This window comes from Paraburkholderia sp. HD33-4 (assembly GCF_021390635.1).
Classification (GTDB): Bacteria; Pseudomonadota; Gammaproteobacteria; order Burkholderiales; family Burkholderiaceae; genus Paraburkholderia.
The window spans coordinates 921,869-978,898 of sequence record NZ_JAJEJS010000003.1 but is presented as its reverse complement, the minus strand read 5'-3'; the positions used below and the strand labels follow the sequence as shown (position 1 = coordinate 978,898).

Annotated in this window: 54 protein-coding genes and 2 pseudogenes (2 of these 56 only partly in view); 33 read left to right on the top strand and 23 right to left on the bottom strand. The window is 62.9% G+C overall.

Annotated features, from left to right (window positions below):
• From L0U84_RS39020 to L0U84_RS38965, 12 genes are all read left to right on the top strand, one after another.
• A protein-coding gene (locus L0U84_RS39020; RefSeq protein ID WP_233858859.1) for a DeoR/GlpR family DNA-binding transcription regulator crosses the window boundary here: on the top strand, positions 1–353 show its end. 469 nt of this gene lie to the left of the window's left edge; the window shows 353 of its 822 coding nt (coding positions 470–822); its start codon lies off the left edge, out of view; it ends in the stop codon at positions 351–353.
• A 1-nt stretch (position 354) separates the two neighbouring features.
• Positions 355–1,206 (top strand): EamA family transporter, encoded by an 852-nt coding sequence (locus L0U84_RS39015; RefSeq protein ID WP_233858857.1) that lies wholly within the window; start codon positions 355–357, stop codon positions 1,204–1,206.
• 304 nt (positions 1,207–1,510) lie between these two features.
• Positions 1,511–2,668 carry a 2-aminoethylphosphonate--pyruvate transaminase gene (locus tag L0U84_RS39010; RefSeq protein WP_233858855.1) on the top strand — a complete coding sequence of 386 codons (1,158 nt, stop codon included), beginning with the start codon at positions 1,511–1,513 and terminating at the stop codon, positions 2,666–2,668.
• Between the two features lie 11 nt (positions 2,669–2,679).
• On the top strand, positions 2,680–3,951 hold the full coding sequence (gene phnA / locus L0U84_RS39005) for a phosphonoacetate hydrolase (RefSeq protein WP_233858853.1): 1,272 nt from the start codon (positions 2,680–2,682) through the stop codon (positions 3,949–3,951).
• 78 nt (positions 3,952–4,029) lie between these two features.
• A complete protein-coding gene (phnY, locus tag L0U84_RS39000; RefSeq protein WP_233858845.1) occupies positions 4,030–5,478 on the top strand; it encodes a phosphonoacetaldehyde dehydrogenase in 1,449 nt (482 codons plus the stop codon).
• A 61-nt stretch (positions 5,479–5,539) separates the two neighbouring features.
• The gene (locus L0U84_RS38995) at positions 5,540–6,571 is read left to right on the top strand and encodes a 2-aminoethylphosphonate ABC transporter substrate-binding protein (RefSeq protein WP_233858836.1); all 1,032 of its coding nucleotides are present in this window, start codon (positions 5,540–5,542) and stop codon (positions 6,569–6,571) included.
• 22 nt (positions 6,572–6,593) lie between these two features.
• Positions 6,594–7,769, top strand: coding sequence for an ABC transporter ATP-binding protein (locus tag L0U84_RS38990; protein WP_233858835.1), 1,176 nt, complete (start codon positions 6,594–6,596; stop codon positions 7,767–7,769).
• Positions 7,762–8,646, top strand: a complete 885-nt coding sequence (locus L0U84_RS38985; RefSeq protein WP_233858833.1) for a 2-aminoethylphosphonate ABC transporter permease subunit — start codon at positions 7,762–7,764, stop codon at positions 8,644–8,646. Before L0U84_RS38990 ends, L0U84_RS38985 begins: the two co-directional genes overlap by 8 nt.
• Positions 8,630–9,430 carry an ABC transporter permease subunit gene (locus L0U84_RS38980; protein WP_233858831.1) on the top strand — a complete coding sequence of 267 codons (801 nt, stop codon included), beginning with the start codon at positions 8,630–8,632 and terminating at the stop codon, positions 9,428–9,430. The genes L0U84_RS38985 and L0U84_RS38980 overlap by 17 nt, the downstream gene beginning before the upstream one ends.
• Positions 9,427–9,621: a hypothetical protein gene (locus L0U84_RS38975; RefSeq protein ID WP_233858829.1), complete on the top strand. Its 195-nt coding sequence runs from the start codon at positions 9,427–9,429 to the stop codon at positions 9,619–9,621. Before L0U84_RS38980 ends, L0U84_RS38975 begins: the two co-directional genes overlap by 4 nt.
• Before the next feature lie 37 nt (positions 9,622–9,658).
• Positions 9,659–11,302, top strand: coding sequence for a Na/Pi cotransporter family protein (locus L0U84_RS38970; protein ID WP_233858827.1), 1,644 nt, complete (start codon positions 9,659–9,661; stop codon positions 11,300–11,302).
• 241 nt (positions 11,303–11,543) lie between these two features.
• Complete coding sequence (locus L0U84_RS38965; protein ID WP_233858825.1) at positions 11,544–12,644, top strand: NADH:flavin oxidoreductase/NADH oxidase; 1,101 nt, start codon at positions 11,544–11,546, stop codon at positions 12,642–12,644.
• Between the two features lie 104 nt (positions 12,645–12,748).
• Here L0U84_RS38965 and L0U84_RS38960 read toward each other — a convergent pair whose 3' ends face one another.
• Positions 12,749–13,339, bottom strand: coding sequence for a LysE family translocator (locus L0U84_RS38960; protein ID WP_233858823.1), 591 nt, complete (start codon positions 13,337–13,339; stop codon positions 12,749–12,751).
• 100 nt (positions 13,340–13,439) lie between these two features.
• On the opposite strand from L0U84_RS38960, the gene L0U84_RS38955 reads away from it, so the two are divergent.
• Positions 13,440–14,330: a LysR substrate-binding domain-containing protein gene (locus tag L0U84_RS38955; RefSeq protein WP_233858821.1), complete on the top strand. Its 891-nt coding sequence runs from the start codon at positions 13,440–13,442 to the stop codon at positions 14,328–14,330.
• A gap of 38 nt (positions 14,331–14,368) precedes the next feature.
• Here the strand turns inward: L0U84_RS38955 and L0U84_RS38950 are convergent, their stop codons facing one another.
• Positions 14,369–15,259 (bottom strand): LysR family transcriptional regulator, encoded by an 891-nt coding sequence (locus tag L0U84_RS38950; protein WP_233858819.1) that lies wholly within the window; start codon positions 15,257–15,259, stop codon positions 14,369–14,371.
• 122 nt (positions 15,260–15,381) lie between these two features.
• On the opposite strand from L0U84_RS38950, the gene L0U84_RS38945 reads away from it, so the two are divergent.
• From L0U84_RS38945 to L0U84_RS38935, 3 genes are all read left to right on the top strand, one after another.
• Positions 15,382–16,122, top strand: a complete 741-nt coding sequence (locus L0U84_RS38945) for an SDR family NAD(P)-dependent oxidoreductase (protein ID WP_233858817.1) — start codon at positions 15,382–15,384, stop codon at positions 16,120–16,122.
• Between the two features lie 67 nt (positions 16,123–16,189).
• Complete coding sequence (locus L0U84_RS38940) at positions 16,190–16,432, top strand: NAD(P)-binding domain-containing protein (protein ID WP_233858815.1); 243 nt, start codon at positions 16,190–16,192, stop codon at positions 16,430–16,432.
• A 311-nt stretch (positions 16,433–16,743) separates the two neighbouring features.
• Complete coding sequence (locus tag L0U84_RS38935) at positions 16,744–17,406, top strand: dihydrofolate reductase family protein (RefSeq protein ID WP_233858813.1); 663 nt, start codon at positions 16,744–16,746, stop codon at positions 17,404–17,406.
• Positions 17,407–17,608: 202 nt separating this feature from the next.
• Here L0U84_RS38935 and L0U84_RS38930 read toward each other — a convergent pair.
• Positions 17,609–17,767, bottom strand: a pseudogene (locus tag L0U84_RS38930) (lytic transglycosylase F); the annotation flags it as partial.
• A gap of 25 nt (positions 17,768–17,792) precedes the next feature.
• On the bottom strand, positions 17,793–18,077 hold the full coding sequence (locus L0U84_RS38925) for a hypothetical protein (RefSeq protein WP_233858811.1): 285 nt from the start codon (positions 18,075–18,077) through the stop codon (positions 17,793–17,795).
• A gap of 449 nt (positions 18,078–18,526) precedes the next feature.
• Between L0U84_RS38925 and L0U84_RS38920 the strand changes: the two genes are divergently transcribed.
• Positions 18,527–19,150, top strand: coding sequence for a hypothetical protein (locus L0U84_RS38920; RefSeq protein WP_233858809.1), 624 nt, complete (start codon positions 18,527–18,529; stop codon positions 19,148–19,150).
• Positions 19,151–19,236: 86 nt separating this feature from the next.
• On the opposite strand, the gene flgM is transcribed toward L0U84_RS38920, so the two are convergent.
• From flgM to L0U84_RS38895, 5 genes are all read right to left on the bottom strand, one after another.
• On the bottom strand, positions 19,237–19,548 hold the full coding sequence (flgM, locus tag L0U84_RS38915) for a flagellar biosynthesis anti-sigma factor FlgM (protein WP_233858807.1): 312 nt from the start codon (positions 19,546–19,548) through the stop codon (positions 19,237–19,239).
• Between the two features lie 1,131 nt (positions 19,549–20,679).
• Positions 20,680–21,138, bottom strand: a complete 459-nt coding sequence (locus L0U84_RS38910; RefSeq protein ID WP_233858790.1) for a MarR family winged helix-turn-helix transcriptional regulator — start codon at positions 21,136–21,138, stop codon at positions 20,680–20,682.
• Between the two features lie 306 nt (positions 21,139–21,444).
• Entirely contained in the window at positions 21,445–21,717 is a 273-nt protein-coding gene (locus L0U84_RS38905) for a hypothetical protein (RefSeq protein ID WP_233858788.1), read from the bottom strand.
• A gap of 68 nt (positions 21,718–21,785) precedes the next feature.
• The gene (locus tag L0U84_RS38900) at positions 21,786–22,232 is read right to left on the bottom strand and encodes an Ohr family peroxiredoxin (protein ID WP_233858786.1); all 447 of its coding nucleotides are present in this window, start codon (positions 22,230–22,232) and stop codon (positions 21,786–21,788) included.
• 72 nt (positions 22,233–22,304) lie between these two features.
• Positions 22,305–22,751 carry an Ohr family peroxiredoxin gene (locus L0U84_RS38895; RefSeq protein ID WP_233858784.1) on the bottom strand — a complete coding sequence of 149 codons (447 nt, stop codon included), beginning with the start codon at positions 22,749–22,751 and terminating at the stop codon, positions 22,305–22,307.
• Between the two features lie 493 nt (positions 22,752–23,244).
• On the opposite strand from L0U84_RS38895, the gene L0U84_RS38890 reads away from it, so the two are divergent.
• The 4 genes from L0U84_RS38890 (at position 23,245) to L0U84_RS38875 (ending at position 28,895) form a co-directional block, all read left to right on the top strand.
• Complete coding sequence (locus L0U84_RS38890) at positions 23,245–24,372, top strand: aminotransferase class V-fold PLP-dependent enzyme (protein WP_233858782.1); 1,128 nt, start codon at positions 23,245–23,247, stop codon at positions 24,370–24,372.
• Between the two features lie 455 nt (positions 24,373–24,827).
• Positions 24,828–25,295, top strand: a complete 468-nt coding sequence (locus tag L0U84_RS38885; protein WP_233858780.1) for a CBS domain-containing protein — start codon at positions 24,828–24,830, stop codon at positions 25,293–25,295.
• Positions 25,296–25,326: 31 nt separating this feature from the next.
• Positions 25,327–27,348, top strand: coding sequence for an acyl CoA:acetate/3-ketoacid CoA transferase (locus L0U84_RS38880; RefSeq protein WP_233858778.1), 2,022 nt, complete (start codon positions 25,327–25,329; stop codon positions 27,346–27,348).
• Positions 27,349–27,671: 323 nt separating this feature from the next.
• Positions 27,672–28,895, top strand: a complete 1,224-nt coding sequence (locus L0U84_RS38875; protein ID WP_233858776.1) for a YeeE/YedE family protein — start codon at positions 27,672–27,674, stop codon at positions 28,893–28,895.
• 84 nt (positions 28,896–28,979) lie between these two features.
• Here L0U84_RS38875 and L0U84_RS38870 read toward each other — a convergent pair whose 3' ends face one another.
• The gene (locus L0U84_RS38870; protein ID WP_233858774.1) at positions 28,980–29,660 is read right to left on the bottom strand and encodes a DUF4410 domain-containing protein; all 681 of its coding nucleotides are present in this window, start codon (positions 29,658–29,660) and stop codon (positions 28,980–28,982) included.
• A 364-nt stretch (positions 29,661–30,024) separates the two neighbouring features.
• Between L0U84_RS38870 and L0U84_RS38865 the strand changes: the two genes are divergently transcribed.
• On the top strand, positions 30,025–31,677 hold the full coding sequence (locus tag L0U84_RS38865) for an FAD-dependent oxidoreductase (protein WP_233858772.1): 1,653 nt from the start codon (positions 30,025–30,027) through the stop codon (positions 31,675–31,677).
• 16 nt (positions 31,678–31,693) lie between these two features.
• Here L0U84_RS38865 and L0U84_RS38860 read toward each other — a convergent pair whose 3' ends face one another.
• Both L0U84_RS38860 and L0U84_RS38855 read right to left on the bottom strand, forming a co-directional pair.
• A complete protein-coding gene (locus L0U84_RS38860) occupies positions 31,694–32,596 on the bottom strand; it encodes an ATP adenylyltransferase family protein (protein WP_233858770.1) in 903 nt (300 codons plus the stop codon).
• 51 nt (positions 32,597–32,647) lie between these two features.
• Positions 32,648–33,133: an adenosine-specific kinase gene (locus tag L0U84_RS38855; protein ID WP_233858768.1), complete on the bottom strand. Its 486-nt coding sequence runs from the start codon at positions 33,131–33,133 to the stop codon at positions 32,648–32,650.
• Between the two features lie 642 nt (positions 33,134–33,775).
• Between L0U84_RS38855 and L0U84_RS38850 the strand changes: the two genes are divergently transcribed.
• The 3 genes from L0U84_RS38850 to L0U84_RS38840 all read left to right on the top strand — a co-directional run bounded on the left by L0U84_RS38850 (position 33,776) and on the right by L0U84_RS38840 (position 36,466).
• Complete coding sequence (locus L0U84_RS38850; protein WP_233858766.1) at positions 33,776–35,083, top strand: tryptophan leader peptide; 1,308 nt, start codon at positions 33,776–33,778, stop codon at positions 35,081–35,083.
• A gap of 42 nt (positions 35,084–35,125) precedes the next feature.
• Entirely contained in the window at positions 35,126–35,455 is a 330-nt protein-coding gene (locus L0U84_RS38845) for a hypothetical protein (RefSeq protein WP_233858764.1), read from the top strand.
• Between the two features lie 165 nt (positions 35,456–35,620).
• The gene (locus tag L0U84_RS38840) at positions 35,621–36,466 is read left to right on the top strand and encodes a GNAT family N-acetyltransferase (RefSeq protein WP_233858762.1); all 846 of its coding nucleotides are present in this window, start codon (positions 35,621–35,623) and stop codon (positions 36,464–36,466) included.
• Between the two features lie 7 nt (positions 36,467–36,473).
• On the opposite strand, the gene L0U84_RS38835 is transcribed toward L0U84_RS38840, so the two are convergent.
• From L0U84_RS38835 to L0U84_RS38810, 6 genes and pseudogenes are all read right to left on the bottom strand, one after another.
• Positions 36,474–38,063: a methyl-accepting chemotaxis protein gene (locus tag L0U84_RS38835; RefSeq protein ID WP_233858760.1), complete on the bottom strand. Its 1,590-nt coding sequence runs from the start codon at positions 38,061–38,063 to the stop codon at positions 36,474–36,476.
• Between the two features lie 449 nt (positions 38,064–38,512).
• Positions 38,513–38,782, bottom strand: coding sequence for a hypothetical protein (locus L0U84_RS38830; RefSeq protein WP_233858752.1), 270 nt, complete (start codon positions 38,780–38,782; stop codon positions 38,513–38,515).
• Between the two features lie 12 nt (positions 38,783–38,794).
• A complete protein-coding gene (locus L0U84_RS38825) occupies positions 38,795–39,070 on the bottom strand; it encodes a hypothetical protein (RefSeq protein ID WP_233858750.1) in 276 nt (91 codons plus the stop codon).
• 12 nt (positions 39,071–39,082) lie between these two features.
• Positions 39,083–39,370 carry a hypothetical protein gene (locus tag L0U84_RS38820; RefSeq protein ID WP_326491239.1) on the bottom strand — a complete coding sequence of 96 codons (288 nt, stop codon included), beginning with the start codon at positions 39,368–39,370 and terminating at the stop codon, positions 39,083–39,085.
• 108 nt (positions 39,371–39,478) lie between these two features.
• Positions 39,479–39,763 (bottom strand): annotated as a pseudogene (locus L0U84_RS38815) (Hcp family type VI secretion system effector); the annotation flags it as partial.
• A 324-nt stretch (positions 39,764–40,087) separates the two neighbouring features.
• Positions 40,088–40,984 carry a LysR substrate-binding domain-containing protein gene (locus L0U84_RS38810; protein ID WP_233859861.1) on the bottom strand — a complete coding sequence of 299 codons (897 nt, stop codon included), beginning with the start codon at positions 40,982–40,984 and terminating at the stop codon, positions 40,088–40,090.
• A 179-nt stretch (positions 40,985–41,163) separates the two neighbouring features.
• Between L0U84_RS38810 and L0U84_RS38805 the strand changes: the two genes are divergently transcribed.
• The 3 genes from L0U84_RS38805 to L0U84_RS38795 all read left to right on the top strand — a co-directional run bounded on the left by L0U84_RS38805 (position 41,164) and on the right by L0U84_RS38795 (position 45,566).
• Positions 41,164–42,330 carry a mandelate racemase/muconate lactonizing enzyme family protein gene (locus L0U84_RS38805; protein ID WP_233858748.1) on the top strand — a complete coding sequence of 389 codons (1,167 nt, stop codon included), beginning with the start codon at positions 41,164–41,166 and terminating at the stop codon, positions 42,328–42,330.
• Between the two features lie 146 nt (positions 42,331–42,476).
• Positions 42,477–43,835, top strand: coding sequence for a C4-dicarboxylate transporter DctA (gene dctA / locus L0U84_RS38800; protein ID WP_233858746.1), 1,359 nt, complete (start codon positions 42,477–42,479; stop codon positions 43,833–43,835).
• 183 nt (positions 43,836–44,018) lie between these two features.
• Positions 44,019–45,566 (top strand): methyl-accepting chemotaxis protein, encoded by a 1,548-nt coding sequence (locus L0U84_RS38795; RefSeq protein WP_233858735.1) that lies wholly within the window; start codon positions 44,019–44,021, stop codon positions 45,564–45,566.
• Between the two features lie 34 nt (positions 45,567–45,600).
• On the opposite strand, the gene L0U84_RS38790 is transcribed toward L0U84_RS38795, so the two are convergent.
• The 5 genes from L0U84_RS38790 to L0U84_RS38770 all read right to left on the bottom strand — a co-directional run bounded on the left by L0U84_RS38790 (position 45,601) and on the right by L0U84_RS38770 (position 51,567).
• Entirely contained in the window at positions 45,601–47,124 is a 1,524-nt protein-coding gene (locus tag L0U84_RS38790; protein ID WP_233858726.1) for an ATP-binding cassette domain-containing protein, read from the bottom strand.
• Positions 47,121–48,047: a branched-chain amino acid ABC transporter permease gene (locus L0U84_RS38785; RefSeq protein WP_129959082.1), complete on the bottom strand. Its 927-nt coding sequence runs from the start codon at positions 48,045–48,047 to the stop codon at positions 47,121–47,123. Before L0U84_RS38785 ends, L0U84_RS38790 begins: the two co-directional genes overlap by 4 nt.
• A gap of 23 nt (positions 48,048–48,070) precedes the next feature.
• Positions 48,071–48,946: a branched-chain amino acid ABC transporter permease gene (locus tag L0U84_RS38780; protein ID WP_233858710.1), complete on the bottom strand. Its 876-nt coding sequence runs from the start codon at positions 48,944–48,946 to the stop codon at positions 48,071–48,073.
• A 112-nt stretch (positions 48,947–49,058) separates the two neighbouring features.
• The gene (locus L0U84_RS38775; RefSeq protein ID WP_233858708.1) at positions 49,059–50,324 is read right to left on the bottom strand and encodes an ABC transporter substrate-binding protein; all 1,266 of its coding nucleotides are present in this window, start codon (positions 50,322–50,324) and stop codon (positions 49,059–49,061) included.
• 325 nt (positions 50,325–50,649) lie between these two features.
• Complete coding sequence (locus tag L0U84_RS38770) at positions 50,650–51,567, bottom strand: class I SAM-dependent methyltransferase (protein ID WP_267940134.1); 918 nt, start codon at positions 51,565–51,567, stop codon at positions 50,650–50,652.
• 495 nt (positions 51,568–52,062) lie between these two features.
• Between L0U84_RS38770 and L0U84_RS38765 the strand changes: the two genes are divergently transcribed.
• From L0U84_RS38765 to L0U84_RS38745, 5 genes are all read left to right on the top strand, one after another.
• Positions 52,063–53,319: an ABC transporter substrate-binding protein gene (locus L0U84_RS38765; RefSeq protein WP_233858704.1), complete on the top strand. Its 1,257-nt coding sequence runs from the start codon at positions 52,063–52,065 to the stop codon at positions 53,317–53,319.
• A 40-nt stretch (positions 53,320–53,359) separates the two neighbouring features.
• Positions 53,360–54,229 carry a carbohydrate ABC transporter permease gene (locus L0U84_RS38760; RefSeq protein WP_233858702.1) on the top strand — a complete coding sequence of 290 codons (870 nt, stop codon included), beginning with the start codon at positions 53,360–53,362 and terminating at the stop codon, positions 54,227–54,229.
• Positions 54,229–55,080: a carbohydrate ABC transporter permease gene (locus L0U84_RS38755; protein ID WP_233859860.1), complete on the top strand. Its 852-nt coding sequence runs from the start codon at positions 54,229–54,231 to the stop codon at positions 55,078–55,080. The genes L0U84_RS38760 and L0U84_RS38755 overlap by 1 nt, the downstream gene beginning before the upstream one ends.
• Positions 55,081–55,137: 57 nt before the next feature.
• Entirely contained in the window at positions 55,138–56,022 is an 885-nt protein-coding gene (locus L0U84_RS38750) for a phosphatidylinositol-specific phospholipase C (protein ID WP_233858700.1), read from the top strand.
• 1,006 nt (positions 56,023–57,028) lie between these two features.
• Positions 57,029–57,030: a 2-nt sliver of a hypothetical protein gene (locus L0U84_RS38745; protein WP_233858698.1), read on the top strand. 154 nt of this gene lie beyond the right edge of the window; just 2 of its 156 coding nucleotides fall inside the window; only part of the start codon is in view: it crosses the right edge, with 2 bases visible at positions 57,029–57,030; its stop codon lies beyond the right edge, outside the window.

Genomic DNA, 57,030 nt, shown 5'->3' with positions numbered 1-57,030 from the left:
TCGGCGGCGACATCGATCCGAACGACGAAGCCGCTTTCGGCGTCGAGACGATGGCCGCGCTCAGCCATTTCCGCGTCGACCTCGTGTTCGTCGGCGTGGGCGGCATCTCGCCCGAAGGCGAACTCACCGACTATTCGCGGCTCGCGGCCGAGCAACGCCATCTGATGATGAAGGCGGGCAAGAAGGTCTACGTGCTCGCGGACCATGGCAAGTTCGACCAGCAAACGCCCGTGCTCATCGCGCCTGTGCCGCATATCGCCGGAGTGATCGTCGACGCCGAGCCGCCTACAGGCATCGTCCGAGCCTGCGCCGAACAGCGCTGGGAAATCATCATCGCGAATAGCCACAGCTAGCATGACGATGACGCTTCCCGTGTTTTTCGCCGTGCTGTCCGCCGCGCTGCTGCATGCGGGCTGGAACGCGGTGATCAAGGTGCGCCTCGATCCGTTTCTGGCGATGACCCTGCTGTGCATCGCCTGCGGTCTGATCGCGCTGCCGTCGCTGGCGTTCACCGGCTTCGCCCGCCCTGCCGCATGGCCTTGGGTGGCGGGATCGGTGGTGCTTCATTTCGGCTACTACGTGTGTTTGAGCGAGGCGTACCGTCGTGCGGACATGAGCCAGATCTACCCGATCGCGCGCGGCTCCGCTCCGCTGCTGACCGCGCTCGTCTCGGTCACGATCCTGCACGAGACGATGAGCGCCGGTGGCATCGCGGGGGTCATGCTGCTCGGCAGCGGCGTGTTGCTGCTGTCGCTGCGCGGCCGCCATCACTCCGCGTCGGAAAACCGTGTCGCGCTCGCCTTCGCGCTGCTCACGGCGGTGACGATCGCGGGCTACACGGTCGTCGACGGCGTGGGCGCGCGCGTCGCCGGCAACCCCAACGCCTATGCGGCGACGCTGTTCGTGTTCGATGCGTTGCCGATGTTGACGCTGTGCCTGTATCGCTACGGACCGGCCGGCATGGCGCCGATGCGGCGTTTCCTGCTGCCGGGCTTCGCGGGCGGCGCGATGTCGCTGGCGGCGTACTGGATCGTGATCTGGGCGATGACGCTCGCCCCCATCCCCCTCGTTGCAGCAGTGCGCGAGACGAGCGTGGTATTCGCCGGCTTCATCGCCGTGTATGTGCTCAAGGAGCCGTTCAGTCGCGTACGTGCCGCGGCCGCTACCTTGACGGTGGCCGGCCTTGCGCTGATGCGGATCTTCTGAGCGCGGGCTTGCCGGGCTGAGCGCGCGGCACCGACCTGCCGAGCGGCGGCGCGAACTGCCGCGCCGCTCTCCCGACCGACGCAGGTCACCTCTCCCCCTCCCCTTCACGCCTCCCCATGCGGGTTTGTCCCGAGCGGAGGCCGCTTTCCCATATCCATCGCGGACTTCGCCATCCTCCTGAGGTGATTTCGCGCGCCCACGACGAATGTGGCATTTTTTGGCATCTTGACTGTTTTTGTTGCATCTCCTAGAGTGGGTCTCACGCACCTGGGCAGTACCCAAATCGACCCACAAGGAGACATCGATGACCGGTTCCACGTATGTATCGCCGGCTTGTTCCGAAACTGGCGATCCGCTGTTGCTGACACCCGGACCGCTGACCACGTCACGCACCGTCAAGGCCGCGATGGTTCACGACTGGGGCTCGCGCGACGCCAATTTCATCGAGATCAATCGCTCGGTGCTGGCACGCCTTGCCGCGATCGCCAATGGCGCGCACGACTGGGTGACGGTGCCGATGCAAGGCTCGGGCACCTTCGCCGTCGAAGCGATGCTCACCACCTTCGTGCCGCCCGGCGGCGAGGTGCTGGTGCTGATCAACGGCGCGTATGGCAAGCGCGCGAAGCGCATCCTCGAGATCGCCGGCCGCAAGACCGTCGTGCACGAAACGGCCGAGGACACGCCGCCCGATCTCGCCGAGATTGACAAGCTGCTGGCCGCTTCGCCGTCGATCACGCACGTGTTCGCGGTTCACTGCGAGACCACCGCGGGCATCCTCAACCCGATCGCGCAGATCGGCGCGCTCGCGGCCCGCTACGGCAAGGGCTATCTGGTCGATTCGATGAGCGCGTTCGGCGCGTTGCCGATCGACGTGCGGACCATGCATATCGATGCGGTTGCCGCGTCGTCGAACAAGTGCATCGAAGGCGTGCCCGGCCTCGGCTTCGTGATCTGCCGCCGTGAGGCGCTCGCCCGCACGCAGGGCAACGCGACCACCCTCGTGCTCGATCTGCACGAGCAGTCGGCCAACCTCGAAAAAACCAGCCAGTACCGCTTCACGCCGCCCACGCACGTGATCGTCGCGTTCCATCAGGCGCTGCAGGAATTCGATGCCGAAGGCGGCGTCGCGGGGCGCGGCGCGCGCTATCGCAACAACTGCCGGATTCTCGTCGAAGGCATGCGCGCGCTCGGCTTCAAGCCGCTGCTGGCTGAAGCGCTGCAGGCTCCGATCATCGTGACCTTCCACATGCCCGAGGACCCGCGCTTCGAATTCCAGCGCTTCTACGACAGCCTGAAGGCGCGCGGCTATGTGATCTATCCGGGCAAGCTGACCGTCGCGGACTCGTTTCGCATCGGCTGCATCGGCCGGCTCGGCGAGCGCGAGATGCGCGCCGCGCTCGACGCGATCGGCGAGGTGCTCGACGAAATGGGCATGAACGCGCCGGTCGCGAAAACGGCATGAAGGGGGACGCCATGAGTACGCTGCAAGACACCGTGTTGAGCATCAACGGCCGCGACTATCGCTTTCCATCGGAGCCGGTCGTCGTGATCTGCCTCGACGGTTCGGAGCCCGCCTATATAGAAGAAGCCGCGAAGGCCGGGCACGCGCCGCATCTCGCGAAGCTGCTGCGCACCGGCACGAGCCGGATCGCCCAATGCGTGATTCCGAGCTTCACGAACCCGAACAATCTGTCGATCGTGACGGGCCGCCCGCCCAAGGTCCACGGCATTGCGGGCAACTACTTCTACGACCGCACGAGCGGCGAAGAAGTGATGATGAACGACGCCCGCTTCCTGCGTGCGCCGACGATCTTCGCCGCGTTCCACGACGCCGGCGCGAAGGTCGCCATCGTCACCGCGAAGGACAAACTGCGCACGCTGCTCGGCAAGGGGCTCGACTTCACGAGCGGCCGCGCGATCGCCTTTTCGGCTGAAAAAGCCAACGAGGCTACGCGCGCACAGAACGGCCTCGGCGACGTGCTCGCCTACGTCGGCAAGCCGTTGCCGGATGTGTATTCGGCTGACCTGTCCGAGTTCGTGTTCGCGGCAGGCGTAAAACTGCTCGACACGTTCCGCCCGGACCTGATGTACCTGTCGACGACCGACTACGTGCAGCACAAGGCGGCGCCGGGCTCGCCGAAAGCCAACGAGTTCTACGCGATGTTCGACCGCTACGTCGGCGCGCTCGATGCAGCCGGCTGCGTGCTGGCGATCACCGCCGATCACGGCATGAACGGCAAACATCGTGCCGATGGTGCCCCCGACGTGCTGTATCTGCAGGATCTGTTCGACCAATGGACCGGCACAGGCCGCTCACGCGTGATTCTGCCCATCACCGATCCGTACGTTGCACATCACGGGGCGCTCGGCTCTTTCGCAACCATCTATCTGCCCGAGGGCATCGGAGCGTCCGACGCAGCGGCGCTGCTCGAACGGCTGCGCGCGACCGCAGGCATCGAGCTCGCACTGACGAGCGCCGAGGCCTGCGAGCGCTTCGAGCTGCCGCCTGACCGTATCGGCGACGTTGTCGTGGTCGGCACGCGCGCCAAGGTATTCGGCACGAGTGCCGCGCGTCACGACCTGTCGGGCCTGACCGAGCCGCTGCGTTCGCATGGCGGGCTATCGGAACAGAACGTGCCGCTGATCGTCAACCGCAGAACCGACTGGCCGGCGAACCGTGCGCTGCGCAACTTCGACATCTTCGATGTCGCGATGAACCACGTATTGCAGTCCGCCGCGGCTTAAACGCGTCGATCACGGCCCGCGCGCCCCGTTTCTCGCAGCGGCACGCGGACTCCACCGGATCATTGAACGAGGTATTCGATGAACGTCATGACCAAACCCGCCATCAGGCAGGAATCGATGCGCATCGCCGGCCAGCACACGAGCACCGACGAGCTGATCGAAGTCTTCAACCCCTACACGAACGAGGTTGTCGGCACCGTGCCCGCGGGGCGTCCCGAACACGTGCAACAGGCGTTCGCGAAAGCGCACGCATTCAAGCCGCGGCTCACGCGCTTCGAGCGTCAGCGCATCCTGCAGCGCACGGCCGAGATTCTGAGCGACCGCAAGGAAGACTTCGCACGCCTGATCACCGCGGAGTCGGGGCTGTGCTGGAAGGACGGGCTTTACGAAGCAAGCCGCGCCTACGATGTGTGGTCGTTCGCGGCGCAGCTCACGATCAGGGACGACGGCGAGATCTATTCCTGCGATATCAGTCCGAACGGCAAGAACCGCAAGATTTTCACCACGCGGCTGCCGCTGCTCGGCGTGATCTCGGCGATCACGCCGTTCAATCATCCGTTGAACATGGTGAGCCATAAGCTGGCGCCCGCGATCGCGACCAACAACCGTGTGGTGCTCAAGCCCACCGAGCTCACGCCGCTCACGGCGCTCGCGCTGGCCGACGTGCTCTACGAAGCGGGCCTGCCGCCGGAGATGCTGAGCGTCGTCACCGGCAATCCGCGCACGATGGGCGACGCGATGATCACCGATCCGCACTGCGATCTCGTCACGTTCACAGGCTCCGTGCGGGTCGGCAAATACATCGCGCAGCACGCGGGCTATCGCCGCACGGTGCTGGAGCTCGGCGGCAACGATCCGCTGATCGTGATGGAGGACGCCGATCTCGACAAGGCCGCGCTGCTCGCGGTAACCGGCGCGACGAAAAATTCGGGGCAGCGCTGCACGGCGGTCAAGCGGATTCTCGTGGTCCAAAGCGTGGCCGACGCGTTCGTCGAGCGCGTGCTCGAGCATGCGAAAAAGCTCAAGTGCGGCGACCCGATGGATCCCTCCGTCGACGTGGGCACCGTCATCAACGAGGCATCCGCGCAACTGTTCGAGCGACGCGTGCAAGACGCACAGGCCCACGGTGCCCGTGTGCTTTACGGCGCGCCGCGTGAGGGCGCGCTGTTCCATCCGACCGTCGTCGACCACGTGCCGTACGACTGCGAGCTGGTGCGCGAAGAGACCTTCGGCCCGGTGATCCCGATCATCCGCGTGCCCGATGCGATCGAGGAAGTGATCCGGGTTTCGAACTCGACCGCGTATGGCCTGTCGTCGGGCGTCTGCACGAACCGGCTCGACTACATCACGCGCTTCGTCAGGGAGCTGGAGGTCGGCACCGTGAACGTCTGGGAAGTGCCCGGCTATCGCACGGAGATGTCGCCGTTCGGTGGCATCAAGGATTCAGGCAACGGTTACAAGGAGGGCATGGTCGAGGCAATGAAGAGTTACTCCAACGTGCGGACCTGGTCGATGCCCTGGGAGTGACCCGCCGCACGACCAGGTGAAATGCTGACCTCATCCGAACTCAACGCAAGAAAGGATGGATATGAAAACTCGTCTGATCGCCCTGGCTGCCTGCGCGCTCGTCATGGCAACGCCCCCCCTCTACGCACAGTCCGACGTCGTGACCATCTATGCCGCGGATGGTTTGCACGACGGTTCGCCGAGCTGGCTCGGCAACCAGTTCGAAGCCTTCACGAAGGCGACCGGCATCAAGGTGCAGTACATCGAGGCCGGTTCGAGCGGCGTGGTGGACCGGCTGAGCAAAGAGAAGTCCAACACCCAGGCGGACGTGCTCGTGACGCTGCCGCCCTTCATGCAGAAAGCCGCGGCTGACGGCCTGTTGCAGTCCTACTCGCCGGCGGGCGCCGACAAGATCGACACGCACGACAAGGATCCGAAAGGCCTCTACTACGCGATGGTCGGCAACTATCCGAGCTTCATCTACAACTCGGCGGTGCTGAAGAGTCCCCCCAAGACCTATGCGGACCTGCTCGCGCCGCAGTTCAAGCAGAAGATCCAGTACTCGACGCCGGGGCAAGCCGGCGACGGCACGGCGCTGATGCTGGGAACCTTCCACGCGTTCGGCGGCAAGCCGGCCGGCTTCGAGTACCTGCGCAAGCTGCAGACCAACAACCTCGGGCCTTCGGCGTCGACCGGCAAGCTCACGGCGCTCGTCAACAAGGGCGAGCTCTTCGTGGCCAACGGCGACATGCAGATGAACCTCGCGCAGATGCGCGACAACCCGAACGTCGCCATGTTCTTCCCGGCCGGTCCCGACGGCCGCCGCACGACCTTTGCGTTGCCCTACTACGTCGGTCTCGTGGCGAGCGCACCGCATGCCGACAATGGCAAGAAGCTGATCGACTTCCTGTTGAGCGCGCCGGCGCAGCAGGAGGTCAGCAAGGTGGCATACGGCTTCCCGGTGCGCACGGACGTGCATCCGACGGATAGCAACTTCCAGGCGTTGAACACGTTGCTGAAGGGCGTCGACATCTGGCAACCCGATTGGAACCAGGTGCTCCAGGAGCTGCGTCCCGACGTGGCCGCTTACAACCAGGCGATTTCCATCGACTAACCAGGCTACCGACGAGCGACTAATGGCAAACACCATGACCATGGAAAGGGGGCCGCAGCGGCGCGCCTCCGCTTCCCCGGCCGTCATCGCGCACGCAGCGAGCGGCATCGGTTTCGAAGGCGTGTCGGTGGCTTACGGCAGCCAGACCATTCTCGAATCTCTGACGCTTACCGTGAAGCCCGGCGAGATCGTCGCGCTGATCGGTCCGTCCGGCTCCGGCAAGACGACCGCGTTGCGCGCCGTCGCCGGCTTCGTGCAGCCGAGCGCCGGGCGCATCACCATTGGCGACCGCGACGTGACCCGGCTGCCGCCGTACGCACGCAACATCGGCATGGTGGTGCAGAACTACGCGCTGTTTCCGCATATGCGCGTCGAGGACAACGTCGCCTTCGGGCTGCGTGCCCGCGGCGCGGACGCCGAGGTGATTCGCGAACGGGTGCCCGAGTGTCTCGGCCTCGTCGGCATGGCGAAGTATGCGAAGCGCTATCCGCGCGAGCTGTCGGGCGGCCAGCAGCAGCGCGTGGCGATCGCCCGCGCGCTCGCGATCCGCCCGCAGGTGCTGCTGCTCGACGAGCCGCTGTCCGCACTCGACGCGCAGATCCGCCGCTCGATGCTCGACGAACTCGCGAAGCTGCACCGCACCCTGCCGTCGCTGACGGTGCTGTACGTGACGCACGACCAGACCGAGGCGCTGACCCTCGCGAACCACATCGGCATCATGCGCGACGGCCACCTGGTCGCTTACGGCGACGCCCAGGGGCTTTATCGTCATCCGCCGAACCGCTTCGCCGCCGAGTTCCTCGGCCGCGCGAACGTGCTGCCGGCGCAGCAGCTCGAACCGATGGCCGACGGGCGCGCCCGAGTGCGCTTTCACGGCCACCTGCTCGAAGGCTGCAACCATCATGGAATCGCAGCCGGCGCCGCCTGCTTCGTGTGCGTGCGGCCGCACCATCTGCACTCCGTCGCGGGCGGCGGCGCGCCAGCCGGCGATGGGCAACGCCTGAACGAATTGACGGGGGTCGTCGTCAGCGTGCAGTGGCTCGGCGAAATGCACAGCATCGCGCTCGATGTCGAAGGCGAGATGCTGCGGCTCACCTGCGCGCCGCTCGCGGAACCGCCGGAGCCGGGCGCGGCGCTCAGCGTACGTTTCGATCCCGCGGATGTCACTCTCGTACCGGAGGCTGAGCGTCATGGCTGATATCGTCATTGCGCCGCCGGCTCGCGCGAGGGCGCCGGCCGCGGGACTGGGCGGCCTGTGGATCGCGCCGCCGCTTGCGGTGCTCGCCGCGCTGTTCTTCTACCCGTTCGGGCTGATCGTCATGCAGGCGTTGGGCGGCGACCAGCATGTGCTGTCGTTCGCGAACTTCGAGCATGTGCTGCGCTCACGCCAGTTCCTGAGCGGGCTTTATCACACGATCGCGATCGCGGTATCGGCCTCGACGGGATGCCTCGTGCTCGGCTTCGTGTTCTCGCTCGTGATCGCGTTCGTGCCGTTTCCGGGTGCGCGTTTCGTGGGCCGGCTCATCGATACGTTCATCGCGCTGCCCACCTTCCTCGTCGCGCTCGCGTTCACCTTCGTGTACGGTTCGGCCGGACTGCTGAACCAGTCGCTGATGGAAGCGTTCCATCTGCCGCTGCCGCCGCTGAACTTCCTGTACACGCAGTGGGGTGTCGTGCTGTCGGAGATCACGGTCTATACGCCGTTCATCATGCGGCCGCTGCTCGCGTGCTTCTCGCAGATCGACGGTGCGCAGATCGAGATGGCGGGCAGCCTCGGCGCGCGGCCGCTGCGCATCATCAGGCAGATCATCCTGCCCGCCGCGTTGCCGGCGCTGTTGGCGGGCGGCAGCCTGTGTCTGCTGCTGACCGTCAACGAGTTCGGCATCGTGCTCTTCATCGGCGCAAAAGACGTGATCACGCTGCCTCTGCTGATCTACGACAAGGCGATCCAGGAATTCGACTACACCACCGCGTGTGTGATCGCCGTCGTCAATATCGCGCTGTCGCTCGGGCTCTATGCCTGCTACCGGGCCGTCGTGTCACTTTGCGGAGGTCGCCGTGCTGCTCTGGGCTAAATGGGGTAAATGGCTGACGTGGGGCGCAACCGCGTTGCTGTTCTGCGCGGTCTACGGGCTGCCGGTCGCGATGATCGCGCTCGCCAGCATCAGCGGACAGTGGAACGGCATACTGCCGAGCCACCTGACACTCGAGCACTACGCCCGGGTGTTCCATACCGATTCGGCAAGCCAGCTGCGCGTGAGCGTGCTGACGGGGGTGGTCGCGAGCGTCGCCGCGCTCGTGAGCGGCACGTGGGCCGCGCTCGCGCTGCGCCGGATGAAAGGCCTGCCGCGCCGTGTGCTCGACGTGATCTTCTTCGTGCCGAGCGCGGTGCCGTCGGTCTCGATCGGGCTCGGCTTGCTGGTCGCGTTCAGCCGGCCGCCGGTGTTGCTCAACGGCACGGCGACGATCGTCTTCATCGCGCACTTCCTGCTGATCTCGGCGTTCACCTATGGCAACGTGGCGGCCGGTCTTGCGCGGGTCGCGCCGGAATACGGCGAGGTGGCCCAAAGCCTCGGCGCCCGGCCGTTCTACCAGCTCTCGCGCGTGACGCTGCCGCTCGTCGCGCCGTACCTGCTCGCATCGTTCAGCCTGAGCTTCGCGCTGTCGATGGGCGAGCTCGGCGCGACGCTGATGATCTATCCGCCGGGCTGGGTCACGCTGCCGGTCGGCATCTTCGCGCTGTCGGACCGCGGTGCGATCTTCGACGCCGCGACGCTCACGATGATCCTCGGTATCGGCACGCTCGCGGTGTTGATGGGGCTCTCGCGCATCTCCAACCGTGCAATGGTGCGCGGATGACGGCGACGCCCGATGCCGATCTCGCCGAAGCCGTGTCGTATCGCGTGCTCGACCCGGGGGGGCTGTCGTTCAAGACGACGATGGGCAACGTGCTGACGCTCACGCCGCCGCTCACCGTCGCACCTGCGCAGAGGCTCGAAGCACTGCAGATACTCGAGGAGGCAATCGCGGCGGGCACTGCCCGGGTCTGAAAGAAGTGCCGAAGAACAACAAGAAGGGAGGTGCAAGATGATCATGATCGTGCTTCATCTCGCGGGCGGCGTCGCGCTGCTGACGTGGGGCCTGCATATGGTCGAGTCCGGCCTGATGCGCGCGTTCGGCGCCTCGCTGAAGCGCTTCATGGCGAAGAGTCTCGGCAACCGGCTGAACGCGTTCTGCGCCGGGCTCGCGATCACCGGCGCGCTGCAGAGCAGCACCGCGACCGGCATGATCGCGTCGTCGTTCGCGGCACGCGGTTTGATGCGGCCTGTTACCGGACTCGCCCTCATGCTGGGCGCCAACGTCGGCTCGACGCTGATCGTGCAGGCGTTCTCGCTCGATCTGAGCTGGATCTCGCCGGTTTGTCTGCTGGTCGGCATGACGCTCTTCGAGAAGGGCAAAGGCTCGCGCAATCGCGACATCGGCCGCGCGTCGATCGGGCTCGGCTTGATGCTGCTTGCGCTCACGCTGCTCGTTTCGACCGTGCAGCCCGCCGAGACCGCCCCTGCCCTGCGCACGGTGCTCGGCGCGCTGGCAGGCGAGCCCGTGCTGAACGCGGCGCTCGCTTGCGTGCTCACGTGGGCTGCGCATTCGAGCATTCCGGTCGTACTGTTCGTGATGTCGCTCGCCAATCTGCATACCGTGCCGATGGACACGGCGATCGCGATGGTGCTCGGCGCGAACGTGGGCAGCGCGCTCAATCCGTATTTCGAGGCCGCGAAGGGCGCCGACCGCAGCCGCAGGCGCCTGCCGGGCGGCAACCTCGTACTGCGCGGCGGCGTGTGCGTGCTGATGCTCGCCGTGTGCTCGCCGCTCGCAACGCTGCTACAGCAGGTCTACGACAGCCCCGGCCGTGCCATCGCCGACTTCCACACGGGCGTGAACGTGATGATCGCCGTGGTCTTCATGGGGCTGCTCGATCCCGTCGCGCGACTTCTCGAACGGCTGCTGCCGGCACCGAGCGCCGCCGAAAACGGCGACGCGCCGCGCTACCTCGACGAAGCCGCGTTGCGGGTGCCCTCGCAGGCACTTGCATGCGCGACCCGCGAATTGATCCGGATGGGCGATATCGTCGAAGCGATGCTGTGCGCTAGCGTGCCGGTGCTGATCGCCAACGACCGGCGCGCGGTGAGCGAGATCGCGGCCCGCGACGATGCCGTGGATATGCTGCACGATGCGATCAAAAGCTACGTCACCGAGGTGACGCGCGAAACGCTCGACGACGAAGACCGGCGCTGGGCCTCGGCGATCATGACTTCCGTGATCAACCTCGAGCATATCGGCGATATCGTCGACAAGAATCTGATGGAGCTGGCGCAGAAAAAGATCAAGGCACAGCTAAGCTTTTCTGCCGAAGGCGCCGAGGACTTGCGCGCGCTGCACCAGCTGGTGATCGATAGTTTTCATCGGGCTCAGGCGCTGCTCGTGTCGGGAAGGACGCAGACCGCGAAGCAGTTGCTCGAGGACAAACAGGCGCTGCGGCGTCTCGAGCGCGCCGCGCGCGATTCTCATCTCGGCCGCCTGCGCGAGGGCAAGCCCGACAGTATCGCGTCGAGCTCACTCCATCTCGACGTGCTGCGCGACCTCGTGCGGATCCAGTCGCATATCTGCGCTCTCGCTTATCCGCTGCTCGAGCACAAGGCGGCTAACGAGGGCGGTGCGCAGGTGGCATGAGGCGAAGCACGAGACTTTTGGCGAGCTTCTTCCAGATGATCGACCTGGAGGCCCGGGTTCAGCCAGAAAGACCAGCTCACGCCTATTCTCGTGCGGAATTGGCCTTATGAAAAATCTGCGGATTATCACTCCCGTATCTGGCAACTACGATCTACCTGTCATTCATCACCAGACAGAAGATTTCCATGTCCACTCTCGCAGGCAAAGTCGCCGTCGTTAGCGGCGCCGCCAAAGGCGCTCTATGAGCGACCCGACGCTGTTCACGCCGATACAGGTCGGCAACCTCAAACTAGCCAACCGGATCGTGATCGCCCCGATGGCCCAGTACTCGGCCGAAGACGGCCAGATGAGCGATTGGCACCTGATGCACCTCGGCCAGCTGGCGATATCAGGCGCGGCGGCACTAACCATCGAGGGGACCGCGGTCACCCCCGACGGACGCACCAGCTATGGTGACGTGGGGCTCTATTCGGACGAGTGCGAAGCCTCCATGACGCGAGTGCTGCAGGCGGTTCGGCAGTGGTCTGACACGCCGATTGGAATCCAGCTCAACCATGCTGGCCGAAAAGGGTCCCGGCAGAAATTGTGGGACGGAGGCGCGCAGATTCCATCCAATCACGCAAATGGTTGGCACACCCATGGCCCATCGCCGGTCGCTTTTGCAACCGGCGAGACACCGCCCATCGCGTTGGATCGCGATGGCCTGGCCGCGATTCGCAACGCCTTCGCGGCCGCGGCACAACGCGCCTCGCGGCTTGGGTTGGACTTCATTCAAATCCTGGGTGGGCACGGCTACCTGCTCCATCAATTCCTCTCGCCTCTGTCAAACCACCGGGACGACGAATACGGCGGCTCATTGGAAAATCGGATGCGCTTTCCACTCGAGGTCTTCGAGGCCGTGCGAGACGCGTTCTCGCATGAGCGCCCCGTTACGATGCGGGTATCCGCTACCGACTGGGTGGAAGGCGGGTGGTCCGTGCAGGACGCGATCGCTTTTGTGCACGCACTGGAGGCGAGAGGTTGTGCCGCGATCAATGTCTCGAGCGGCGGTTCGAACCCAGCCGCGCAAATTCCGGTCGGGCCCGGTTATCAGGTTCCCTTCGCGCGGGCAGTGAAGCAGGCGACGGCACTCCCCGTCATCGCCGTCGGCATGATCACCGGGTTCGAACAAGCCGAAGCCATTCTCAGCACCGCAGACGCCGATCTGGTCGCGCTCGCTCGGGCCGTGCTCTTCGACCCTCGCTGGCCCTGGCACGCCGCCGCTCACTTTGGGGCTCACGTCAGGGCGCCCAAACAGTATCTTCGCTCTCAACCCAGTCGGCTGGGAAAGTTGTTCGTTTGAGTCTGTCTCGTCGAGAAGGGGGCGGTGGGTTTGAAGTTCGACGACGTCCCCTGCTCTCGCAGGCTGAAAGTCGTACTATCCGGCGAACGGATGCGAAGACATGCTCATCTCCAGGTCGGAATGACGGATGCGGCGAGCAGCACGCCCACCGCCAGATTGAGCAAGCGCCAGTGGCGCGGCGTCCGGAACAGCCGCCCGAGTAGCACGCCGAGCGCGCACCACAACGCGAGGGATGCGCACGCTGCCACACCGAACGCTGCACCGAGCAGCATCGCGAGCCGGTTCGGATTGTTTGCGAGCAGCGCGAACGACGCCGCCGCGCCAATCGTCATCGCCCACCCTTTCGGGTTGAGCCACAGCAGCAGGAAGCCGTTGACGAGCGTAGCCGGGCGCGCGGGGCCGTTGCCCGCGTTCGGCGGACCGCTGCGCGCGACGCGCCACGCAAGCCACAGCAGATACGCGGAGCCGAGCGCCCTCACCGCCGTTTGCAGCGACGGCAGCGCGACCAGCAGACCGCCGAGCCCGAGCGAGGCGACCGCGGCGAGCAACGCGAGGCCCATAGCGATGCCGAGCATCAGCGGTATCGAGCGGACGAAACCGAAGCGTGCGCCTGAAGCGGTGGCGAGCGTGGTCGCGCCGCCGGGCGTCACGGTCGCGACGGCGACGAACAGTAGAAGCGGCAGTATCGAGGTCATGGGTGTACATCCGGATTAGTGACTTTGCACTGTACGGATCGTCAAAGCATCGCGAAAGCTAATAATATTGATGGGGCACATTACGCGACATAATGCATAGATGAACCGAAACCTCGATCTCGATCTGGTCCGCACCTTCGTTGCCGTCGCCGATTGCGGCAGCATGACGGTCGCTGCGAATCTGCTGCACATGACCCAAGGCGCGGTGAGCCAGCAGGTGAAGCGCCTCGAAGATGTGCTGGATTGCCTTCTGTTCGTTCGCAAGACGCGCCGGCTGGAACTGTCGCGACAGGGCGAGCAGTTTCTGGTGAAGGCGCGCACGCTGCTGCGGCTGAACGACGAAATCTGGGCCGACATGACCGGCCAGCCGTTGCGCGGCGCGCTGCGTGTGGGGGTGCCTTACGATCTCGTGACGCGGCTCGCGCCCGCGATGAAGGCCTTCGCCAACGCGCATCCGCGCGTCGAAATTTCGTTGGTGTGCGCGGCGTCGCCGGAGTTGAGCGAAGCGGTGAATAGCGGTCGCCTGGACGTGTCGCTGGTCGAATCCGTCGCGAGCGAAGCCGAAGGTGAAGTGGTCTGCATCGAGCCGTTGGTGTGGGTCGCGGGGCGCGGCAGTGATGCGTGGCGGAAGCGGCCATTGCCGCTGTCGATGGTGGACGAGCGTTGTGCTTTCCGTCCGGTGGTGCTGGGCGCGCTCGCGGACGAGGGCATCGCGTGGCGTACGGTGTTCGAGAGCGGCAACATCGAGGCGACCGCCGCAACGGTGCGCGCGGGCCTCGCGATCACGGCCTGGCTCGTCTCCACGGTGCCGGGCGATCTGGAGACGCTCATACCTCGAGTCACCGGCTTGCCTGCGTTGCCCGCGTTCGCGATCTGTCTGCGATTGCCCGCGACGGTTCAGCCAGCGGCGCAGGAATTCGCGCGCCACGTACGCGAATCGATGTCGAGCAACGCAGGCACGCGACGCGCGCAGCTAGCGAACATTGCTTGACGTATTGCGTTTGCATTGCGTTCACGGACGTCGCGCTTCTATAAACGCTGCGGCAACGCCGCCGCAAAAAATTCTGTGACCCGGCGCACGCGCGCAGGCACGAAACGACGCCTCGGCCAGACGATGCTGACATCACGGGCGTCCCGGATGAAGTCGTCCAGCACGGTCACGATGTCGGGATGCTTGAGCTCGTCGGTCAACGAGAGCTTCGCGAAGAGGCCGATTCCCACGCCCGCTAGCACGGCCGATCGTATCGTCTCTACGCTATTCGACGACAGGTTGCCTCGCACCGGTACGCTGAACCGGCCACGTGGCCCATGAAACGGCCAGTTCGCCGATTCCAGCAGACCGCCGTAGAGCAGGCAATTGTGATTGACGAGTTCCGCGGGGTCCTTCGGTATGCCGTGTTGCTTGAAATAGCGACGCGATCCGACGCAGACCAGCGGGGTGCTGGCAATTCGCTTCACGACCGAATCCGGATCGTTGACGGAACCCACTCGAATCGCGAGATCGATTCGGTCCTCCACCATATCGCGTACGAAATCCGACAACACGAGATCGACCTGAAGACCAGGATGGCGCGACAGCAGTTCGGGAATGAGCGGAAGAACGTGCAGGCGGCCGAACGTCGACGCGCAGGCAATCCGGACAAGGCCCGAGACATCCAGCGTGCTGCTGGTCAGTTCGCTATCGGCCACCTCGATTTCGTCCAGCAACGGTTTGGTCCGCTCGTAGTATTTCTGCCCCTGATCCGTCAGTGTCACGCTGCGTGTGCTTCGGTTGAATAGCAGCACGCCCAGGCGCTTTTCCAGCGCGCCGATCGCCTTGCTGATGGCCGACTGTGACTCGCCGGTTCTACGCGCCGCGGCGGAAAAGCCACCCGCCTCGACGACGGCGATGAAGGCGTTCAATTCGTGAAACCGGTCCATTGCATTTCTCTCGCGAGACCTATTCTCCTGGTGAATGGATCTTATGATAATTCCGCCGATTATCTTTCGTTGGGACCGCAATTACGATGTCACTTCCAGTCATCAACAGGCGGAAGGTTCCAATGTCAGCTCTCGCAGGAAAGATCGCCGTCATTAGCGGCGCAACGACCGGTATCGGCCTGGCGATCGCCCAGCGGTTCGTCGCCGAAGGCGCTCACGTGTTTATCTTCGGCCGTCGGCAAGGCCAGCTCGACGAGGCCGTCGATCTGATCGGACGCAACGTTACGGCTATCCAGGCCGACGCCGCGAATCTCGATGACCTCGACCGTGTCGCCGCGGCAGTCAGGGACGAAAAGGGTGTCGTCGACATCGTCGTGTCGAACGCGGGCTATACCGAGCAGGCCTCGATCGACACCATCACGCCCGAGCATTTCGACAAGGCATTCAATCTGATGGCGCGCGGCCCTGTATTCCTGGTGCAGAAGCTGCTGCCGATGATGACAGGTGGTGGATCGATCATCCTGGTTTCGTCGGCCATGCACGCGATGGGCATCCCAGGGCACACCGCTTACGCGGCGACCAAGGCCGCGTTGCGTTCGTATGCCCGCACCTGGGCCGCCGAATTCAAGGATCGCGGCATCCGCGTCAACATGCTCAGCCCTGGTGTCACCGACACCCCGATCCTCGATTCCCAGTCAGCGTCACGCGAGGATCTGGTGAGCATGTACAAGAGCATGGTCCCGCTCGGTCGGCTCGCGCGGGCCGACGAGATGGCCAGCGCGGCGCTCTTTCTTGCCTCCGGGCAGAGCTCATATATGACGGGCGCGGATTTGATGAATGACGGTGGTATCGGCCAGGTCTGAGGTGTGAGGCCCGAGGATCGCCGTTCGCTGCGCGCACATCTGGATCGGACATCAAGAGTAATGCACGATGAACTGTTCAACTCTCAGCCCCGGAAAAGTTGCAGCGGCACTCGCCCGCCAGCTCGCCGGCAGCAGTATGGCTATTGGTGTTGCGAACCCGCATAGCCATGAGTCGATGGAGGTGATGGCGAAGCAACTCGGTGCGCAGATTGCGGCCATGAGTTTGCAGGATGCGCCGACCACGGAGGTCATGATCCTCGCCGTACCGCTTCGCGCACACGCCGCCATTGGCGAACAGCTATCTGATTGAGACCGGAGGGTCGTTGTCGACGCGATCGACAACGACGACATCTCGCCGGATGAGCTGATGGGGCTTCTGAATACCGCGAGGTGACGCGCGCGGCGATGCTTATTGGCTTGTCTGCCACGACCGGGCGGTTTAACCAAACTATCGCATCCACAGGTTGAATCCGCCGTTGTTTCCGGCCTTCCCAAGGACCAGGAATTGCTGCGAATTTACTGCCTTCGGCGGTATCGGGTACATTAACCGCGGCATCGAGACTATCCGGACCCCGACGTCCGCCAGTTACCTGCCTGGCGTCTAAATGGAGGCAAAAAACGATGACACGAGTTCGCGTTCAGGGCTTCACCATCTCGCTCGACGGATACGGAGCAGGTCCGAATCAAGACATCGACAATCCGCTCGGCGTCGGCGGGACGGAACTGCACCAGTGGCTAGTCCCAACACGCACGTTCCAGCAGGCCTTGTTCGGCAATGACGGCGGTACGACCGGGGTCGACGACGATTTCGCCGCCCGTGGCTTTCAGAATGTCGGGGCCTGGATTCTCGGGAGGAACATGTTCGGACCCATTCGTGGGGACTGGCCGGACACGAACTGGAAAGGCTGGTGGGGAGACAATCCGCCGTACCACGTTCCGGTCTTCATCTTGACCCATCATGCGCGTCCCCCCATCGAGATGGAAGGCGGCACAACGTTCCACTTCATAACGGGCGGCATTCGCGAGGCGCTCGACCGTGCGCGCGAGGCCGCTGCCGGAATGGACGTGCGGATCGGCGGTGGACCGGACACGATCCGGCAGTATCTTCGTGAAGGCCTGATTGATGAACTGCACATTGCTATCTCGCCGGTCCTGCTCGGCCGCGGAGAATCGCTGTTCGAAGGGGTCGACTTGCGGGCTCTGGGATACGAATGCGTTGAATTCGTAGCGTCGCAGAAGGCGACGCATATCGTCCTGCGGCGCCAAGGGCACAGCGCCGCGTAACTACCCGTTGAAGGCCGACGTCCGGAATTGCCGAGGCCTTGGCTCGCACATGAATGCGTACTGCCGCCCATGAGCGTTCTCCCGCAGACCTGGTCGAGCCGATCCTCCAAGGACGGCACCACTCAATCAGCGGCCGTTCCCGCCATCACAGAGCGAGCCCCTGGTTGCGTATTCGGGAAAGCAACCTCGACTGCTGAACCGGTCACGAATGTTTCCGCACGCTTTCTACCGCTTCGTTGCGAACGTCCCGAGCATCGACAATCAGCTTATACGCGGCGAAGTACTTGTAGATATTGCGTACGTAGGTCGTCGTCTCGATACCGATCTTGTCGGCCACGACGATCTCCACATTGTTGAACCACGTTCACGATGCGGCAGGAACGCTATCAGTTGCAACCGTGACTATTCGCGGTCCGATAACAGGTTGTCCCGCCCGGGCCCTTGGCCACGCCTTTGCCATTCGCCGTCTTTGCCTCCCCACCGCGATTGGTCTGGGTCGTGTGCACCCCATTCTGGTTCGTTTGGGATTGCCAGGCCGTGCCGGTATTCTTGTTATAGCCGCCGGCTGTCTGCCCATTGCCGCACACCGTCTCACCGCGGGCATTTTTCGCGCACTCTGCAAACGCGTTCGTAGAGAGGATGACGCATGCCAGTATCACCAGGGTCTTCATGTCGCGCTCCTGAATATACTTCGTGTCAGTCGATGACTGTTGCTCGTAGTGACTCAACCCTGAGCCCGACCGAGGCGCTCTCCTCGACGTGCGCACACGGCCCATTTAGTAGGAGTATGGAAGCAGAAACATGACTCGTACACGATGGGGACACCTTTTTTCCACCTTCACCTCGGCAACACACCATTTTTGTCGAGCATCCGATCGGCACCTATAATCCAGCCAGCGAGAAGGTCGTAGTCTCCCCGCTTCGCATACCCAAACGGTGCGGGACATCAAGCGCAGTTAGCTAACGATGGTCTTAATTACTGTAGCGATTACTTGCATTTCTCTTTTGTCCAGGCAAACCGGTCACCGGACAATTAGCCGCGGTCAGCGCCTCTTGAACGCTACAATCCGAACCTGTCGTTTCTCGAGTTTTGAAATGCATTCGCACTGGAGGGATCTCCATGCTTTCCCAGCTTATTAGTCGCTCTTCGGTCAGAAGGGCGTGCGCGATGTGCGTTGCTGTATTCGGCTTGTACGCATTGCTGCCCGTTTGCAAGGCGGCGGACACTTCGGCCCCGGACGCGCAGGCGAGTGTGCCCAGCGGGGCTTCAGTCGACAGCGAAAGCGGCACGGTCAGTTACATCGACCAGAAGAACGCAATCGTCGTCGTCGACGTTCCGGGACGGGAGAGTCTGAGCTTCAACGCGAAGGATCACAAGGATGTGCTCAGCTGGCTTCAGGTGGGCGACAAGGTCACGACGCACTATGTCGAACCCTACGTCACTGGACTGACGCTTGCGGCGGGTACGCCTGTGACGCACCTGAACCGTACGGTGAAGGTGACCCAGTTTTCACCTGAAAAGAAAGAAGAAGGTTTTCAGGCTGTTGGAACCTTTGAAGGCGTTGTCGAAGTAACAGGCATCAATAGGAAACTGGGTCTGCTGACATTTGCCGACAAATCCGGAGTGGCTCGTTCGGTCAAGGTCAATCGCCCCGATCTGGTCGACACGATGTATTCGCTCCCGCGCCGTAGCCATGTGCGCATCACGTATGAAACTACCTCGACGGTCATTGTGCAGCGCTAGCGCGGGCTGACCACGATTGGAAGGCCCGAGCAACGATCAACAACTGCTCGCCTTCACGGCCGGGTGTTGCTACGTTCAGCGGCCGGTCAGCGAGACGTCGTTTGCAACAGGTCGCGCGCGGTGCTGAGCATGCCGTCGGCGATTTTTCCGGAATCGACCTTGTAGCTACCGTCACGCAGCGCGGCCTTGATCGACTCGACCTTCGCCGTGTCGATATCGGAATCGCTCGACGTGCGCAGCGCGGACATGGACGAGAGACTAATCGTCGGATTCTGCGCGCCGGCAGCGCTGCCTTGTTGCGCGGACTCGACGGCATCGTTCGCATCGCTGCTGATCATTGCGCGTTGCGCAGCGTTCTGCGGAGTCGCGAGCGGGTAATTGGCGGATTCGATCTTCATGGTGTGTGTTCCCCACTTGTTGAGTCCTTTAACGGTTCAGCGTTTGAAATCTTCACCCTGCCGTGGCAAGCGCAACCCTGTCCGCGTTTCGCCGTGAGCCGCTAAGCCTTGCGGGGCGGGCATTCTAGCCATCCGTAGCAAATTGCAACAAAGTGTGAGCTACACCACATAGCGGCTATAAACCGATCCAGCCGAAGCTGAGAATCCGGCGGCCGCGACCGACCGGCGGCATCATCGCCGGTCTCCGAGCGAGTTCCACATTGTCGGCGCGACGTCACCTCCTGGCCGGCTAGAGCCTGTAATATGGGAACGCTCTGTCACTACTTTGCTGACGCGCTCCGAACCAAATGCGCAGCTATGCTTGACAGTACGACGCCGCATCCCCATTTGCCTCTCGTGAACAAACGTACCCGCCGCCCGCCGCAGCCTCAATGGCCTTTTCCGCCACGTCGCGATGTGGCTGGCCGCTCCTTTGGGGATCTCGTCGCGCTTCGATATTGCGGCGCACAGGTGTGGCTCTGGCAATGCCGGTGCGGCGGCCAGGTGACTGCTGCCTTGAAGGCGGTGGAGAGCGGTGAAGTGCGTGACTGCGGCTGCCGTGAGCAGCGTCGCGTGTGGCGGTCGCGCCCCGGCTCGCCGGCGCTGAAGAGCGGCGAGGTTTTCGGCCAGCTGACGACCGAGCGGTACGCCGGCGATGGATTGTGGGTTTGCCGGTGCGACTGCGGTGGCGAGGTGACAGTGAGCGCCGGACGCCTGCGAATGGGCAAGGCGCGCTCGTGCGGCAATTGCGTCCTCGCTTCGACCGACCAGGCGGCGTAGGCCTCCTCGCTTGACCACGGCCCCTTCCCTGCAACGTCGGACAGCCGCTTTACGTCTGTCGGCAGGGTTGCCATTGAGCGCTTCCTGCGACCCGCACGCTATCAATGATTCCCGGACGACCTGCTGCCGGAAACCTTGCGAATAGCAGCATTGTGCCCATTGCGGCGCGAAGATCTGAAGGCTGAATTCAGCCCTTCCTACGCGCAGGAGCGCGCGGCGCGACGGGACGCAGTGAAGAACGGTAAGTCTGCGTGACTCTCACGCGCCCGGTGGCTGATGCCACTCGCTTGACCAGAACAAGTCCCGCGAGGTTCATTCGCCGTTCTGGGCCGACTTGATCAGGTTGTTCCGCAACGCCACGACCGACGTCTGAATTTTCGCGAACTCGTCGGGCGCCAAGCCCGTCTGGACGGGGTTCATTTTCAGGGCTTTTTCGCGCAGCCGCCGGCCGCTCTTCGTGAGACTGATCCGCACCTGGCGCTCATCACCGGGATCGCGTTGCCTTTCCAGATAACCCATCGCCTCGAGCTTCTTCAGCATTGGCGTCAACGTGTTGGATTCGAGAAACAGCTTTGCGCCAAGACCGCTGACGGTCTGGTTGTCTTCCTCCCACAACGCAACGATCGCGATGTATTGCGGGTAGGTCAGTCCGAGTTCCTCGAGTATCGGCTTGTATGCCTTGCCAAACGCGAGGTTCGCGGAGTAGACCGCAAAGCACAGGTAGTCGGAAAGCATCAGGTTTTCGGGTGCCAGTTGATCCCTGGATTTCATGTGTATCCTCCTTGGCTGGAGCCGGGCGTTTCACGAGAATATAGATCGCATACGATTGTATCGCACCATCACCTACATCGCATCGCTGCCTTGCAGGGTACAACTCCTTGTGAATTTCACCAGGCCCGCCCATCCAGTACGGCATCGTAGAACCGCTTTGCTTTTTTCAGGTCGTCGGTGCCGGCCGCGACATGACTGAACATTGCGTCTTTCTCAGTGAACGGATCCTCGATTCTCCCGGTGCTGTGGCCGGCGCGCACGAGCAACCAAAATGCGCGACGGCCCAGCGCCGGAGGAGTGCACGACTTAGTGGTGTGCGAAGAGGTTATCGCGCCGCGTCACGGCGACATGGCTCCCCGCTTCCGACAGTCCCGAGACCGCACCGCCATAAGCCTTTTCCGCGCTGGTTGCGTCTTCGCGCTCGGCGGCGACGGTACGCAGGCTCTGCCCGCTTTGCGATGACGGTGCGCCGATCGACGGCTTGTAGAAAGGCGCCGGTCCGTAGCCGCTGGCGAACGCGGGTGCGGTGACGGATGCGGAAACTGCGACGAGCAATGCAACGATGAGTTTGGTCTTCATGATGGAGATTCCCTAAAGAAAGTTCATTGACGGGCACGTGCTCCAGCGGGAGCACGTGCCCTGGCGGATCACGCCGTGACGATGCTGGTGCTGATCTCGATGTTGCCGCGCACAGCCTTCGAGTACGGGCAGATCTGATGGGCCCGGTGAGCGATTTTCTCGACGACCTCCTGTTCCACACCCGGCACGCGAATCTCGAACTCGGCGCCGAGGAACCACGCGGCACCGGTCTGGCCGATGTTCACCCGGATGTCCACGGAGTAGTCGCGCGGCAGCGTGACCTGCTCCAGTTCGGCCGCCATGCCGAATACGGTGGTGTAACAGGCCGACCACGCGCCGGCAAACAGCTGCTCGGCCCTCGGGTGCGGCTCGGTACCGATGTAATCGAGGTTCTCAACGCCGGGCGCGGTCAGCTTGAGGTCATAGACGCCGTACTCGCCGCGCTGGGCAGCAGGGTCGCGATTGACCGTGGCGTGGGAGTTGCCTGCAGCGAGGACTTTTTCGATCTTTTCCATGATGGATTCCTGTGTAGAGGGAAATCAGAGAGATTTAAATCTTGCGCGATTACATCGCATACGACTTATAAATCACACCGTGACGACCTTCAGGCCGACCTCGATGTTGCCGTGCACGGCCTTCGAGTACGGGCAGATCTGATGGGCGAGCTTCGCGAGGGCCTCGACGACTTCCGGTTCCAGCCCCGGTGCGCGGACGGTGAACTGAGCGCCGAGGGAAAACCCGTTGCCGACCGTGCCGATACTGACCTGGATGTCCACGGAGTAGTCGGACGGCAGCGTGACCTTCCTCATCGAGGCCGCAATCTCGAATGCGCTGATATAACAGGCCGACCACGCGCCCGAGAACAGCTGCTCGGCGCGCGGGTGCAGCGCGGTGGCGATGAAATCGTGGCGTTCACCGTTGGGCGCCGAGAGTTCGAGGTCGAGCACGCCGTGCTCGCCGCGCCGGACATCGGGGTCGTGATTGATCGTGGCGTGGGAGTTGCCTGAGAAGAGGACTTGATCGATCCGGGTCATGATGGATTCCTGTGTCAATGAGGGGGGTCAAGCGTCTTATATCGCATGCGATGTAATCGCTTGCGTCGAATAATGGACAAAGATGCGCCCGATGTCAATCGCAAAAGATTTAATCGCATCCGTCATATCGATAGGAGGAACGAAAATCGCGCTGCGCACAGCAGGGTGTCGCCTGCCCGATGCGCCGCGCCCCGCGCACGCAAACGCCGCTGCCGGGCGCGTCGGGGCCCCTCGCCCTTCGGCCAGGCAAGGCAAGGCGACGACGGGCGGCGTTGTGACCTGTCAGATCCGCCATGAAATTGACAGTGGAGCCGCGCGGCACTTGAAACTATGATTTTCATAATTAAATGCTGCGCCGCGGTGCGACTCGACGGCAGGTCCACACCGAAAGTTGCCGGATGGGCACCGGGGACCTTCCGGCCGATGCCGTTGCAGGTGGCTTTCGTTAGAATCTGGTTTCGATTGTCTTATTAGTCAATAACCGGAGACGAACGTGCCAGGCTTACTTCCCGATGTCGACCGCGAGGGGCTCCTCGAATATTCAGTCGTGTACACCGACCGATCAATCAATCACATGTCGCAGCTCTTTCAAGGAGTCGTACGCGATATTTCCGGCGCCCTGAAAAAGGTCTACAACGCGCAGTCGGTCGTGATCGTCCCGGGCAGCGGGACTTTCGGCATGGAGGCCGTCGCCCGCCAGTTCGCGACGAACAGAAAGTGTCTGGTCATCCGCAATGGCTGGTTCAGTTTCCGCTGGTCGCAGATTTTCGACATGGGCGGGATTCCGTCCGAAACGACCGTGTTGAAGGCGCGTCCGGTCGAACCGGGAAGGCAGGCCGCCTACGCGCCACCTCCGATCGAAGAAGTAGTCGCTGCAATCAAGGAAAACAAGCCGGATCTGGTGTTTGCGCCGCATGTCGAAACCGCATCCGGGATGATGCTGCCCGATGCTTATTTGCGCGCAGTGTCCGACGCCGTGCATGCCGTCGGCGGCATGTTCGTGCTGGATTGCATCGCCTCCGGCACGATCTGGGTGGATATGCAGGCCAGCGGCATCGATATCCTGATCAGCGCACCGCAAAAGGGCTGGAGCGCGTCACCCTGCTGCGCCCTGGTCATGCTCAGCCCCCTCGCCCGCGAACGGATCGACGCAACCACCAGCACCAGTTTCGCCTGCGATCTGCGCAAATGGCTGGAGATCATGACAGCCTACGAGAACGGCGGGTTCGCATACCACGCTACGATGCCCACGGACAGTCTCGCGACGCTGCGCGACGTCATCAAGGAAACCGACGCATATGGCTTCGACAAAGTGAGAGCGGAGCAGCTCGAACTCGGCAAGCGCATTCGCGCACTGCTGAGTGACAAAGGTTTCAGAAGCGTTGCTGCCGAAGGTTTCGAGGCTCCGGGCGTCGTGGTCTGCTATACGGACGATGACGGCATAAGGTCCGGCAAGAAATTCGCGGATGCCGGCTTGCAGATCGCAGCCGGCGTTCCCCTTCAATGCGACGAGCCTGCGGACTTCAAGACCTTCCGCATCGGACTATTCGGCCTGGACAAACTGCATGACGTCGAAGGCGCGGTCGCCAGGTTCGCCAAGGCGTTGGACGGTATTCTTTAGAGCGCTTTCACGAAACACGTGCGCATGGCTTCGCCCTCGCCACCGCATTGGCGCGAGGACTCCGGAATCTCCCGGAATAGCTATGCGCACGCTTGAGCCGCAGCCGACGATCACCGATCCCAGTATTTGCGCAGGCTGAGGTAGCTTCACTGACACTGCCGTTGCCTCGAGCGCAATCCGCCCCGTCGCGGGGCTTGCGTGCGGCGCGCCGCACCGCTCGATCCATGTCAACCGGCGCGTGAGCCGCGAGTTCCAGCCGGGGCTTACGAGATGCGGCGTGCTCTTCGGCGTGAGCTGAACGGGAAAATGTTCGTTCGGCCCGGATCAAGCGACCTACACTGCAATTCAACGAATGCAAAAGTCGCCAGCCCGGGCTGGGCCTGGACGATCGCATTCCGATTTCGCTTTGATCGAGCGGAGTCCGTACATGCTCCCCTTTCTGTCTGGAGGCGGTCATGAAAAAGGAGAGGAAGACAGCACGGCAAATTCTGTCCGGGAACCCTCGGGAGGTTATTTCGGTCGGCCCCGACGACACCGTGCTTAGCGCGCTGCATCTGATGGCCGACAAGGATGTGACGACCGTGCTGGTGCTGCAGGGCAGCAATCTGGTTGGCGTGCTGTCTCAGCGCGACTACGCCCGCAAGGTCGAGGTGCTTGGCCGCAACGCCGCCGAGACCAGGGTTGGCGACATCATGACCACCCAGGTGCTTTACGTGACGCCCGAACATACCTGCGATCAATGCCTCGCGTCGATGCACACCAGGCGGATCCGGCACCTACCCGTTCTCGAATCAGGGCGCGTCATCGGCGTGCTGTCCAACAGCGACGTGCTGGAGGAACTGCTGCAGGAGGACGAACATTTCATCAGGGTCCTCGAAGACGACATGCTCCATCTGACCATTGATACCGGCGGCGCCTACTAGACAGTCGCGCTCGAATCAGGCGAGGTGAAACGTGAACACGCAATCAACCGCGGGTGCGCCTTCACCGGCCATCCTCTCCCGCTCGTCCGGCAAACTGGCGTCGGCACGCGATGCCGTGCGCCTGATCCGCGAGGGCGATACGGTCGCGACAGGCGGCTTCGTCGGCATCGGCTTCGCGGAAGATATCGCGATTGCCATCGAGGAACTCTGTACCGCGCGTGACGAGGATACGTTGGTCGCCCTCCCCAAGCCCAGCAACCTCACGCTGGTCTATGCGGCGGGCCAGGGAGACGGCAAGGAACGGGGACTGAACCATCTGGCGATGCCAGGGCTCGTCAGGCGCGTGATCGGCGGACACTGGGGCCTCGTGCCGAAGCTACAGCAGCTCGCGGTGGATAACCAGATCGAAGCCTACAATCTGCCGCAAGGCGTGATCAGCCAACTGTTTCGCGACATCGCGGCCGGCAAGCCCGGCCATCTTTCGCGAGTCGGCCTCGGCACCTTCGTCGATCCGCGTTTCGGTGGCGGCAAGCTGAACGAACGCACCACCGAGAACCTGGTCGAGTTGATGCGGATCGGCGACGAGGAATATCTGTTCTACAAGGCCTTCCCGATCAACGTCGCGATCGTGCGCGGCACCACCGCCGACCCGGACGGCAACGTGACGATGGAGCGCGAAGCCCTGACACTGGAGGCTCTCGCGATCGCCATGGCCGCGCACAACTGCCACGGTCTGGTGATCGTCCAGGTGGAGCGTATCGCTGAGAGCGGCTCGCTGAATCCGCGACAGGTGAAGATCCCCGGCGTCCTGGTCGATTGCGTCGTGCTGGCGCCGCCCGAGAACCACCAGCAGACCTTTGCCACACCATACAGTCCGGCGTTCGCCGGCGAAATTCGGGTCCCCGCGAGCAGTGTGGCGCCGATGCCGATGAGTGAGCGCAAGGTGATCGCTCGGCGCGCGGCAATGGAACTGCAGCCAAACAGCGTGGTGAACCTCGGGATCGGCATGCCCGAGGGCATCGCCAGCGTCGCCAACGAGGAAAGGATCCTCGACCTGCTGACGCTGACCACCGAGCCCGGCGTGATCGGCGGGATTCCAGCGGGAGGCTTGAACTTCGGCGCGGCGACCAATGCACAGGCGATCATCGATCAGCCCGCCCAGTTCGATTTCTATGACGGCGGCGGGCTCGACATCGCCTTTCTTGGCCTCGCGCAGGCCGACCGCATGGGCAACCTCAATGTGTCGCGATTCGGGCCGCGCCTGGCCGGTGCCGGAGGCTTCATCAACATCAGCCAGAACGCGAGGAAAGTCGTGTTCGTCGGCACTTTCATGGCGGGCCAGAGCCAGATTGCGGTCGTCGACGGCAAGCTGCGTATCCACCGTGACGGCACGGCCAGGAAGTTCGTCGAAGAAGTCGAGCATCGCACGTTTTCCGGCCCGTATGCGGCCGCAAAGGGCCACCCGGTCATCTACATCACCGAGCGTTGCGTGTTCGAGCTCGGCGCCGATGGTATGGAACTCATCGAGATTGCACCTGGCGTCGATCTGGAGCGCGACATTCTGGCCAAGATGGATTTCACACCGATCCTTCGTTCGCCGACGCCGATGCAGATGGACGAGCGGATTTTCCTGCCTGAACCGATGGGCCTGCGCTCGAACGTTTTGCGACTGCCGCTGGAAGCACGCTTTATCTACGACGACGACAAGAACATCATATTTCTCAATTTCTCGCGTCTCGAGGTAAAGCGTCCGGACGATATCGCGGCGATCCGCGCTCAGGTATGCCGCGTCTGCGAACCGCTGGACCACAAGGTCTATGCGGTGGTGAACTACGAGGGTTTCGTATTGGACCCCGCGCTGGAGGACGCGTATGTCGAAATGGTCGAGGATATGGTGCAGCGCTACTATCTCGGCGTAACGCGCTTCACGACCAGCGCTTTCATGCGCGCCAAGCTGGGCGGCGCACTGACGCGGCGCGGGCTCTCGCCTTATGTTTATGAAACGGAGGCGGAAGCGCAGGCCTACCTGCGCGAACAGTCGCCAGACCGGTAAGCTCTCCGGGGAGGAACGCGTTGATACCGATTTCAATGCAAGTTTGAAATATCGGTATTACAGCAGGTTATTAAGCGACCGACTTCAATCGCCGTCGACCGGCGCAAAGCCCCGCGCGGCGGGCCTTTCAGGCTTGCCACGCGGCGCGCGTCCCGGACTTGCCGCCGAGCGGCGCGAACCTCTGCAGCGGCGGCCGCAACGCGACATTTCGGTATACTTCGACGCTCTCCCAAAACAACTATTCGCGGTCCTCCTCCCGCGCAGCGACCGCCGTTTCACAGGCGTGCCGTCCTAGCGCGACAAGCGCGTCCGCCCCACACATCATGTCCGATCTGTCCTCGTCGTTCGGCGCGCCCCGCCGTGTCGTCAATATCAATCCGAAGCCGCTCAGCGTCGCGCTCGCGCTCGTCGTGATCGGCGCGATCTATCTCGCGCAGACCGTCAGCGTCAAACAGGCCGCGCTGTACGTGCTCGGCGCGCTGCTCGGCGTCACGCTCTATCACGCCGCGTTCGGCTTCACGTCCGCGTGGCGCGTGTTCATCGCCGACGGCCGCGGCGCCGGCCTGCGCGCGCAGATGCTGATGCTCGCGATCGGCGTGCTGCTGTTCTTCCCCGCGCTTTCCGCCGGCACGCTGTTCGGTCATCCGGTCGTCGGCGAAGTGTCGCCCGTCGGCACGTCGGTCGTGGTCGGCGCGTTCATGTTCGGCATCGGCATGCAGCTCGGCGGCGGCTGCGCCTCCGGCACGCTGTACACGGTCGGCGGCGGCAGCACGCGGATGGTGGTCACGCTGATCGCGTTCGTCATCGGCTCGGTGATCGGCACCGCGCATATGCCGTTCTGGTCCGCAATGCCGCATCTGCCGCCGATCTCGCTCGTGAAGACGCTCGGCGTCGGCCCGGGGATCGCGCTGAACCTCGTGGTGTTCGCGGCGATCGCCGCGCTGACCGTGCTGATCGAAAAGCGCCGTCACGGCCGACTCATCAACGACGTGGATCGCGTACCGAACGCTTCGCCGTGGCTGCATGGCCCGTGGCCGCTATTCGCCGGCGCTATCGTGCTCGCGATCCTCAACTTCGTGACGCTCGCGCTGTCGGGCCATCCGTGGGGCATCACGTCGGCGTTCGCGCTGTGGGGCGCCAAGACGTTCACGGCATTGGGTATCGACGTCGCGAACTGGCCGGTGTGGAGCACCGGCCCGAACGCGGCCGCCCTCGCCGCACCGATCAGCCACGACGTGAAGTCGGTGATGGACATCGGCATCGTGATCGGCGCGATGGTCGCCGCTGCGCTCGCCGGCCGCTTCGCGCCGGTGTGGCGTCTGCCGCTGCGCTCGCTGATCGCGGCAATCGTCGGCGGCCTGATTCTCGGCTACGGCGCGCGCCTCGCGTACGGCTGCAATATCGGCGCGTACTTCAGCGGCATCGTGTCGGGCAGCCTGCACGGCTGGCTGTGGCTCGTCGCGGCATTTTTCGGCAACGTGGTCGGCACGAAGCTGCGTCCGCTGTTCGGCCTCGCGGTCGAGCGAGTCAAGCCGACGGGCTGCTGATCGGACGGCCCCGGCCGCAGATCGGGCCGGGGCTGCCGGTAATCGGGCTGAAGCGAGCCACGCCTCGCAACGGAATCGACTCTCCTACTTCGCGCCCGTCTGAAGCCGTCGCGCGAGTTCGCCAGCTATCTGTTCCGCGCTGTTTTTGACCGCCGTCTTTTGATCGCGCCCGGACAGCACGACCTTCGCGGCGATCACGTACGGATTGAGCTTGATGACCGCGCCCGGCATATCCCTGCTCGCCCCCTCTTCAACCGATTCATAGAGCGGCGGCAACTCCGGCGTCGCCAGGTTATCGCACGACACCGCGACCTGAAACTGGCTTTGGCCCGCGCCCATCCCCACCATCGCGCGACGCAGCCGGTTGCCTTCATCGACACTGAGAAACACTCCGCGCACCTGCCAGCCAGCGTGCGGCAGCGGCTCACCCGGCGTGACGCGGCGCGCGTCTACCCCGGCCTTCCTGAGATCGTCCGTCAGCGATTTCGCCATCAGCGCAACGATGTCTCGCGCCCGCGCCTGCGGATCCTGCTGCTGGCGCAGCGGACCTTCAGGCACCAGGCTGCCCAGGATGCCTCGCGTGCGGTGACCCGGTCCGTTGTCAGGGGTGACATTTGCCGCGTCGAGATCGAAATCGGAGACATAGACGACCGGCGGCGCGGCGGCAACCGCGGGCGCCGCCGACGAATCCGCTGCCAGACACCCTTGCGCGCCGCCACACACATACGTCGCCAGACAGACCATTCGCATCCATCGAAAAACCATTGCGCACCTCCGCGCTGATCGCACTCTCCGCTTCGTACCGATTGCATGGCAGCGACGAAATACGGCATTCAGATCACGGGCCGTTCACTCATCTTAGGTGTTTCAGAAGCGCCCCCGTGGTTCGATCGTCCACGTTGCGACCAGATAGTCTGGATGACGATAGCAAGCATCAGATTGCACTGCCCGCCAACGCACACATCAGTGCGGCATCCTGACCTGGAAATCCTATACTGGGTCGGTGTGGTGGCCGGCGCCGCGCGTCGTCTGCGCATGCTTTTGCGCGAGTCCAATCGTCGGACATGACGCCTCTGACCCGATGAACCGTGCGCTACGTCATCTGCCTGTTAGAACGGAAGAAGAAGCCATGCTGACGATCGACGACATCCGCGCCGTGCCGCTGTTCTCGGCCCTCCCCGACACCGAACTGGAAAATCTCGCGCACGCGGCCGCCGACCTGCATCTGTGCGCGGGCGAGTTCGCGGTCCATGAAGGCGGAGAGCGCGCGTTATACGCCGTGCTCTCGGGCAAGATGGAAGTCATCAAGACGTTCGACGGCATCGAGCGAACCTTGGGCTGGCGTCTGCCCGGCACGATCTTCGGCGAAGTGCCGCTGGCACTGAGCTCGCCGTTTCCGGGCGCGTATCGGGCGGCCGAGCCTTCGCGCGTGATGCGTGTCGATGCGCCGCAATACTATGCGCTCGCGGCGGCGTCGCCCGACGTGGCGTTCAAAATGGGGGCGCTCGCGCGCGAACGCATCGGCGGGCTGCAAAGCCTTTCCGCCGAGCCGCCGAAGGCGCGCGTGATGATCGTCGGCAATCGTTGGGACGATGCGTGCACGCTGTTGCGCCAGTTTCTCGCGCGCAATCAGATCAGCGTCGATTGGCTGGCGCCGGATGCGCCCGAACTGGCCGCGCGCTGGCCCGGCACATGTCCGACGGAAGGCGAGTGCCCCGCGTTGCGCCTCGTCGACGGCACCGTGCTGAGCCGGCCCGCAACCCGCGAGCTGGCGGGACTGCTCGGCCTGCAGACGCAGCCGCGTCTGGCCGGATACGACACGGCGATCATCGGCGGCGGGCCTGCGGGGCTAGCCGCCGCGGTGTACGGCGCGTCGGAAGGTCTGCGCACGCTGGTGCTCGAGCGCGAGGCGCCGGGCGGTCAGGCGGGCACGTCCTCGCGCATCGAAAATTATCTCGGCTTTCCCAATGGCGTTTCCGGCGACGAACTCGCGAGCCGCGCGCTGCAACAGGCACGGCGGCTCGGCGCGGAAATCCTGGTGACGCGCTCGGTCGAGCGCATCGATGTGCAGGCGCGGCAGATTCATCTCGACGGCGGCGACGCCGTGCACGCCCGAACCATCATTCTCGCGACGGGCGTCACGTGGCGGCGGCTTGCCATCGACGGCTTCGACCGCTTTATCGGCAAGGGGATTTACTACGGCGCGGCGCGCAGCGAAGCGAGCGCGACGCACGGCCTCGACGTGCATCTGATCGGCGGCGGCAATTCGGCCGGTCAGGCGGCGTTGTTCTTCGCCAATCATGCGCGCAGCGTGACGCTCGTCGTGCGTGGCGATTCGCTCGAAAGGGGCATGTCGCGCTATCTCGTCGAACAGCTTGCGGGCAAGTCGAATGTCGCGGTGCGGCTGCGCTCGGAAGTGGTCGGCGCCCATGGCGATACGCATCTGGCTGCCATCGACGTTCGCGATTCGACCCGCGACGAAGTGAGCCGGCACGACTGCGGCGGTCTGTTCGTCTTCATCGGAGCGGATGCGCAGACGGAGTGGCTGCCGCCCGAAATCGCGCGCGATGTGCGCGGCTATGTGCTGACTGGCGATGACGTCGTCAAGGCCGGACGCTGGTCGCATCAGCGCGATCCTTATCTGCTCGAATCGAGCGTACCTGGCGTATTCGCGTGCGGAGATGTGAGGCTGAGCCCCGTGAAGCGCGTTGCGTCGGCCGTCGGCGAGGGCAGCATGGCGATTGCTTTCGCGCACAGGTATTTACAGGCGGACGGTGCGTGAGTTCGTCGCGCGGACGTTATGTATTTGCAGGTAGCGCGACACGTTCCAATACGGTCATCGGACCGAGCCTTTCGATCAGATCCAGTTGGGCCGCGTCGCGCACGAACAGCGAACCCGCAAAGCCGAGCGCGTTCACCGACACGCCTTCGACACGCTCTTGAGATCTCGGCACGAGCAACATCCAGCGCCGTGTGACCAGCAGGTTATAGGGCGCCGCATGGCACCATGCACGATCGATTTCGAGCGCGCCGATACCCGCCGCTTCGAGCAGCGTGCGATAGCGGGAAAGCGCCAGCTTCGGTGCATCCACGCGAGTCAATTCGTCCGCGTCGAAGCGGGTGAACGCATGCCGAAACGGCAAACCCGGCAAGCCCTTCTGCGCACTGAGCAAAGGCTCCATAGGCACGGGCGGACCGCTTTCCCCGAGCGGCAGCGGCACGATCTGCAGATGCTTGTGCGGCTGGCTCGCGCCCGCCTCCGTGCCTCCGTTGTAAAAGCCGATGCCGTCGAACTCGGCCATGCACACGAGCAGCGCCTCGAAATCGGCAAGATCGAGCAGCGCTTGCTGCGGTGCGAATTCGCGCGTGACGATCAGCAGATGATGATCGATCACGTTGAACTTGTTCAGCAACGCGAGATGCGTGTCCGAGATATCGGCGACGAACAGATCCGGCTCGTAGGGAAGAAAGGGGTTCGCTGGTGGGCGCTTTGCCGTCTGAAGCTTTCGCGCCTGCTTGAGCTGCTGTTCCTTGTGGGTCAGGCTCGACACCTGCCGCACGAGAAAGCGGATGCCGCCGCTGTCGAGCTCGGACTGCTGCGTGTCGATCGGTTGCAGCGCGCCGCGACTCAGCGCGTATTCGGTCTGTCGCAGCATGGCGGGCCACAGCGTGCCCGGTATGAGGCGTCGTTGTCGTTCCATGGGATGTCGGCAGGCGTTGCGGCGCGCGTGAAGCGAGAGAAAGCGCAGCCGCTACAGCTTGTACCCTATCGTGCGCAAAAGATCCTTGCGCCATTGAACGTCTTCCGCGCTTTCGATGCCGACTGGCGAAAAGCCATCGATCACGCCGACGATGCCGCGCCCCTGGTCCGTTTCAGCGATCAGCACTTCGACGGGATTCGCCGTCGCGCAGAAGATCCGGCAGACCTCGGGCACGGCCTTGATCGTGTTCAGCACGTTGACGGGGAAAAAGCCGTCGCCCAGAAACACGAAGAAGCTATGGCCCGCACCGACGTTGGTGGCGTTCTGGCAAGCCATCTCGACGAGGCTCTCGTCCGTGCCGGAGCGCCGCACGAGGCGCTTGCCGGAGGCCTCGCAGAACGCGAGGCCGAACTTGATGCCGGGCACCGTGCCGACCATCGCTTCGTGAATATCCTCGACGGATTTGATGAAGTGGCTCTGCCCGAGAATGAAGTTGGTCGCTTCGGGCTTGACGACCTTGACGGCGGACAATTGCATGGTGGACCTCGCTCCATTGCGGCAACACGCCGATGAAAACACGTCGAAGACCGCCCAACGCGACTGCGGATGGTTCGCGCGTCAACCGGTCTTCGTCGATCCGGCTTCTAGCCTAGTACTAAATCGAGCCTCCGGCGAACGACGCCAGCAATTCCGATGTCCGGAGCCCGTCGCCTTGCAAAAATGAAAAGATCGAGTGCCGTGCCGCAGCCGCCGGCCTTCGAAGCACGGCGGCGAGCGCACATCACATGGATCGTTGCGGCTCTATCCTGAAGCAACGTTCGGGTCTATAACGAGAAGTGATCGCCTGATCGGTTCAATGGCGGATCGTGCAACATCGGGAGGCCGAAGGCGCGACATCGCAATCAACAGGCGACTGGCAATCGGCCGGATTTGCACCCGCCCCGAAGCCGCTGCCGGGTAGCAACAGACCAAGGTGAAACAGGCAGAGGAAGCCTGAGTTATGGCGGCATTGATCGACCAGAAGCCGATTCGACCGGATAGCGTTTTGACCCGCTTTAAACCCCGTCACGCCGCGGCAGTCTCTCCGAGTCAACAAGGTCAAGCGCCGGTTTACGCCCCCGACCGAGTGTGCAAGTATCTTCACCAAGCCGCATCCCGCACACTCTTGCGAGGTTCACGATGGCCTGGAAACTTTGGAAGACCGAGAAGCAGTACGACGAGACGCGAAGCTGGCCGAGCGGTACGCATCAGTCGTTGAAGCAGCTTCTGGATATGTACCTGGGCAGCGACTCGCCACCGTTCGCGAGCTGGGCCGCGCCTGGCATTACGTTTTCGCCCGATGTCGAAACGCTCGCCCGAAACGGTGTCCGGGGCTATCAGCTTGCCCTCTGGTTTTGGCTTTTCGCCGAGAAGCACGGCACCATCGCGGCAAAAATGGCGCGTGAATCCTTGTGCCTGCTCGCCGACGCGATGCAACCGTCGTCCGGCGACCAGATCGACTCGCTCCTCGACCTCGCGAACCGCCTCGCGCATTCCGTCGAAACCCTTTCAGCTCAACAGCGCACTTTCCGACTGGAGAGTCTGTCCGTCGAGCTACCCATGGACTTTTTCCTCGCTACCGCGTTCCTGCGGCTCGCACCGGACTCTCCTTATGCCGGGAGCGAAGGCACCAACCTGCAAGGCAATGACTTCAAACTGGCCGACTGTTTTCGCCATGCGACCGAGGAGGGACTGGCGGTATTCCGGCCCATGATCGACGCGGTCGAGTTCGACGCGAAATCGCTGCCCGAGTGGAAATGGAGCGCCCATCCCGGCGCTGCGGAGCGACACCTGCAACGCCGCCACAAGAATCCGCTTTTCGCCCTTCATCGCCAGATGGTGACGGCTCACGAGGTCTTTGAGGCACGACTTGCCGATGCGCGGGCCAGCGAGGAGATCAGGAACGAGCTCAATGAGACCAGCCGGTCGTTCTCCGAGACGACCGAATTGCCGTTGAACTGGCAGCCCTTCCTCGAAGGATACCGGGACCACGTGGACAGGCTCGATGAACGGCGGCTCGTAGCCGGCGGACAAAGCACGTCGCTCGGAAATGCAATTGCAGAGTTGCGCGCCGACATACTCGCGACCTGGCGCGCTTCGATTCACAAGAATCGGCACAGTCTCGCGACCTTGGAGCAGGATGAAGCGAAACGTTCCGAGCGACGGACGTTGCTGTATGGATGCGACTGGACGGCCCAGCTTTTGAGCCACGGGTCCCTGATTCCGCCAGAAGAGGTCGTTCCCTCCCTGCTGAGCGAGTCCCCCTCCGAGCTGGAAAAGGCGGTGACGGGCCTGCGCAGCGAACCGCGACTGCATGAGACGCTGGCGCAGTGTTGTGCAACTGCGCATCGGCTCGTGAACGAGCTTCGCGCGGCGGGTCATCAACTTCCCGATATCGACGACAAGCTTCGCATTCTGGATGGTGCGCCCGGCCAGTTGCCGGACTGATCGTCTTCCAGGTGATGCCACGCACGATCACAAAGGCCACTTATGAACTCTTCCTCTCCCGACCCGCTCGATATCGCGACCGAGGCGGCGTCTGCGCTTTCAGAGTACCTGGAGCTTTCGCTGGACAAAGGAAAGAGCCTGATTCTGGTGCTCTCTCAAGGCGAAAACAGCGAAATCTACCTCGGTAACCCCGGCGAGCCAGATGCGGACTGGACGAGCTACGCGACCATTCCGAACACGATCGTCCACGCGCTTCTGGAGGCCACCCGGTCGGGATTCAATCAATTGGTCATTGAAGGGCAAGCCTACCGCTTCTCCCGGACCTTCGCGCAAGTCGACGAGCATGGAGCTGTCGTCTTCACCCCTGCGTAGACGTCGGAGTCAATCGCGGTTGAGAGCTCGAGCAAGGGTTTCGTCGACGGCTATCCGGCGGGTCGCATGGCTGCCTCGACGGAAGGATGGCGGGTGAACGGGCGTTCGTGAACTCACCCGGCGGCCCATGGTCCTATGGCTACACGTGAGCCGTCAAGTCCCATCATGGATGATCGTAGCGATTTCCTTGTGCGCAACATGTCGTCCGGCGAGGTCGAGCTGGCGGTCGAATGGGCTGCGGCGGAGGGGTGGAACCCAGGCCTCCACGATGCGCGATGCTTCTGGAATGCAGACCCCAATGGCTTTTTCGTCGGTACCTGGCGCGCGGAGCCGGTGGCATGCATCTCGGCGGTCGCCTACGACGAGCGCTTCGGTTTCATCGGCCTCTACATCGTCAAGCCGGCGTTTCGCGCAAGGGGGTTCGGTCTGCGCACCTGGCAGCTCGCGATGCGCTACCTGGGAGATCGTACGATCGGGCTGGACGGTGTCGTTGCCCAGCAGCAGAACTATAAAAAATCCGGCTTCCAGTTCGCGTATCGCAACATCCGCTTCCAGGGCGTCGTGCGAGCTGCGTCGACGCCCAATCTGACAAACGCGCGGGACGTACCTTTCGCGCAACTGGTTGCCTACGACAGCGGATGTTTTTCGACCGCCCGTTCCGGCTTTCTGGCGGACTGGATCGCGCAGCCACAGGCGCTGTCTCTGGCGTATGTGCGCGACGCTCAGATCAGAGGGTACGGCGTGCTGCGCCGTTGCAGGACCGGCTACAAGATCGGTCCGCTGTTTGCCGACGACGCACGGATCGCCAACGATCTGTTCGACGGACTGGTCGCGAGCGTCGCAGGCGAAGTCGTCGCATTCGACGTCCCTGAGATCAACTCCGCTGCCGTAGCGCTCGCTGAACGCTACGGCATGGTGAGCGCGTTCGAAACGGCGCGGATGTACACCCGCGCCGCGCCGGCCATTCCCGTGCAACGCGTGTTCGGGGTGAGCTCGTTCGAACTGGGTTGACTGCGGCTCATCGAGCGACGGTAAGCGACGACTGACGCTGACCGGCAATCGTAAAAAGGCGCACGGTCTCATCCAGCACATGGGCGGAGTCGATCAGCCGCTGCGCGGTGGCCGTCGCCTGCTCCACGAGCGCGGCGTTCTGTTGCGTCGCGCTGTCGAGGTGCGTGATGGCCTGATTCACCTGCGAAATGCCCTTGGCCTGCTCGTCGCTTGCATTGGAGACGTCGTCGATGATGGTCAGCACGCGTCTGACCGTCTCGTCGATCACCTTCATCTGCGACGCGGTGCGGTCGATCAGTTCCGTTCCTTGCGAGACTTCCGCGACGGTCAGATCCACCACGGACTTGATCTGCCTCGCAGACTCCGCGCAACGTTGCGCGAGCATGCGCACTTCGGTGGCGACGACCGCGAACGAACGGCCGGCGTCGCCAGCACGGGCGGCTTCGACCGCTGCGTTCAATGCAATGATGTTGGTTTGAAACGCGATGCCATCGATCACACCCGTGATATCGGCGATTCGCTGCGACGCCGACGTGATGCCGGACATGGTCCGTTCAACCTGACCGACGATCTCGCCGCCGAGCGCCGCGGCATCCTGCGCCTCCCTGGCAAGTCCCAGCGCGGACGCTGCGGCGTCGGCATTGGCCTTCACGCTGGTGGTGAATTGCTCCATCGTCGCTGCCGTTTCCTCGAGCGAGGCCGCTTGCGATTCAGTGCGGCGCGCCAGATCGGCATTGCCGCTCGACATTTCACGAGCGGAGTCGACCACTCCGCCGATCTGGCCACGCACGTCCAGCACGATCGCGCCGAGGTTCGCCTTCAGTTGGTTCAGGGCGCTCAGTACGTCCGCGAAATCGCCGTTCCTCGCGATGCTCATTTCGGCAGTCAGGTCGCCGGCGGCCATTCGGGTGGCGAAACTGGACAACCCCGCGAGCGGCGCACCCAATTGCCTTTTCAGTGCGCACCAGGCGAACCCGGCCAGCACCGCGGAGATCGCGGCAGCGCTCCAGTACGGCAACGGCGGCACCCCACCGTACTGCGCGGCACCGACGAGCGGAAAGACCAGTGGCGCAATCGCATAGCCGATGCCGATGCGCGCCACGACGGAAACGCGCGTCAGTGCCTGCAGCTTGCCGGCCATCCCGGTACGCACCAGCTTTCCACGGCGCAACTCGTGCGAACGCAAAGTGCCTTCGCGCATCCGCGCGTAGGTCGACTCGGCGAGCTTCACTTCGTCGCGCGAAGGCTTGGTACGAACGCTCAGATAGCCGACGGTCTGGCCGCTTTCGATCACCGGTGTGACGTTCGCGCGTACCCAGTAATGGTCGCCGTTTTTGCGGCGGTTTTTCACAAGCGCCGTCCAGGGCTGACCGGCGCGGAGACAGTCCCACAGGTCGGCGAATGCCTCACGCGGCATGTCAGGATGCCGGACGATGTTATGGGGCGCGCCGAGCAACTCTTCTCGTGCGTAACCTGAGATCGAGATGAAAGCGGGGTTGCAATACTGAATCTTTCCTTTTACGTCTGTCGCCGAGACGAGCATTTCAGAGGCGGGGAAATCGAATTCGCGTTGAGTTACGGGTTGGTTATTGCGCATGAAGGTCGTTAGCGAGGCACCGCGCGGTGCTGAAGGCGCCGGAAGGTCGGTCAATGGGCCCTCTAACGGCAATACCCACAGAATATTTAGGGTTATCTGACTAGCTTAGTCGGGTATTCGAAAGCTTGTTGCCATCAAGTCGAAGTGCAGCTCGCCGAGTCGACCTACGCGCGGATGCGCGAAGGAACCGGTAGTGCCTCAAAAGCCTCATGATTACCAGATAGGCAAGCGTCGCCGCAACCAGGTCGATGGCAAGCATCACCGGGATATAGAACATCATCGGAATCATGAAGGCCGAAGCCGTGGGCGATGCTCGCCCATCTGAGCGCCTCACTCCCTGGCATCGGCCCATTGCGGCCAATAAAGATCACGCAAAGCACGTACAGGCCGATAAAGAGCGCGACTTTAGACGCCGTTCCAGAAACAGGTGTTGCCATAGGTGATGAGCTCTACGTTTTGTCCGGGCACTTCCTCCGGTAGCATCGCCATAGCTTCATGATCACCACATAGGCGAGCACTGTCACGATCAGTTCGATGGTCAGCCACACCACGAAATACAGGTCATCGGGATCGGAAACTCCGAGCCAGTCCGACGCACGCCACCATGGATGCGCTTCACTTGCTGTCCACTCATTCGATAGCGGGATATAACGGACCGAAATAAGAAACAACCCGATAAATAGCGCGACCTTGAACAGCCTACGGACAAGTGTTGCCATACGTGACGACCCCTACGTGTTGTCCGGGCGCTTGCTCCGACAGTGCCGCCATAGCCTCATGATCACCAGATAGCCAAGCGTCGCCACAAACAGATCAGCCAGAAGGATGATCGGAATGTACAGGTCGTCCGGGTCACGAATGCCGAGCCAATTGGCGGCGTGCAACCATGCGCGCGCCTGACTCTCTGGCATGGGTATCGGGTATGTGTGGACATATGGCACGGCCAGGCAGAACAGGCCGACAAACAGCGCGACTTTAGACGCCGCTCCAGGGAGAGGTGTTGCCATAGGTGATGAGCTCTACGTTTTGTCCGGGCACTTCCTCCGGTAGCATCGCCATAGCTTCATGATCACCACATAGGCGAGCACTGTCACGATCAGTTCGATGGTGGTCCATACCAAGATGTACAAATCTTCAGGATCGCGAATCCCGAGCGCCTGCGATGTGTACAGCCATGCGCGCGTTTCTGCCTGTGACCACTCATCGTGAAGCGGACGCACGAAAATGAGTGAGAAGAGGAAGAGGCCTGAAAACAGCACGATCTTGGTGGCCCTGCGCTCGGCTATACTCATGCGCTGTATAAACATTTCGTCTTTTGGCGCGATAGAGCTGCCAACCTTTTAAGATTTCGAAACAGGCCGACAAAGAGAACCTACTTGAACAGTCTAGGGGCAGGTGTTGCCATGCGTGATGACTGCATCGTTGATCCGATACCACTTGATTTCGGCCGATTGCAGCGTTTGCCCCTTCGCCACGGCCTTGTAAAGATAAGGCGTCGCCGCATCAAACTCCTTTTCGAACGAGACCGGCGAGTAAGCACGCGCGCCGGTGATGTTGCCGTTGGCAGCATCTACCGGCAGATTTACACCGTGTCCAAAGCTGATAATTTCAATGCTTCCTTGGCGATCCTGAACGGTCGACGAACCTTTTATGTCTGCACCGCCATCATCTTTCAGCCACATGTGCGCGGGGATCGGCATCTCAAAGAGCTCCCTGAAAACGATTAAAGTGAATTACCGCTGGTACGCGAGTAGATCACGGTTCGTATTTCGCGATGACGCATATCGAATGAGGCACCTTTCATTTGACAATGAATGACAGATTCAACGACTCAAAAGCAAACGCCCCGGCAATGCGGGGCGTTTGCTTTTGCGCTGGCAGTACCTGCGCTATTCGGAAGCGACCTCGCCCTCGCGCTCGGAAAGGCGATCGGCAGTCCACGCGTCAACCTCGTTCTCCGACCAGCGCACCGCACGCGAACCGATGCCATGTGCCTGTCGCGGCGACGTCCGGCGACATCAACGTCACTTTCGCGCGGCCCTCTTCTTCCTTTCCGGAACTTCGACGGCAGTGTCGACCGGTGTGAACGGCGCCTGAAAATGATCGACGAGGAAGTCGATGAAGGCTCGCGCCCGCGCCGTCTGATTGCGCTGCCTGGGGTAATAGACGAACAGGTCCGCCGACGGCAGCACGGTATTTGGCAACACCAGCTTGAGGCGCCCGCTCTGTACATACTTGGCCAGATCCCATTCGGAGCGAATCAGAATCCCATGACCGTCGAGCGCCCACCGGAGGGCAATGTCGCCATCATTGCTCGATAACGCGCCTTTGACTTTGATCGCCTCGATGTGGTCGTTCACGATGTAGCGCCACACGCCGTAAGCGTCATCGTTCTGCCGGTGAATGATGCAGCGATGCTGATGCAGGTCCTCCACGCGCTCGGGCGTTCCAAAGCGCTCCAGATATTTCGGCGACGCGCAAAGAAAACGGCGATTGCTCATGATGCGCCTCGCGCTCAGCCGACTGTCGGGTAGCTCGCCGAACCGTATCGCCATGTCGAACGCGCCTTCGACGAGATCGACCGGTCGGTCCGTGACCTCGAACTGAACTTCGACATTCGGAAAACGCTTCGCGAAGTCGGAGACGAGCGGTGCAATCGTCGTCCTGCCGAAACCTAGCGTCGCGTTGATGCGTAACGGCCCATGCGGATCGCGTCTGGCTCCGGAAATCGCCTCTTCCATCTCGCGGACCTGGCCGACGATCTGGGACGCGTAGCGCAGATAGGTCTCTCCCTCGGGCGTCAGGCTGACGCTGCGCGTGGTCCGGTTGACCAGTCGCGCGCCGAGCCGCTGCTCGATGATTCCCAGCCGCTTGGTCGCCGCCGGCGGACTGAGATCGAGCGCCCGGGCGGCGCCGGACATGCTCCTCAGTTTCGCAAGGAGAATGAAGAACTCAAAGTCGGATGCGGGAGCAGTACTCACTTTTGGTGAAATATGTAGTGAACTGAAGTGAATTCTAGCAGGCTGTTTCGCGGCTAAGCTAGGCACCACATTGAAGCCGAGGTGGCTCAATAACTGTTCAAATCTCTGGAGGCAGTGGCGTGAGAATCGTTGAAATCCGCGAAAAGACCGTTCCGATCAGTTCCCCGATCCGGAATGCCTACATCGACTTCAGCAAGATGACTCTGAGTCTGGTCGCCGTCGTCACGGACGTGATCCGCGACGGCAAGCCGGTGATCGGCTACGGCTTCAACTCGAACGGCCGTTACGGCCAGGGCAAGCTGATGCGCGAGCGTTTCATCCCGCGCCTGCTCGAGGCCGACCCGGCCTCGCTCGTCGACGACGCGGGCGACAACCTCGATCCCCACAAGATCTGGGCGACGATGTTCATCAACGAGAAGCCCGGTGGCCACGGCGAGCGGTCCGTCGCGATCGGCACGATCGACATGGCCGTCTGGGATGCGGTGGCGAAAATCGCCGGCAAACCGCTGTTTCAGCTGCTCGCGCAACGCTACGGCGATGGCGAGGCCAACCGCAAGATCTTCGTCTACGCGGCGGGCGGCTACTACTATCCGGGCCAGGACCACGAAAAGCTCAAGGACGAGATGCGCAGCTACATCGACCGGGGCTACACGGTCGTGAAGAAGAAAATCGGCGGCGCCTCGCTCGACGAAGACCTGCGACGCATCGACTCCATCCTGAGCGTGCTGCAGGACGGCCAGAAGCTCGCGGTCGATGCCAATGGCCGCTTCGATCTCGATACGGCGATCAGCTATGCGAAGGCCCTGTCGCAGTACGACCTGTTCTGGTACGAAGAGGCGGGCGACCCGCTCGACTTCGAATTGCAGGCAACGCTGCGCAACTACTATGACAAGCCGATGGCAACCGGCGAAAACCTGTTCTCGATGCAGGATGCCCGCAACCTGATCCGCTACGGCGGTATGCGTCCCGATCGCGACTGGCTGCAATTCGACTGCGCGTTGAGCTACGGCCTCGTCGAATATCTGCGAACGCTCGACATGCTGCATCAGCATGGCTGGTCGAGGAGCCGTTGTATTCCGCACGGCGGCCATCAGATGTCGCTGAACATCGCGGCGGGCCTCGGACTTGGCGGCAACGAATCGTACCCGGACCTGTTCCAGCCATACGGCGGCTTCCCGGACGGCGTGCGCGTCGAGAACGGATACATCACGATGCCCGAGTTGCCCGGCATCGGCTTCGAAGGCAAATCCGACCTCATTGCCGAGATGCGCAAGTTGGCTGAATAGCGCGCGCCCGCAGCGGCACCGACCCGGATTCCCGGTTGAATGATTCAGAAAAAAGACGGAACGAAGCCGGCTCAATGCGGCCTTCCCGCGCTGCTGCGTGGGGGGCCGCATTTTCCCTTTGAAGACGCCAGACATAGGAGACAAAGATGCCCGTATCGAAAGTAAGAAGAGCACTTTCCAAGCTGTACGTTCAGGTCCTCATCGGGATCGTGGCCGGTATCCTGCTGGGCCACTTCTACCCCGATATCGCGTCGCAGATGAAACCGCTGGGCGACCTGTTCATCAAGCTGATCCGGATGCTGCTTGCGCCGATCATCTTCGCGTCGGTGGTGGTCGGCATTGCGCGCATGAACGACCTCCATCAAGCGGGCCGCGTAGGCGTGAAAGCCCTGCTGTATTTCGAACTGGCATCGACGATCGCGCTGATAGCGGGCATGGTGGTCGTGAATGTCATCCAACCCGGCAGCGGCATGAACATCGATCCGTCGCAAATCGATGCCGCCGCGATTTCGACCTACACGCACGCGGCGCAGCAACACGGCATGCTCGAGTTCTTCATGAGCATCGTTCCGAATAGCATCGTCGGGGCATTCGCCAAAGGCGAGATGCTTCCCATCATTTTCTTTTCAGTTCTGCTGGCCATCTCGCTGGCCAGGATCGGACCTCGCGCCGCGCCATTCGTCGACATGCTCGACCTGTTCCTTCAAGGCATGTTCGGCGTCGTGCGAATCGTCATGTACGTTGCGCCGATCGGCGCCTTCGGGGGCATGGCCTTCACCATCGGCAAATACGGCATCGGCACGCTGGCATCGTTCGGCGAGTTGATGCTTTGTCTGTATCTGACTTCGTTCTTCTTCGTGTTCGTCGTGCTTGGCCTTGTCATGAAAATGTGCGGGATATCGCTGTGGAAGTTTCTCCGCTACATCAAGGACGAGATTCTGATTACACTCGGCACGGCGTCGACGGAAGCGGTGCTGCCGCAGATGCTGATCAAGATGGAGGCGATGGGCTGTTCCCGCCCCGTCGTCGGCATGGTGTTGCCCACCGGCTACACGTTCAATGCCGATGGAACGGCGATCTATCTGACGATGGCGGCCTTGTTCATCGCCCAGGCAATGAACGTTCATTTGAGCATCTGGGACCAGTTGCTCGTGCTCGGCGTGCTGCTGCTCACGTCGAAGGGCTCCGCCGGCGTGGCCGGAGCGGGATTCGTCGCACTGGCCGCGACGCTGGCCTCGATGCACAAGATTCCCGTGGAAGGCCTCGTGCTGCTGCTCGGCGTCGACCGCTTTCTCAACGAGGCGCGCGCAGTCACCAACCTGATCGGCAATGGCGTTGCGACCGTCGTCGTCGCTCGCTGGGAGGGTCAACTCGACAGGAACATCGCGCGCGCGGTTCTGGATCGCGAGAACACGGCTCACTTCCACGTACCGGGTCCTGCCGCGCAACCCGCGGTCACGTCGGCACCGACCGCCGAAGCGGCCGCGCGTTCCAGCGCGCATTAGCGTAGGTGCGAAAGGCGCCGAAGGCGGCGGCGCGGCAACGCCGCCATCGACCCGATCCGGCCGGACGCGGCCGAACCGGGGTGTGCGCCGCGCGACTCTACGGCTCGCCGGATCATCAATAGAACTGAACTTTTTGGGCCGGGTGCCGTTAACCCAACGGTATCTCACTCCACCGAATTCAGCATGAAACTGACCATCAAGTTCCGTCTTCTCGCCACCCTCACCTTGCTCGGGTTCCTGCTGACGGTGACCGGCGTGCTGGGTATCGCCGGCATGCGTGGTTCGAACCATGCCGTGGCGCAGGCGTACACCAACGACGTGGCTGCCGCCACCGCGCTCGGCAAGTCCAACCTGAACCTGACGGTCGTGCGCACCACGCTCGATCGCGTGCTGTTGCACCCGGAGGCAGCGGATCGAGCCGCACTGATCGATAAGGCGCGCAACTACCTCGCCGTCTCCGACGAGGCCTGGAAAGAGTACCGCGCACTGCCCGTCTCCGACGCGGAGGCGGCCTTGTCGAAGGCCGTTGCCGACGCCCGCGAAGCGATGCTGCATGGCGCACTCGAGCCGATGATGGATGCGATGAGCCATGGCGATCATGATGGCGCCGACCATCTCGCGATGGTCGTGATGCCGCCGTTTGCGGCAGCTCTGACGCAGAAATCCGCGGAGTTGGACAAGTTTCGCAACGCGCAGGGCAATGCGCGCTACAGCACGGCACAGCATAGCTACCAGACGCTAGTAACTATTACCGGAATCGCGATCGCCGTCGGTCTTCTGAGCTGCGTCACCTGCGGTTTCACGCTGCTTCGCGCGATCGCGCGCCCGATCGATATGACGGTGCGCCATGTCGAGCGGCTCGCTCAGGGTGACATGTCGCAGCAATTGCGCTTGAACAGCGATGACGAAATGGGTCGCCTCGTCAAAAGCGTCGGGCAGATGCAGAAGGACATCGGCACGATGATCGAACAGATCGCGCGCGGCAGCGAGTCGATCGCGTCGGCGACCCAGCAGATCTCGGCCGGCAACGCGGACCTGTCGGCGCGCACCGAGACACAGGCGGCGTCCATCGAGGAAACGGCGGCAAGCATGGAACAACTCACCAACGCTGTCAGCGAAAACGCCGCGCACGCGCGTGAAGCGCGCGAACTGGCGGACGCGACGAAGGCCACGGCCGGTGCGGGCGCGGACGTGGTGCGTCAGGTCATCGTCGCGATGAGCGACATTCAGGACGGCGCGAAGAGGATGGGCGAGATCATTGGCGTGATCGAAGGCATCGCCTTTCAGACCAACATTCTTGCACTGAATGCGGCGGTCGAGGCCGCTCGCGCCGGAGAGGAAGGACGGGGTTTTGCCGTCGTCGCTGGCGAGGTACGCAATCTCGCCCAGCGCTCGGCGACCGCGGCGAAGGAAATCAAGGAGCTGATCGACGCGTCGACAGCGCGCGTCGCGGACGGTTCGCGCCTCGTCGGTCGGGCCGGCGAGACCATGGGCGAAGTACAGACGGCCGTCAGCCGCGTCACGTCGATCATGAGCGACATCGCCACGGCGTCGGCCGAACAGAGCGATGGCATCGAGGAAATCAATCGCGCGATTACGCAGATGGATCAGATGTCGCAGCAAAATGCCGCGCTGGTGGAGCAGGCAGCCGCGGCGGCCGCGTCGCTAACCGAGCAGACTGGCCTGTTGACACAGGCGGCGGGCCGATTTCGCTTTGCGTCGATCTCCTGATATCGCTGCGTAGGCTCGCCTGCCGCTGCAGGCCTTAGCGGCGCGCGTCGCCGGAGGTCGTGGCGTCGGGCTCACTGGTCGGCACCGCCTCGAGAAAGCCGCGCCCCATCTCCGCCTCGAAGCGCGAAGCGCTGCCCTCCCAGATGATGCGCGCGTGTTCGAGCACGTACACACGATCGGCATGCGGCAGCGCAAACCTGACGTTCTGCTCGCCCAGCAACACGGTAATGGGCGTGGACTTCTGCAGCGAATCCAGCGCCTTCGACAATTGCTCGAGAATCACGGGCGCGAGCCCGAGTGTCGGTTCGTCGAGAATCAGCAGCTTCGGCTGGGTCATCAGCGCACGCGCGATCGCGAGCATTTGCTGCTCGCCGCCGGAAAGCGTGCGGGCGGTTTGCCCCTGGCGCGACTTCAGGATCGGAAAGAGATCGAACAGCCAGGACAGCTGTTTTGCGCGCGCCGTTTCGGCCAGATGATATCCGCCGAGTTCGAGATTCTCGCGTACCGTCATGTCGCCGAATAGCTCGCGCGTTTCCGGGCATTGCACGAGACCGGCGCGCGAGATCGCGGCACCGCTGATGCCGCGCAGATCGCGCCCGTCGAAGCGGATCGTCCCCTTGTACGGCACGAGCCCCGACAGCGCGTTGAATAACGTCGTCTTGCCCGCGCCGTTCAGACCGACTACCGATACGAACTCGCCCTCGCGCACCTGCAGACTGACGTCGTCGAGTGCGCACGCCTTGTCGTAGAGCACGCGCACTCCGCTCACCTCGAGAATCGTGGGCTTCGCATCGCCCGCGGCGCCAGTGCGCTGGCGCAGCTCCAGCTTGCCGCCCAAATAGACCCGGCGCACCGTCTCGTTCTGCATCACCTGTTCCGCGGTGCCCTCGGCGACATGTTCGCCAAGGTACATCGCGAGTACGCGGTCGGCCAACGCGGACAGACTTTTGACGTTGTGATCGACCAGCAGCACGGCGCGGCCTTCGGCACGAAAGCCGCGAATCAGCTCGGAAAACGCCGCCGATTCCGCCACCGTCAGTCCCGCGAACGGCTCGTCCACCAGCACGACCTGCGGGTCGCGCGCAATCGCTTTGGCCATCTCCATGCGGCGCAGATCCGCAAAGGGCAGCGTCGCCGGATGCCGGTGCATGACCGCGGCAAGGCCCACACGCGCCGCAATTTCCTGCGCGCGCTGATGCACGTGGGGCTCGGCGGCGAGCTTGACGAGCGAATCAGGAAGCAGCGCGAGCTTGATGTGTTCCAGCACCGTCTGCCGATGGAGCGGCCGCGAATGTTGAAACACGATGCCTACGCCTGCGCGCGCGATCCGGTGCGGCGCCCAGCCCGCCATCTCCACGCCATTCACCTTGACCGACCCCGCGTTGGGCCGCTCGATGCCCATGATCAGTTTCATGACCGTGGACTTGCCCGAGCCGTTTGGTCCGATCAGCCCGAGAATCTCGCCGGGCCGGATGTCGAAGCCGATATCCTTGACGGCGACGAGACCGCCGAAGCGCTTGGTCAGCCCGCGTACGGAAAGCAGCGGCGTGTCGTTCATTGGCGCTCCCTCGCACGCAGCAGATTGCCGAGCAGGCCGTCCGGAAAGAACAGCAGCGCAGCGAGCGCGACCGCCGCGACGACGAACGTGTTGAGCTGGCCGAGCGGACGCAGGAACTCGCCGGCGACGATCAGGAAGATCGAGCCGAGCACCGCGCCGAGTATCGTGCGGCGTCCGCCGAGCACGGCCGCGATGATGATCTGTACGCCCACGCTCAGATCCACGACCGTGCTCACGGAAGCCGTGCCCTGGTAGAACACCAGCATCGCGCCGGCCACGCCCGAGAAAACCGCGCTGATGCAGAAGGCCACGAGCTTGTGCCGCGTGACATTGAAACCGAGCGCCTGCGCGCCGGTCGCGTCCTGGCCGCTTGCCTGCAGAATCAGACCGACCGCCGAACGCGACAGGCCGAACAGCAGGATCGCGCAAACGATCAGGAACGCGAGCGCGATCCAGTAGTTGTGATTCGCATCGACCGACATCACGTCCGGCACCATCATGCCGATTTCGCCGCCCGTCACGCCCGCAAAGATCACGATGGCGTTCTGCAACAGCAGCACGGCCACCAGTGTGACGAGCCCGAAGTAAGGACCGCGCAGCCGCAGCGCCGGCACCGCGAGCAGCAGGCCGCCCACCAGCGCGACGCCGCCGCCCGCGAGCACGCAAACGGGTATCGGCAGGCCCCATCTGGCGTCGAGGATCGCAGCCGAGTAGGCGCCGAGTCCGATCAGGAACGTCGGCCCGAAGTTGACCTCGCCGGCAAAGCCGAACAACAGGTCCCAGGACATGGCGAACACGCCGAAGTAGTACGCAACGGTGAGCACGCCGAGGATGTAGCCCGACAGCCACCACGGCAACGTCGCCGCCATCACGGCGAGCGCCACGGCGATCCATGCGCCGCGCGAACGAAGAAGAACGGACATGAGGGTACGCTCCATTCGCACGGTTAGCGCCGTCCCAGGAAGCCCTGGGGGCGCACGTACACCACGAGCACCAGCAGCAGCAACGCGGGCAGCGGTCGCAGCGTCGGCGCAATCAGATAGGCCGTGACGGTTTCCAGATAACCGACCACATACGCGGCCATCAACGAACCGGATACGCTGCCGAGCCCGCCCAGCACGACGATCGAGAACGCGCTGGCCGTCAGTTGCCCCGCATTGTTGGTGCTCACGCCGAGGAACGAAGCGAGCAGCACGCCGGCAATACCGGCCAGCACGCCATAGATGCTCCACGCGAGAAGATAGATCCGGGACAGTTCGAAACCGAGCAGCGTGAGTCCACGCGGATTCATCGAAGCCGCGAGCAGCGCCTTGCCTGCGCGGGTGCGGTTCACGAACAGCCACAACATGCCGATCACCGCCCAGCAGACCACGGCGATCATGATTTCGTTGAACGGCACGCGCACGCCGCCGACCATCGCCACACCGCTGATCAGCGGGCGCATCGTCACCGGATTGTCGGTGAAGAGCCACGCCATGCCCTGCTGGATCATGATGCCCCACAGCAGCGTGCCGGTGAGCACGAAGATTTCCTTCTCTTCGCCGGGAATCGCGGCCGAGCGTTGGATGGGCCGCACCACCATCAGGTAGGTGACGAAGGCCGTCACGAGACCCGCCAACACGCCGAGCAGCGTGCCGAGATAGGTGCCGAGTCCGGCCTCGCCCGCGAGCATCCAGCCCATCAGCGCCGCGACCAGCATCACGCCGCCGTGCGCGAGATTCAGGATGCCGGAGACGCCGAAGATCAACGTGAAACCGATCGCGCCAAGCGCGTACAGGGAACTGATGGCAAAGCCGTCGACCAGAATCTGCAGTAGCAACATGCCCGGCCTTTCACGTGGTTAGGGTGTCGATGCGTGTGCTGTGCGGGCCTGCGTTATGCGCAGGCCCGCACAGACCGAGGCAACCTCCATCGCTTTCGTCAGCGTTGCGCGACTAGTTCGCGCTTGCCTGCTGCACCTTGATGAAGGTCGGGAATTTCACCGTGCCGTTGGCAATCGACTTGGGCCAGATCGCGACCTGCTTGCCGTTCTGCCATTGCAGGTTGATGCCGGTGATATAGCCCGGCCCGTACTTCAGCGCGTGCGTGAACTGATCGCTCTTGCCGTAGAACTGCCAGCGTCCGATCGTGCCCACGTAGTCGGTTTTCTCGAGCGCGTCGACCATCTGGTCCGGATCGGTCGAGCCCTTGTTGCGCTTGATCGCGTCCGCGATGATGTAGACGAGGTCGTAGCTCGTGAAGCCGCAATACGCCGGAGAGACGCCGAACTTCTTCTGGTACTCATCCGTGAAAGGCACCGTTTTCGGCGTGATCGCCACGCCCGGCGCCGCGGCCGAGGCCGTGATTACGCCTTCGGTCGCGCCGTTGGTGTCCTTCCAGAAGCTCGTGGTGGTGGCCTGCGAGCTTTGGCCCGACATCGGGATCGGCACTTGCTGGTCGTGCCATTGCACGGTCGGCTGCACGCCAACGTGGCTGATGCCGGTGGTGATCGTATCGGGGTGCTTCGCCTCGATCTGGTTGAAGATCGGCGTGAAGTCGGAGGTATCGGGATTGAAGCGGATATGGTCGAGCACCTGAAGTCCCGCTTTGGGCAGGCATTCGAGGTAGCGGTCGTCGAGCGGCTTGGTCCACGCGGCGTCCTCGCTCATGACGACCGTCGTTTTCATCTTGAACTGGCCGACGAGGACGTCGTGCGAGAAGTCGCAGATCGATTGTGCAATGAACGCCGACGTCATCCAGCCGTGGAACGTGTACTTGTAGTGGTCGTAGTCGTCGTGGACGTGCTTCGAAATATCGTTGCTTGCCGCGCCGGGCGTGATGAAAGGCACCTTCAGGCGCCCGGACCACGGTTCCATGGCGAGCGCCACTTCGCTGATGTAGCTGCCGATCACGGCAACCACCTTGTCCTGGGTCGCTGCGCGCTGGAAGGCGCGCACGCCGTCCGAGGCCGACGAATGGTCGTCGTACGCGACGATCTGGATGGGCCGGCCATTGACGCCGCCGCTGGCATTGATCTGGTCCGCGGCGAGCTGCGCGGCCTTGCTGATCGAGGCTCCCGCCACCGAGGATTCTTCGCTGATCACGCCGATCTTGATCGGCTCGGCCGCCGCATGGGCGCCTGCCGCCAGACCTAGCCCCGCCGCTACCATCCCCGTCGCGACGACGCAATGAAAGTTCCGCCACACACTGTTACTGGACATCATGCATCTCCGATTCGAATGGATCGTTGAGCAACAATTGCCGGCCACGTTGCATTTGAAGAATGCGCACACAACAATATTCACCGGCTTTGCAGCGCTCAATCGGTACAAACGATGAGCGGGTCGCTACGGATTTCATGGTGCAGAGCGGAAAAATCTGGTCGTGCGCGCCTCGGGGATACGGCTTTATCCAGACCAGCGGAAATGGATACCGGTCGCGAGAATAGCGGCCTTTTTTCTGTCAATCATTCGTCATGCGAAGTATTTTTGCCGCTTCGCATTCTTTTCTGGCTTTGCGCAACGGCGTACGCCGAGCGTCGCACATTTACGGTCTTTTTGCCGTCAGGTAGGCGATACGCGATGCGTCGAACTGCTTCCCGCTTTCGAAGATCGCCCGCATTCGACCTTCCAGGTACTCCCGCTCATCGCGCGTGAATTGCTTCTCGAAGATCTCTTCGAGGGTCGGTGCCAATGGGTGAGGTGACGTACGAATAAAGGTTTCCCACGACAGACGGTCCTCGGTTCGCACATCGATATGCAATTCCAGATGAATGTCGGTAAATCCCGCATCGATCGCGAATCGGACCAGATCGCGCTCGCCATAGTTCGTGATGGGCAGCGAGCGCGCCTTTTCCTCGGTATCAGGGAACTGTGCCGCGCGGCATCGGAGCAGCAGAGGAAAGAATGGGTCGTCGGTCTGGATCGCGCGAGTATCGATCAATCGCTTCAGCATGCAAACCTCGAGCGCTTCATCGCGCAGGATCGGCTCGGCGATCGCAAAGCGGCCACCCGGTTTGAGTATGCGATAAAGCTCGCGCATCGCGGCGGGTTTGTCTTCCACATACGCGAGCACAGCGCGCATCGTGGCCGCATCGACGGATTCGTCGGCAATTCCCGCGAGTTTTTCCGCGGATCCGTGGGCATACGTGCACTGTCCGCTCACACCCAGGGCGCGGGCGGTCTCTTCCGTGTGCCGGAGCAAGGGCGCCGAAATGTCCGTCATGATCACGTGAATCGAGGCGCCGGCTCGTTCGATCGCCCGGAATCCTACGAGACCATCGCCCGTGCCGATGTCGGCCACGGTCATGCCGGAATGAAGGCGAACGAAATCCAGCACGCGGTCCGCGTACTTCGTGATCTCGACGCGGACGCTGTCTTCATGCGCGCGATCGTCGCCATGGCGCAGCTTGAGAATCCAATTCGACCAGTTGTCGTGCGTTGCGTCGTTCGTGGGTGCCGACAAGATGACGTTCCTGAGCAATCGTGAAAAATGCGGCGGATGATAGCTTCAGAACCTGAAGACGTCCTTAACGAGTTGAGGATCATCTGTATCGTGGAGCTGCAATACCTATTCGGCGAGAAGTATTCCGGGAATTGATGTTCAATAATAGTTTCCCGAATGGACACGTCGTGTCCGTACTTTCCGGTGCCCCCGATCATCACAAGGTGAGCTGGCAGCTCAAGTAGCCCCATGCCGCAGCGCATCAACCCGCGCCATTGATCAGCGGAGGGCAGTCACGGCGCGACAGCCGATCACGCGGCAAGCGTGCGTGCGGGCCCGAACACTACGCGGCAACCCTGCTTGCTGACACATGTACGTCATGATAGGTTGCTGCAATTCCCGCTGCCGCATCTGGCATCTATTTTCAGCGTCGCTGCGCGCAATCAAAAAAAGCGGGATGGGTTGCTCTGGACTCATCGTACGCATACGCCTTTCCCCAAGAGGAATTCAAGAGCCATGGCTTCAATGATCCAGCGGACGACCCTGTTCGCCTGCCTCCGCGCGACTTGCGTCGCGGCTTCCCTGTCCATCGCCGCGCTTGGCGCCCATGCCGCCGATCTGGTGATCGCGGGCCGGGACGACATCTACGGCCGTGGACTCGCGCAGGCCGTGGACGGCTACAAGAAACAGCACCCGGGCGTCGATATCGAGTTGCTGAAGCTGCCGAACAACGACCTCTATCAGAAGCTGAAGCTGTCGTTACGCGAAAACACGCGCGCCTATGACCTGGTGATGATGGACGACACCTGGTCGCCCGAATTCATCGCCAACGGCTGGCTTCAGCCGCTGCCCGCCACGCTCGCGGATGCCGACATGGTGACTTCCACGGTCTCCCTCGGACGCGCGCCGACGGGGACCTTGTACGCGATGCCGATCGTCGGCAACGTCGAGATGTTCGCCTATCGCAAGGATCTGCTCGCGAGTCGCGGCCTGCAGCCGCCCCGCAGCTGGGACGACGTGCTGAAGATCGCACAGACCATCGGTACGGCCGACAAGGACGTGTCGGCCGTGGTGTTTCGCGGCGTGAAGGGCAACCCGGTCGTCACCGGCTTTCTGCCGATCCTCTGGGCCTATGGCGGAGAAGTAATCGACACGAACGGCAAGGTCACGATCGATTCGCCAGAAGCGCTCGCCGCGCTGAAGATGCTGCTCGCCCTGAAGAAATGGGCACCGAAAGACGTCGACGTGTACGGCGCCGGTGAAGTGCGAGACGCGTTGCAGGGCGGCACCGCCGCGCAGGCCATCGAAGTGTGGCCCGCCTGGCTGCCCGCGCTCGACGATCCGGCAAAGTCGCGCGTAGTCGGCCAGGTCGCGCTGCAACCGCCGCCCGGACAGGTCAAGGGGCCGGCGCCGATGCTCGGCATCTGGCAAATGGGCATTGCGAAAGATGCCGCGCATGCGAAAGTGGCGGCGGATTTCCTCGCCTACCTGACTTCGTCGGCGACGCAAACGCAACTGGCCGTGCTCGGCATTCCGCCGACGCGCAAGAGCGTCTTCGCCAATCCGACACTCGTCAAGCAATATCGCTGGTATCCGGACCAGTTGAAGGCGCTCGAAGCGGGCCGTGCGCGGCCTCGCGTGAAAGACTGGCAGCAGATCGAGGCGATTCTCGGCGACGCGTTGCAACTCGCGCTGACCGGGCAGGCCGCACCCGACGCCGCCTTGCACCAGGCCGCGCAGAAGATTGCCCAGGCCAACGCCGCATTGCAGTGACTGCGGCAGTGACAGTGCAGACAAGCGCGGGAACGGGACGATGAGCCGGTTGCGAGGTTATCTGCCGCTGATCGTCCTGATGAGCCCAGCCGCGCTCGTGCTCGGCGTGCTGGCGCTCTACCCGGTGACGCGCGTGCTGATCGATTCGTTCTTCTCGGTGGACTACGCGTCCGGGCATCGCTCGTTCATCGGTCTCGCCAACTATCGATCGGTCATTGCGGACGGCGAGTTCGGCACGAGCTTCGTCAATACGATCCAGTTCATGATCGTGGCGTCGCTCGCCGAAGTCCTGTTCGGACTCGCGCTCGCGCTGCTGTTCGTCCGTGCGTTCGCGGGCCGGCGCATCGCGTTGCCGCTCGCCGTGCTGCCGATGATGCTCTCCACGCTGGTGTGCTCGGCCATCTGGCGCAACTGGCTCAATTACCGTGGCTTCCTGAATGCGCTGCTCAAAACCGCGGGTCTGCCGGCGGTGCCCTGGCTATCCGATCCGCACCTCGCGCTCTGGTCGCTGATGCTGGTCGATGTCTGGCAATGGACGCCGATGGCATTCCTGATCATTCTCGCGGGGCTACAGTCGATTCCGCCCGAAATCGCCGAAGCGGCGCGCACCGACGGCGCAAACGAATGGCAGTGTCTGCGCTACATCACGCTGCCGCTCGTTGCACCGCACGTCGCTCTCGCCATGCTCCTGCGTTCGATCGACACCTTCAAGCTGTTCGACAAGGTGTATGCATTGACGGGCGGCGGTCCGGGCAATGCCACGCAAACGCTGTCGACCTACATCTACGACACGGGCTTCCGGTTCTTCAACGTTGGGCCGGCGAGCGCGGCTTCAGTACTGATGCTGCTCACGTGCGCTGTGCTGGTCTCGGGATACATATGGAAATCGGCCGTCAAGCGCGAGCGTTGATGCCGCTCGCGCGCTTGCAGGGTTTCGCGCGACGCTCGTCCGGTGCAGCGGTGCGTGGGCTGTTGCGGCTCGGTGCGGTGGCGCTTCTGCTGCTGCCGTGCGTATGGATGGCTGGCGCGGCCTTCACGCCGACGCTGGAGCGCCTCGCCCATCCGCTCGCGTTGTGGCCTTCGGCGCCCACGTTCGAGCATTTCGCGGCGGTGTGGGAAAGCGGCATGGCCCAGTCGGTGCTGAACTCCGTGTGGGTCGCGGTCGGCGCCACGCTGCTCGCTCTCGCGCTGGCTTTTCCCGCCGCTTATGCGCTCGCCCGACTGGCGTTTCCGGCGCGACTGGATCTGCTGTTCCTGTTGCTCGTGCTGGCGCTCAAGCTGATGCCGCCGATTACCGTGGCCGTACCGCTGTTCTCGCTGGCCAAGTGGCTCCATCTGCTCGATTCGCTGTTCGGGCTGGTACTCGCGTATCAGTTGTACGCGTTGCCGATGGCGATCTGGATGTTGCTGCCGTTCGTGCGCGACGTGCCGATCGAATTCGAGGAGGCCGCAGCGCTCGACGGCGCGAACCTCGCGCAGCGCATCGCCTTCATCGTCGTGCCGCTGTGCGCGCCAGGTCTCGTTGCCACCGCCATCTTCGTGTTCATCATCGCGTGGAACGAGTTTCTGCTGGCGTTGTTGTTCGTCTCGTCGCCGAGTCATTTCACGCTGCCGCTCACCATGGCCGGTTATGTGACCGAGAACGGCATCGACTGGGGCGAACTGATGAGCGCGGGGCTGATTTCGTCTGTGCCGACACTTCTGCTCGCGGGCTATGTGCAGCGCTATCTGCTGCAGGGCTTTTCGGGCGGATTGAAGTAGCCGGCTCCGACTTCACGTCGCCGTTGCAGCAGACGCTTTGCTTACTCAGAGGTTTTCTTGCGCCCTGCCCTGACCGATCACACCGTATCGCCGGCTGACTGGATGTCGGCCATCGACGGCAGCCGCTTACTATCCGCACTGACCTTGCCGGGTAGCCACGACACCTGCGCCTATACGGTCGATGACCGGCTCGCACGTACGCAACGGGCCACGCTCGACGATCAGTTGCATCATGGCGTGCGGGTCCTCGACATCCGCTGTCGCCATGAGCGCGATCACTTTGCGATTCATCATGGCGGCATCCCGCTGGGCCTGGTATTCGACGATGTGGTGCGGACCTGCGCCCGGTTTCTCGCGCGTCATCCCGGCGAATGTATCGTCATGTCGGTCAAGGACGAATGGCCCGCGCGTGACTGCACCCGCGCGTTTGCCGCGACCTTCGAATGGTATGTGGCGCGGCACGTGGATGTGCGCTGGCATCTTGCTGCCGAGTTGCCTCTGCTGGAGGCGGTGCGCGGCAGCATCGTGCTGTTGCGGCGCTTCGCGAGCGGGAAGCCGCTCGGCATCGACCTGACGGCGTGGCCCGATAACGCGACGTTCGATATCGCCCCCGCGCCGGCGCCGTTCACCATCCAGGACGAGTTTCGCGTGCCGGTGCCGGCATCGATCGCTTACAAATGGCGCGCCATCGATTCGCTGCTGGATCTCGCACCCAATCTGTGCGGCGAGCGTTGGGTAATCAACTTTTGCAGCGGCACGGGGATGGCGGCGGCGCCGGTCGTGGTGGCGTGTGGCGATACACGGCATCGCGGCATTCACGAGCAGTTCGCCGAGCGACTCGCGGCGCGTCCACAACCATGCGGCACCGTGATGCTCGACTTTTGCGACTGGCGGGACTGGCGCCTCGTTGATGCATTGATCGACTGTAACTGGAGCCGATGAGTGGAGCCGATGAGGCTTCGTTGCGGGCATGACGTTTCCCGTGAACGTCAGCGTGGTTCCTTGTTTGCCCTGGGTTGCCGCGGTGGCGGCTTCGATTCTTGTCCGCGCTGCGCCGGCTCCCGCGTGCACGCGTCCGGCGGCGTGACATAAGGAACGTCTTCACGACAACACGCATAGATCGGAAACCCATACGCGTTCGTGCCGACGATGGTCGTTGGCCCGTGCAGCGGGCACACCGCCTTCATGGCGCCTCCTCGAGACTCATCGATCAATCGCTTCCATCTTACGCTCGCGCTCGAATGACGTTCCATGTGCGCCCGACCTGCTGTCGGCCGTTCCCGATCAACGACCGCAAGCTATAACGCAGCGTACGAGCGGCGCTATCTGGGGGCCGCCCTCGCGCGGCGCGCCGCTCGGGCGGAAGCAAGGAGTGCGAGGCAAGGTCGGTGAATTTGTCATTTCTTGCATATCGTGCAATGATGCATCCAGTGGCGATCATTACTATTTCCTGTCATCCCAGCCATTTTGGTGACATTTTGAGGGTGTACTCTGCGAAGTAGTCGAAGAGCGCCTGCATCGCGTCGCTGGCCGTGCGCGTCCTTGTCCGGGCGTTCAAACGTCGACCTCGCTCGACGACTACCCTTCATCACCGAGCATTCGTAATAAGGGTATTCACCTAGTCGTTATTCCCGAAAATTTAACATTTTGAAGTTAGAATGAACCTTCTAAAATCGATTGTCATGTCATTTCATGACAATTGAAATAGAGGTCGAAGCGTCCGGCCGGCTGGATGGCCGGACCCGCGAGGCTTAAGCCGTCATTCGACTGTTGAATTCCGGCGACGAGAAGTGCGATACGGACCGAACTGGTTTTGTAGTATTAATTTAGTCTTACTAATAATACTTTTGCTCCGGAATCCTCATTGACCGCGTTCCGCATATGCAGCGCGCATATGTCATGTGGTTTCCTGGGGCAGGCGGGTTCGAATTTCAATTCAGGAGAAGCAAT

Coding starts and splice junctions, on each gene's coding strand:
- L0U84_RS39015 (WP_233858857.1), top strand. CDS start 355: ATGACGATGACGCTTCCCGTGTTTTTCGCCGTGCTGTCCGCCGCGCTG.
- L0U84_RS39010 (WP_233858855.1), top strand. CDS start 1,511: ATGACCGGTTCCACGTATGTATCGCCGGCTTGTTCCGAAACTGGCGAT.
- phnA (WP_233858853.1), top strand. CDS start 2,680: ATGAGTACGCTGCAAGACACCGTGTTGAGCATCAACGGCCGCGACTAT.
- phnY (WP_233858845.1), top strand. CDS start 4,030: ATGAACGTCATGACCAAACCCGCCATCAGGCAGGAATCGATGCGCATC.
- L0U84_RS38995 (WP_233858836.1), top strand. CDS start 5,540: ATGAAAACTCGTCTGATCGCCCTGGCTGCCTGCGCGCTCGTCATGGCA.
- L0U84_RS38990 (WP_233858835.1), top strand. CDS start 6,594: ATGGCAAACACCATGACCATGGAAAGGGGGCCGCAGCGGCGCGCCTCC.
- L0U84_RS38985 (WP_233858833.1), top strand. CDS start 7,762: ATGGCTGATATCGTCATTGCGCCGCCGGCTCGCGCGAGGGCGCCGGCC.
- L0U84_RS38975 (WP_233858829.1), top strand. CDS start 9,427: ATGACGGCGACGCCCGATGCCGATCTCGCCGAAGCCGTGTCGTATCGC.
- L0U84_RS38970 (WP_233858827.1), top strand. CDS start 9,659: ATGATCATGATCGTGCTTCATCTCGCGGGCGGCGTCGCGCTGCTGACG.
- L0U84_RS38965 (WP_233858825.1), top strand. CDS start 11,544: ATGAGCGACCCGACGCTGTTCACGCCGATACAGGTCGGCAACCTCAAA.
- L0U84_RS38960 (WP_233858823.1), bottom strand. CDS start 13,339: ATGACCTCGATACTGCCGCTTCTACTGTTCGTCGCCGTCGCGACCGTG.
- L0U84_RS38955 (WP_233858821.1), top strand. CDS start 13,440: ATGAACCGAAACCTCGATCTCGATCTGGTCCGCACCTTCGTTGCCGTC.
- L0U84_RS38950 (WP_233858819.1), bottom strand. CDS start 15,259: ATGGACCGGTTTCACGAATTGAACGCCTTCATCGCCGTCGTCGAGGCG.
- L0U84_RS38945 (WP_233858817.1), top strand. CDS start 15,382: ATGTCAGCTCTCGCAGGAAAGATCGCCGTCATTAGCGGCGCAACGACC.
- L0U84_RS38940 (WP_233858815.1), top strand. CDS start 16,190: ATGAACTGTTCAACTCTCAGCCCCGGAAAAGTTGCAGCGGCACTCGCC.
- L0U84_RS38935 (WP_233858813.1), top strand. CDS start 16,744: ATGACACGAGTTCGCGTTCAGGGCTTCACCATCTCGCTCGACGGATAC.
- L0U84_RS38925 (WP_233858811.1), bottom strand. CDS start 18,077: ATGAAGACCCTGGTGATACTGGCATGCGTCATCCTCTCTACGAACGCG.
- L0U84_RS38920 (WP_233858809.1), top strand. CDS start 18,527: ATGCTTTCCCAGCTTATTAGTCGCTCTTCGGTCAGAAGGGCGTGCGCG.
- flgM (WP_233858807.1), bottom strand. CDS start 19,548: ATGAAGATCGAATCCGCCAATTACCCGCTCGCGACTCCGCAGAACGCT.
- L0U84_RS38910 (WP_233858790.1), bottom strand. CDS start 21,138: ATGAAATCCAGGGATCAACTGGCACCCGAAAACCTGATGCTTTCCGAC.
- L0U84_RS38905 (WP_233858788.1), bottom strand. CDS start 21,717: ATGAAGACCAAACTCATCGTTGCATTGCTCGTCGCAGTTTCCGCATCC.
- L0U84_RS38900 (WP_233858786.1), bottom strand. CDS start 22,232: ATGGAAAAGATCGAAAAAGTCCTCGCTGCAGGCAACTCCCACGCCACG.
- L0U84_RS38895 (WP_233858784.1), bottom strand. CDS start 22,751: ATGACCCGGATCGATCAAGTCCTCTTCTCAGGCAACTCCCACGCCACG.
- L0U84_RS38885 (WP_233858780.1), top strand. CDS start 24,828: ATGAAAAAGGAGAGGAAGACAGCACGGCAAATTCTGTCCGGGAACCCT.
- L0U84_RS38875 (WP_233858776.1), top strand. CDS start 27,672: ATGTCCGATCTGTCCTCGTCGTTCGGCGCGCCCCGCCGTGTCGTCAAT.
- L0U84_RS38870 (WP_233858774.1), bottom strand. CDS start 29,660: ATGGTTTTTCGATGGATGCGAATGGTCTGTCTGGCGACGTATGTGTGT.
- L0U84_RS38865 (WP_233858772.1), top strand. CDS start 30,025: ATGCTGACGATCGACGACATCCGCGCCGTGCCGCTGTTCTCGGCCCTC.
- L0U84_RS38860 (WP_233858770.1), bottom strand. CDS start 32,596: ATGGAACGACAACGACGCCTCATACCGGGCACGCTGTGGCCCGCCATG.
- L0U84_RS38855 (WP_233858768.1), bottom strand. CDS start 33,133: ATGCAATTGTCCGCCGTCAAGGTCGTCAAGCCCGAAGCGACCAACTTC.
- L0U84_RS38850 (WP_233858766.1), top strand. CDS start 33,776: ATGGCCTGGAAACTTTGGAAGACCGAGAAGCAGTACGACGAGACGCGA.
- L0U84_RS38845 (WP_233858764.1), top strand. CDS start 35,126: ATGAACTCTTCCTCTCCCGACCCGCTCGATATCGCGACCGAGGCGGCG.
- L0U84_RS38840 (WP_233858762.1), top strand. CDS start 35,621: ATGGATGATCGTAGCGATTTCCTTGTGCGCAACATGTCGTCCGGCGAG.
- L0U84_RS38835 (WP_233858760.1), bottom strand. CDS start 38,063: ATGCGCAATAACCAACCCGTAACTCAACGCGAATTCGATTTCCCCGCC.
- L0U84_RS38830 (WP_233858752.1), bottom strand. CDS start 38,782: ATGGCAACACTTGTCCGTAGGCTGTTCAAGGTCGCGCTATTTATCGGG.
- L0U84_RS38825 (WP_233858750.1), bottom strand. CDS start 39,070: ATGGCAACACCTCTCCCTGGAGCGGCGTCTAAAGTCGCGCTGTTTGTC.
- L0U84_RS38820 (WP_326491239.1), bottom strand. CDS start 39,370: ATGTTTATACAGCGCATGAGTATAGCCGAGCGCAGGGCCACCAAGATC.
- L0U84_RS38810 (WP_233859861.1), bottom strand. CDS start 40,984: ATGTCCGGCGCCGCCCGGGCGCTCGATCTCAGTCCGCCGGCGGCGACC.
- dctA (WP_233858746.1), top strand. CDS start 42,477: ATGCCCGTATCGAAAGTAAGAAGAGCACTTTCCAAGCTGTACGTTCAG.
- L0U84_RS38795 (WP_233858735.1), top strand. CDS start 44,019: ATGAAACTGACCATCAAGTTCCGTCTTCTCGCCACCCTCACCTTGCTC.
- L0U84_RS38790 (WP_233858726.1), bottom strand. CDS start 47,124: ATGAACGACACGCCGCTGCTTTCCGTACGCGGGCTGACCAAGCGCTTC.
- L0U84_RS38785 (WP_129959082.1), bottom strand. CDS start 48,047: ATGTCCGTTCTTCTTCGTTCGCGCGGCGCATGGATCGCCGTGGCGCTC.
- L0U84_RS38780 (WP_233858710.1), bottom strand. CDS start 48,946: ATGTTGCTACTGCAGATTCTGGTCGACGGCTTTGCCATCAGTTCCCTG.
- L0U84_RS38775 (WP_233858708.1), bottom strand. CDS start 50,324: ATGTCCAGTAACAGTGTGTGGCGGAACTTTCATTGCGTCGTCGCGACG.
- L0U84_RS38765 (WP_233858704.1), top strand. CDS start 52,063: ATGGCTTCAATGATCCAGCGGACGACCCTGTTCGCCTGCCTCCGCGCG.
- L0U84_RS38760 (WP_233858702.1), top strand. CDS start 53,360: ATGAGCCGGTTGCGAGGTTATCTGCCGCTGATCGTCCTGATGAGCCCA.
- L0U84_RS38755 (WP_233859860.1), top strand. CDS start 54,229: ATGCCGCTCGCGCGCTTGCAGGGTTTCGCGCGACGCTCGTCCGGTGCA.